General features: G+C 62.1%; 50 protein-coding genes, 2 tRNA genes and 1 pseudogene (2 of these 53 only partly in view). 37 read left to right on the forward strand and 16 right to left on the reverse strand.

Translation table 11 applies throughout. From position 1 onward, the window contains the following. A protein-coding gene (locus tag ACH79_RS28490) for a hypothetical protein (RefSeq protein WP_246738169.1) crosses the window boundary here: on the reverse strand, positions 1 to 270 show its 5' end (the start). The gene continues 486 nt to the left of window position 1, outside the view; 270 of the gene's 756 nt are visible here — the first part of the coding sequence; its start codon is at positions 268 to 270; its stop codon lies off the left edge, out of view. Positions 271 to 461: 191 nt separating this feature from the next. After that, complete coding sequence (locus tag ACH79_RS28495) at positions 462 to 2,099, reverse strand: alkaline phosphatase family protein (protein WP_161853895.1); 1,638 nt, start codon at positions 2,097 to 2,099, stop codon at positions 462 to 464. Positions 2,100 to 2,333: 234 nt separating this feature from the next. On the opposite strand from ACH79_RS28495, the gene ACH79_RS28500 reads away from it, so the two are divergent. Continuing rightward, entirely contained in the window at positions 2,334 to 2,780 is a 447-nt protein-coding gene (locus tag ACH79_RS28500; protein WP_161853896.1) for a hypothetical protein, read from the forward strand. A 40-nt stretch (positions 2,781 to 2,820) separates the two neighbouring features. After that, the gene (locus ACH79_RS28505) at positions 2,821 to 3,192 is read left to right on the forward strand and encodes a hypothetical protein (protein WP_161853897.1); all 372 of its coding nucleotides are present in this window, start codon (positions 2,821 to 2,823) and stop codon (positions 3,190 to 3,192) included. Between the two features lie 54 nt (positions 3,193 to 3,246). Here ACH79_RS28505 and rlmB read toward each other — a convergent pair whose 3' ends face one another. Next, a complete protein-coding gene (rlmB, locus tag ACH79_RS28510) occupies positions 3,247 to 4,074 on the reverse strand; it encodes a 23S rRNA (guanosine(2251)-2'-O)-methyltransferase RlmB (RefSeq protein WP_161853898.1) in 828 nt (275 codons plus the stop codon). 204 nt (positions 4,075 to 4,278) lie between these two features. On the opposite strand from rlmB, the gene ACH79_RS28515 reads away from it, so the two are divergent. Together ACH79_RS28515 and ACH79_RS28520 are read left to right on the forward strand one after the other, a co-directional pair. Next, positions 4,279 to 4,364: transfer RNA gene (locus tag ACH79_RS28515), tRNA-Tyr, on the forward strand. Positions 4,365 to 4,682: 318 nt separating this feature from the next. After that, complete coding sequence (locus ACH79_RS28520) at positions 4,683 to 5,066, forward strand: hypothetical protein (protein WP_161853899.1); 384 nt, start codon at positions 4,683 to 4,685, stop codon at positions 5,064 to 5,066. A gap of 71 nt (positions 5,067 to 5,137) precedes the next feature. On the opposite strand, the gene ACH79_RS28525 is transcribed toward ACH79_RS28520, so the two are convergent. After that, positions 5,138 to 5,533, reverse strand: a complete 396-nt coding sequence (locus ACH79_RS28525) for a YciI family protein (protein WP_161853900.1) — start codon at positions 5,531 to 5,533, stop codon at positions 5,138 to 5,140. 221 nt (positions 5,534 to 5,754) lie between these two features. Between ACH79_RS28525 and ACH79_RS28530 the strand changes: the two genes are divergently transcribed. The 7 genes from ACH79_RS28530 (at position 5,755) to ACH79_RS28560 (ending at position 14,117) form a co-directional block, all read left to right on the forward strand. Continuing rightward, on the forward strand, positions 5,755 to 5,952 hold the full coding sequence (locus tag ACH79_RS28530; RefSeq protein WP_161853901.1) for a hypothetical protein: 198 nt from the start codon (positions 5,755 to 5,757) through the stop codon (positions 5,950 to 5,952). A 296-nt stretch (positions 5,953 to 6,248) separates the two neighbouring features. Continuing rightward, positions 6,249 to 6,322, forward strand: a tRNA-Gly gene (locus tag ACH79_RS28535). Between the two features lie 112 nt (positions 6,323 to 6,434). After that, on the forward strand, positions 6,435 to 6,824 hold the full coding sequence (locus ACH79_RS28540) for a hypothetical protein (RefSeq protein WP_161853902.1): 390 nt from the start codon (positions 6,435 to 6,437) through the stop codon (positions 6,822 to 6,824). Positions 6,825 to 6,900: 76 nt separating this feature from the next. Next, positions 6,901 to 7,278: a YbaN family protein gene (locus tag ACH79_RS28545; RefSeq protein ID WP_161853903.1), complete on the forward strand. Its 378-nt coding sequence runs from the start codon at positions 6,901 to 6,903 to the stop codon at positions 7,276 to 7,278. A 364-nt stretch (positions 7,279 to 7,642) separates the two neighbouring features. Then, on the forward strand, positions 7,643 to 9,865 hold the full coding sequence (locus tag ACH79_RS28550) for an ABC transporter substrate-binding protein (RefSeq protein WP_246738735.1): 2,223 nt from the start codon (positions 7,643 to 7,645) through the stop codon (positions 9,863 to 9,865). Between the two features lie 381 nt (positions 9,866 to 10,246). Then, on the forward strand, positions 10,247 to 12,628 hold the full coding sequence (locus ACH79_RS28555; protein WP_161853905.1) for an ABC transporter substrate-binding protein: 2,382 nt from the start codon (positions 10,247 to 10,249) through the stop codon (positions 12,626 to 12,628). Between the two features lie 262 nt (positions 12,629 to 12,890). Beyond that, positions 12,891 to 14,117, forward strand: a complete 1,227-nt coding sequence (locus ACH79_RS28560; RefSeq protein ID WP_161853906.1) for a CaiB/BaiF CoA-transferase family protein — start codon at positions 12,891 to 12,893, stop codon at positions 14,115 to 14,117. Between the two features lie 26 nt (positions 14,118 to 14,143). Here ACH79_RS28560 and ACH79_RS28565 read toward each other — a convergent pair whose 3' ends face one another. Next, positions 14,144 to 15,307, reverse strand: a complete 1,164-nt coding sequence (locus ACH79_RS28565; RefSeq protein ID WP_161853907.1) for a mandelate racemase/muconate lactonizing enzyme family protein — start codon at positions 15,305 to 15,307, stop codon at positions 14,144 to 14,146. Between the two features lie 206 nt (positions 15,308 to 15,513). Here ACH79_RS28565 and ACH79_RS44355 point away from each other — a divergent pair, with 206 nt between their 5' ends. The 3 genes from ACH79_RS44355 to ACH79_RS28575 all read left to right on the forward strand — a co-directional run bounded on the left by ACH79_RS44355 (position 15,514) and on the right by ACH79_RS28575 (position 16,927). After that, the gene (locus ACH79_RS44355) at positions 15,514 to 15,726 is read left to right on the forward strand and encodes a LysR family transcriptional regulator (protein WP_246738170.1); all 213 of its coding nucleotides are present in this window, start codon (positions 15,514 to 15,516) and stop codon (positions 15,724 to 15,726) included. Then, on the forward strand, positions 15,675 to 16,406 hold the full coding sequence (locus ACH79_RS28570; RefSeq protein WP_246738171.1) for a LysR substrate-binding domain-containing protein: 732 nt from the start codon (positions 15,675 to 15,677) through the stop codon (positions 16,404 to 16,406). Before ACH79_RS44355 ends, ACH79_RS28570 begins: the two co-directional genes overlap by 52 nt. A gap of 128 nt (positions 16,407 to 16,534) precedes the next feature. Further along, a complete protein-coding gene (locus ACH79_RS28575; protein ID WP_161853908.1) occupies positions 16,535 to 16,927 on the forward strand; it encodes a RidA family protein in 393 nt (130 codons plus the stop codon). Positions 16,928 to 16,938: 11 nt separating this feature from the next. On the opposite strand, the gene ACH79_RS28580 is transcribed toward ACH79_RS28575, so the two are convergent. Next, on the reverse strand, positions 16,939 to 17,265 hold the full coding sequence (locus ACH79_RS28580) for a hypothetical protein (RefSeq protein WP_161853909.1): 327 nt from the start codon (positions 17,263 to 17,265) through the stop codon (positions 16,939 to 16,941). 207 nt (positions 17,266 to 17,472) lie between these two features. Next, positions 17,473 to 18,377, reverse strand: a pseudogene (locus tag ACH79_RS28585) (alpha/beta fold hydrolase). A gap of 173 nt (positions 18,378 to 18,550) precedes the next feature. Here ACH79_RS28585 and ACH79_RS28590 point away from each other — a divergent pair. From ACH79_RS28590 to ACH79_RS28610, 5 genes are all read left to right on the forward strand, one after another. After that, positions 18,551 to 19,939 carry a class II 3-deoxy-7-phosphoheptulonate synthase gene (locus ACH79_RS28590; protein WP_161853910.1) on the forward strand — a complete coding sequence of 463 codons (1,389 nt, stop codon included), beginning with the start codon at positions 18,551 to 18,553 and terminating at the stop codon, positions 19,937 to 19,939. Between the two features lies 1 nt (position 19,940). Next, entirely contained in the window at positions 19,941 to 20,294 is a 354-nt protein-coding gene (locus ACH79_RS28595) for a diacylglycerol kinase (protein ID WP_161853911.1), read from the forward strand. 145 nt (positions 20,295 to 20,439) lie between these two features. After that, on the forward strand, positions 20,440 to 22,188 hold the full coding sequence (locus tag ACH79_RS28600; protein ID WP_161853912.1) for an NAD+ synthase: 1,749 nt from the start codon (positions 20,440 to 20,442) through the stop codon (positions 22,186 to 22,188). A gap of 238 nt (positions 22,189 to 22,426) precedes the next feature. After that, positions 22,427 to 23,659 carry a glycosyltransferase family 39 protein gene (locus ACH79_RS28605; RefSeq protein WP_161853913.1) on the forward strand — a complete coding sequence of 411 codons (1,233 nt, stop codon included), beginning with the start codon at positions 22,427 to 22,429 and terminating at the stop codon, positions 23,657 to 23,659. Positions 23,660 to 23,729: 70 nt separating this feature from the next. Next, the gene (locus ACH79_RS28610; RefSeq protein ID WP_246738172.1) at positions 23,730 to 26,189 is read left to right on the forward strand and encodes a hypothetical protein; all 2,460 of its coding nucleotides are present in this window, start codon (positions 23,730 to 23,732) and stop codon (positions 26,187 to 26,189) included. A 115-nt stretch (positions 26,190 to 26,304) separates the two neighbouring features. On the opposite strand, the gene ACH79_RS28615 is transcribed toward ACH79_RS28610, so the two are convergent. The 5 genes from ACH79_RS28615 to ACH79_RS28635 form a co-directional block, all read right to left on the reverse strand. Further along, complete coding sequence (locus ACH79_RS28615) at positions 26,305 to 26,700, reverse strand: cytochrome C oxidase subunit IV family protein (protein WP_161853914.1); 396 nt, start codon at positions 26,698 to 26,700, stop codon at positions 26,305 to 26,307. Between the two features lie 9 nt (positions 26,701 to 26,709). Beyond that, entirely contained in the window at positions 26,710 to 27,432 is a 723-nt protein-coding gene (locus ACH79_RS28620) for a heme-copper oxidase subunit III family protein (protein ID WP_161853915.1), read from the reverse strand. 10 nt (positions 27,433 to 27,442) lie between these two features. After that, positions 27,443 to 28,147 carry a cytochrome c oxidase subunit 3 gene (locus tag ACH79_RS28625; protein ID WP_161853916.1) on the reverse strand — a complete coding sequence of 235 codons (705 nt, stop codon included), beginning with the start codon at positions 28,145 to 28,147 and terminating at the stop codon, positions 27,443 to 27,445. After that, positions 28,144 to 29,919 carry a cbb3-type cytochrome c oxidase subunit I gene (locus ACH79_RS28630; protein WP_161853917.1) on the reverse strand — a complete coding sequence of 592 codons (1,776 nt, stop codon included), beginning with the start codon at positions 29,917 to 29,919 and terminating at the stop codon, positions 28,144 to 28,146. The genes ACH79_RS28625 and ACH79_RS28630 overlap by 4 nt, the downstream gene beginning before the upstream one ends. A gap of 76 nt (positions 29,920 to 29,995) precedes the next feature. Further along, a complete protein-coding gene (locus ACH79_RS28635) occupies positions 29,996 to 30,829 on the reverse strand; it encodes a cytochrome c oxidase subunit II (RefSeq protein WP_161853918.1) in 834 nt (277 codons plus the stop codon). 538 nt (positions 30,830 to 31,367) lie between these two features. Between ACH79_RS28635 and ACH79_RS28640 the strand changes: the two genes are divergently transcribed. After that, on the forward strand, positions 31,368 to 32,282 hold the full coding sequence (locus ACH79_RS28640) for a DUF2189 domain-containing protein (protein WP_161853919.1): 915 nt from the start codon (positions 31,368 to 31,370) through the stop codon (positions 32,280 to 32,282). Positions 32,283 to 32,378: 96 nt separating this feature from the next. Here ACH79_RS28640 and ACH79_RS28645 read toward each other — a convergent pair whose 3' ends face one another. Next, positions 32,379 to 33,548, reverse strand: coding sequence for a DUF2865 domain-containing protein (locus ACH79_RS28645; RefSeq protein ID WP_161856623.1), 1,170 nt, complete (start codon positions 33,546 to 33,548; stop codon positions 32,379 to 32,381). 168 nt (positions 33,549 to 33,716) lie between these two features. Continuing rightward, positions 33,717 to 34,025: a hypothetical protein gene (locus ACH79_RS28650; RefSeq protein WP_161853920.1), complete on the reverse strand. Its 309-nt coding sequence runs from the start codon at positions 34,023 to 34,025 to the stop codon at positions 33,717 to 33,719. A gap of 300 nt (positions 34,026 to 34,325) precedes the next feature. Here ACH79_RS28650 and cysS point away from each other — a divergent pair, with 300 nt between their 5' ends. The 4 genes from cysS (at position 34,326) to ACH79_RS28670 (ending at position 38,477) form a co-directional block, all read left to right on the forward strand. Beyond that, positions 34,326 to 35,741, forward strand: coding sequence for a cysteine--tRNA ligase (gene cysS / locus ACH79_RS28655; RefSeq protein WP_161853921.1), 1,416 nt, complete (start codon positions 34,326 to 34,328; stop codon positions 35,739 to 35,741). A gap of 117 nt (positions 35,742 to 35,858) precedes the next feature. Beyond that, on the forward strand, positions 35,859 to 36,368 hold the full coding sequence (locus ACH79_RS28660) for a GNAT family N-acetyltransferase (RefSeq protein WP_161853922.1): 510 nt from the start codon (positions 35,859 to 35,861) through the stop codon (positions 36,366 to 36,368). Further along, complete coding sequence (gene cimA, locus ACH79_RS28665) at positions 36,365 to 37,963, forward strand: citramalate synthase (protein WP_161853923.1); 1,599 nt, start codon at positions 36,365 to 36,367, stop codon at positions 37,961 to 37,963. The genes ACH79_RS28660 and cimA overlap by 4 nt, the downstream gene beginning before the upstream one ends. A gap of 136 nt (positions 37,964 to 38,099) precedes the next feature. Beyond that, positions 38,100 to 38,477 carry a VOC family protein gene (locus ACH79_RS28670; protein ID WP_161853924.1) on the forward strand — a complete coding sequence of 126 codons (378 nt, stop codon included), beginning with the start codon at positions 38,100 to 38,102 and terminating at the stop codon, positions 38,475 to 38,477. An 11-nt stretch (positions 38,478 to 38,488) separates the two neighbouring features. Here the strand turns inward: ACH79_RS28670 and ACH79_RS28675 are convergent, their stop codons facing one another. Further along, positions 38,489 to 39,109: a TIGR00730 family Rossman fold protein gene (locus ACH79_RS28675; protein ID WP_161853925.1), complete on the reverse strand. Its 621-nt coding sequence runs from the start codon at positions 39,107 to 39,109 to the stop codon at positions 38,489 to 38,491. Between the two features lie 212 nt (positions 39,110 to 39,321). Here ACH79_RS28675 and ACH79_RS28680 point away from each other — a divergent pair, with 212 nt between their 5' ends. From ACH79_RS28680 to ACH79_RS28735, 12 genes are all read left to right on the forward strand, one after another. Continuing rightward, on the forward strand, positions 39,322 to 41,313 hold the full coding sequence (locus tag ACH79_RS28680) for an ABC transporter ATP-binding protein/permease (RefSeq protein WP_161853926.1): 1,992 nt from the start codon (positions 39,322 to 39,324) through the stop codon (positions 41,311 to 41,313). Positions 41,314 to 41,367: 54 nt separating this feature from the next. After that, on the forward strand, positions 41,368 to 42,066 hold the full coding sequence (locus ACH79_RS28685) for a phosphatidylserine decarboxylase (protein ID WP_161853927.1): 699 nt from the start codon (positions 41,368 to 41,370) through the stop codon (positions 42,064 to 42,066). A gap of 75 nt (positions 42,067 to 42,141) precedes the next feature. Then, positions 42,142 to 43,029, forward strand: a complete 888-nt coding sequence (locus ACH79_RS28690) for a phosphatidylcholine/phosphatidylserine synthase (RefSeq protein ID WP_246738173.1) — start codon at positions 42,142 to 42,144, stop codon at positions 43,027 to 43,029. A 124-nt stretch (positions 43,030 to 43,153) separates the two neighbouring features. Then, positions 43,154 to 43,873 (forward strand): RraA family protein, encoded by a 720-nt coding sequence (locus ACH79_RS28695; protein ID WP_161853929.1) that lies wholly within the window; start codon positions 43,154 to 43,156, stop codon positions 43,871 to 43,873. A 39-nt stretch (positions 43,874 to 43,912) separates the two neighbouring features. After that, a complete protein-coding gene (locus ACH79_RS28700) occupies positions 43,913 to 44,881 on the forward strand; it encodes a tripartite tricarboxylate transporter substrate binding protein (protein ID WP_161853930.1) in 969 nt (322 codons plus the stop codon). Between the two features lie 376 nt (positions 44,882 to 45,257). Further along, entirely contained in the window at positions 45,258 to 46,031 is a 774-nt protein-coding gene (locus ACH79_RS28705; protein ID WP_161853931.1) for a motility protein A, read from the forward strand. Between the two features lie 33 nt (positions 46,032 to 46,064). Beyond that, a complete protein-coding gene (locus tag ACH79_RS28710) occupies positions 46,065 to 46,892 on the forward strand; it encodes a flagellar motor protein MotB (protein WP_161853932.1) in 828 nt (275 codons plus the stop codon). Between the two features lie 162 nt (positions 46,893 to 47,054). Then, positions 47,055 to 48,953: a potassium transporter Kup gene (locus tag ACH79_RS28715; protein WP_161853933.1), complete on the forward strand. Its 1,899-nt coding sequence runs from the start codon at positions 47,055 to 47,057 to the stop codon at positions 48,951 to 48,953. A gap of 153 nt (positions 48,954 to 49,106) precedes the next feature. Beyond that, on the forward strand, positions 49,107 to 51,032 hold the full coding sequence (locus ACH79_RS28720; RefSeq protein ID WP_161853934.1) for a potassium transporter Kup: 1,926 nt from the start codon (positions 49,107 to 49,109) through the stop codon (positions 51,030 to 51,032). Positions 51,033 to 51,312: 280 nt separating this feature from the next. Then, positions 51,313 to 51,873, forward strand: coding sequence for a hypothetical protein (locus ACH79_RS28725; RefSeq protein WP_161853935.1), 561 nt, complete (start codon positions 51,313 to 51,315; stop codon positions 51,871 to 51,873). A 276-nt stretch (positions 51,874 to 52,149) separates the two neighbouring features. Next, positions 52,150 to 53,073 carry a complex I NDUFA9 subunit family protein gene (locus tag ACH79_RS28730; RefSeq protein ID WP_161853936.1) on the forward strand — a complete coding sequence of 308 codons (924 nt, stop codon included), beginning with the start codon at positions 52,150 to 52,152 and terminating at the stop codon, positions 53,071 to 53,073. Between the two features lie 248 nt (positions 53,074 to 53,321). Then, positions 53,322 to 53,555 carry a hypothetical protein gene (locus tag ACH79_RS28735; RefSeq protein ID WP_161853937.1) on the forward strand — a complete coding sequence of 78 codons (234 nt, stop codon included), beginning with the start codon at positions 53,322 to 53,324 and terminating at the stop codon, positions 53,553 to 53,555. Positions 53,556 to 53,704: 149 nt separating this feature from the next. Here ACH79_RS28735 and ACH79_RS28740 read toward each other — a convergent pair whose 3' ends face one another. Next, complete coding sequence (locus ACH79_RS28740) at positions 53,705 to 55,084, reverse strand: ABC transporter substrate-binding protein (protein WP_161853938.1); 1,380 nt, start codon at positions 55,082 to 55,084, stop codon at positions 53,705 to 53,707. A gap of 242 nt (positions 55,085 to 55,326) precedes the next feature. On the opposite strand from ACH79_RS28740, the gene ACH79_RS28745 reads away from it, so the two are divergent. Continuing rightward, positions 55,327 to 57,322, forward strand: partial view of an ATP-binding protein gene (locus tag ACH79_RS28745; protein WP_161853939.1) — the 5' portion only. Its footprint extends 197 nt past the window's final position; only the first 1,996 of its 2,193 coding nucleotides appear in the window; its start codon is at positions 55,327 to 55,329; its stop codon lies beyond the right edge, outside the window.

Genomic DNA, 57,322 nt, shown 5'->3' on the forward strand with positions numbered 1-57,322 from the left:
GTTCGCGACTGTGACCGGGATACCCTGCGCGCGCAGTTGTGCCGCAATGTCATCAAGCCCCAGCGAAAAAATATTGAGCACGCCGCGGAGCAGATAGACGTGAGCAGTCGAGGCTGCCGACGCGGTACTCGGCGCTGCCAGCGTTGGACTTGCGCCGATCGGCAGGAGCAGCAGAAACGCAATCGCGATCGCATGCAGTCGACGCCACGATGCCCGGCGGGAAAAGGATGACCAGCCGATAGATCCGATATTGCCGCGATAGGGCTTCATTGCGCGCCTCAAGGGGACTGCAAGGTGTTTCGCCGGGCGACCGTAGCGCCCGGGCGCTCGGAACCGCAATAAACGTGGCGTGAGCGGCCGCAATTTACCAACACGACGTGTCGCCGCCGCAACACCGAGGCGCCTCGATGGTTTTGCCAGGCGCCCGGAGCAGAATAATTGGCGCGTGCGGGGCCGGTCGCTTAAGGTTTTATCCCGATCCGTTCCCTGATCGCACCGAGTTCCGCCTCGTCCCAGATGCCGATCAACATGCCGTTCTTAACCTGCAGCTGCTGAGCCGCATAGGCCGCGATCTTCGCGTTCGGCGTGGTGATGTGCATCTTCGGATGCAGCGCCCAGTCGAACAGCTCCGACTGCAGCCGCGCCACGATTTCGGCGCATGAAGGATCGGCGCCGCGGTCGACCAATTCCTGCGGATCGGTTTCGAGGTCGTACAGCATCGGCCGGAACCCGGAGGCGTGAATGAATTTCCAGCGCCCGTCGAAAACCATGAACAGGCGGCATCGATCGATCGGCTGGTTCAGCATCACGCGGACGTCCTGCATGGCGTAGTCGTATTCGGAGAACACCACCTTGCGCCAATCAGCAGGCATCGTGCCGTGCAACAGCGGCATGAGCGACCGCCCTTCCAGGACATGATCCGGCGGCGTGCCGCCAAAGTAGTCGAGGAAGGTCGGCGCCAGGTCGATCGCCTCGACCAGCGCGTCGCTGACCGTGCCGCGCGTCGCGTCGGCAGCGCTTGAGGGATCGATCACGATCAGCGGAATCTTGGCCGACTGTTCGTGGAACAGATCCTTCTCGCCCATCCAGTGATCGCCGAGATAGTCGCCATGGTCCGAGGTAAACACGATCATGGTGGTGTCGAGCAGGCCGCGCGCTTCGAGGAATTGCATCAGCACGCCCATCTGGTCGTCGATCTGCTTGATCAGGCCCATATAGGTCGGAATGACTTTTTCGCGCGCTTCGTTGCGCGACATGTTGCGGGAGTAGCGCATGTCCATATAGGCGGCGAACACCGGATGCGCGTTGGCGCGTTCCTCCTGCGAGCGGATCACCGGCTGCACGTCCTCAGGCCCGTACATGCTGGCGTAGGGCTCCGGCGCAATGTAGGGCCAGTGCGGCTTGATGTAGGACAGATGCAGGCACCATGGCCTGCCGTCATCTTCGGCTTCCGCGATGAACTCCATCGCGCGCCGCGTCATGTAGGGCGTCTCGGAATGCTCGTCCGGCACGCGCGCGGCCTTGTCGGCGTGAACGAGAAGCCAGCCGTTCTGCAGGCTGCCGTCATCAGCCGCGCCGGAATTGGCCCAGTGCTCCCACGGATTATCAGCGTCAAAGCCGTGCTGGCGCAGGTAATTGTCATAAGCCGGCCGCGGCCGGCCCGTCGGATGCAGGCCGTCGTCGCGCTCATAGGGCTCGAACCCGCATTCGGACACATGCACGCCGATGATCGAGTCGGGCGGGATGCCGAGGTTCTTCAGCCCCTCCAGGTCCGGCGCCATATGCGTCTTGCCGACCAGCACGTTGCGCACGCCGATCTTCTTTAAGTGATCGCCGAGCGTCGGCTCCCCGACGCGCAGCGGCCAGCCGTTCCAGTGCGAGCCATGCGAGCGCATGTAGCGGCCGGTATAGAACGACATCCGCGACGGGCCGCAGATCGGCGACTGCACATAGGCGTTGGAGAACAACACGCCGCGTTTGGCCATCGCATCGATGTTCGGCGTCTTCAGCACGCCATGCCCGGTACAGCCGAGATAATCGTAGCGAAGCTGGTCGCACATGATCCAGAGCACGTTCTTCGCAGGCGTTTTGGGCGTCATCTCGGGCATTTCGGCTGGCGTTGAGGGCGGCGGATGGTGCGATATCGCCGTGCAGATAACAATCGAGCGGCGGTGCGGTCCAGCGGCGTTAACGATTGGATAGCGCCATTTCTCGCAATTGAGCGGCGATCCAGCCCTGCGCGTTAGCCTTACCGGCAGTTTGGCCAGCCGCCTTAACCCTTGAAATCGCCAGTTGCATTAAATTGGGACTCTAGGAAACCGGGATCCCAGGCGATGCGGGTTGGCGCGACACTGGCAATTTTGGCGGCGATGACGTCGACGGCCTTCGCCGGCGGCGGTTTTGAGATCGTGATTCCGGGCCGTCCTGGAGTTCCCATCATCATTAATGGCATCGACGCATCCTATGCGGTGGTCGAGGGCGACTGGGGCCTCGGCAAGGGCACCCATGTCCAGCCGACCATTTATGGTGGCCGCTACATCGATCCGGTCCCGCAGGTCGGTCATTATTATCCGAGCGCTGGCCGCATGCCCGGTTACGGGCGCCTCGAAATCGAGCCGCCGGCGAACCGAAGATTGCCGCAGCCGGCCGAGAGTTACCATCAGTCCTGGTCGGCGCAGTCAGCGCCGCTACCGGCACAATCCAACGTGCCCGTCGATCCGCCCGAGATCATCTACGCGCCGCAGGATGACCGACGACGGCCGCACCGCCTTCCGCGCTGAGAAAAATTACGACAACGAAAAACATCGACAGGAGAGAGTAATGCGTCAGATACTTAAAGGATTGGTGGCGGCGGTGGCCGTCATGGCCGCAGCACCCGCGATGGCCTGCGGTTATTACGCCCCTTGCGCAGCGCCGGTCTATGTCGCCCCGGTCGCGGCCTACGGTTATGGTTATGGCTATGGCGGCTGCAACCCCTGCGGCTGGGTCCGCGAGCGTCTGCCCGATCCGGAGCAGCAGTATTATTGGATCAACCAGGGCCCGACCTATAGCGGTCCCGGCAATTTTGCGCCGTATCCCGTCTATCGCGAAGGTTCGGTCTCCGGCTACGGCTATGGCTACAACCGTCCGTACTATCGCGCACAGCGCTACGGCTATTATCGCGGCCAGCGCGTGCTGCGCCGCTACTACTGATCCACTCGTAGCTTGAAAGCTTCGACGCCCGTTCGCTTCCGCGAGCGGGCGTTCTTATTTCATAAGTCCCAATCGGCTCGCGCCGATATAGAGCGCCAGCACGGCGGCGTTCGAGACGTTCAGGCTCTTGATCTCGCCGGGCATGTCGAGCCGCGCCACCACGCGGCAGGTCTCGCGGGTCAGTTGCCGCAGGCCCTTGCCTTCGGCGCCCAGCACCAGCGCCAGCGGTTGCTGTAGCGCCACCGCGCCGAGGTCCTCAGTCCCCTCGCTATCCAGCCCCACCGTCATGAAACCGCGGTCGTTCAACTCGGTCAGCGCGCGCGCGAGATTCTGCACCGTCACCAGCGGCACCAGTTCCAGCGCGCCGGAGGCGGATTTTGCCAGCACGCCGGTGGCCTCCGGGCTGTGCCGGGCGGTGGTGACGATCGCTTTCACCGCAAAGGCCGCTGCCGAGCGCATGATCGCACCGACATTGTGCGGATCGGTGATCTGATCGAGCACCAGCACGATGCCTTGCTGCGGCAGCGTATCGATATCCGGCGAGGGCAGGGGCTCGGCCTCCGCCAACATGCCCTGATGCACCGCGTCGGGGCCGAGCCGCTGGTCGATCACGCTCGGCCGGACGATGTCAGGGGGAACGCGGGTGTCGATATTTTCGTCCGCCAGCCGCCGGGCGGCGTTTTCGGTCAGGAACAGTTTTCGGATCCGCCGTTCCGGGTTGGCCAGGGCGGCCGAGACCGTGTGCCAGCCATAGAGAATCACCGGCCCGTCCGGGCTCGATTCCCGGTCGCGCTGGCCCGGCGGACGGGCGAATTTCCGCCCTTTTTCGAAGGGTTTGCCGCCACCACGGCGGAACGGCGGCTTTCGGTCGCGATCGCTCATGGGGAGCTTGTGTCACGGGTCCCCGAATATGGCAATTTGGCCCTCATGAGCGCGTTTTTGGTGCTCCGCGTTGGTTGACTTTGCCACCCCCCTTCGCCCATAAACGCGCCGGCCGCAGCCGGTTCGATCCGCGCTTTCGGCCTCAGCGTCATCCATGGTCCGGTCCTCCGCCACTCGGGCGGCTGGTTCCTGACGCTGACGGACGGGGAAGTGTCCCGAGTGGCAAAGGGAGCTGACTGTAAATCAGCCGCCGTATGGCTTCGAAGGTTCGAGTCCTTCCTTCCCCACCAGCCTTCGCTCGCGAAGCGAGAGAAGGCTGCCACGCCGAAGCCCAACGGGCGAAGGCGGGCTGTGGCCGCGAGCTACGGCTAGGCGAGCCAGTTTTCCCAACGCCATCTGATTCAATGTTTCGCTCGCGAAGCGAGCTACGATGCGCGCGAGTCTCAAGGCTCGGCAAGAATGTCGTTTGAGTTCGATGATAATGTGATTGCCCAACTGTGTCCTATCACCCTGTCGGCAAGACCTCTGACTGCATCCGTTGATTTACATCAATCTAGTGTCCTGCAATCGGCACACGCTCCCTCGGCAACCCCAGGGAGGGACTCGCCATGCTCCGATCTATTCTTGTTGCCTTTGCATCAGCCGTTCTGGTCACCGCAACCCTCATTCCGGATGACGCCTACGCTCGCCGTGGTGGCGGCGGCTTCCGTGGCGGCGGGGGCGGCTTTCACGCCGCTGGCGTCCGCGGCGGCGGCATGCAAGCCGGGCGCATCGCACGGCCATCGCATCCGATAGCGGGCCGTCCGATAGCAGGTCGTCCAATCGCGGGTTATCCGGGCCGCGGCTATTACCGTCCGGGTTGGGGCTACGGTGCTGCCGCTGTCGGCGCGGCTGCTGCAGCGGGCGCTTACGGCTACTACAACCGCTCTAGCTGTTACTATGACAGCTACGGTCAGTATGTTTGCCCGGGGCAATATCAGTATCAATATTGATGCAAGCAACGTGCAGGATGGTGCCTTTTAGCGCCGTCCTGCGCTGGCTTCTTCAAACCCGGCTCGAAGCTTCAACCCTGGCCGGGTTCGCTCGACGTTTCCGGCAGCGCCTCGCCGGGGAGATAAAGCCTGATCGGGCGGATTTCGTAGACCGCGGACGGATTGGCGCGGCGCAGGTCGCGTGCGATCGCGATCGCTTCGTCCTCATCGGCGCAATTCAACACATACAGACCCAGCAACTGCTCCTTGGTCTCGGCAAACGGCCCGTCGATGACCGTTCCCGCGCCCGGACCGCGCAAGGTGCGGGCTTCCGCCGTGCCGCCGAGCCGTGCCGCCGGTCCGAGCAGCTTTTTCGCGTTCAGCCGCTCATGTACCGCCAGCAGTTCGGTCATCAGGGCCGCGTCCTCCTGCGGGGTCCAGGACGTGACCTCGGCTTCGACGTGATAGGCCAACATGGCGTAGAGCATCGCTTTCTCCTTCACACAGCTTTTCGATCAGAACCGAAACTCCAGGCGAGCCGGACTGGCCGCCCTTCCGAGGACGTTTCGCCGCAGCCGATCCCGACAAACGGGTAGCCCACGAAGCAGTCCGGAAACACGATATATCCGTTGCCCCTTGAACGTGCCTTGGCAAGCCCACGACTGATGAGCAGAACGCGAGCCAACGCGCACCATTCACGGAGACGGTCATGCGAAGCAAGCCAGCCACGATCATATGCGATGCCGCAAGGTCCTGCGCCTCGCCGTCATCGTCGCTGTCAGGCGATTGGCACGACGTCACCGGCCATCACCGCTACTACGGCAGTTCAGCCATCAATGGCGGCGAGCGCATCGTCGAAGACCGCCGCGATCGGCGCCCGCGCTTCGTCAATCTCTGCGGCTTTTGATCAGCAAATAAAAAAGCGCGGCGGGATGGCTCCCGCCGCGCTCCAACTTTTGTGCTCGCTGGTCCAGGCCTGAGAGCGCCCGGAGCCAAGCCTTCAGACAGGCCTAGCGGGCGATCCCAGCGAGGTGACAGCGCTTGGTATAAGACACTGGATCACCTCCTTTCATTGTTGATGGAAGCAGCAATATAGGCGGCGAATCGGCCCCTGTTAAGGGGTGGGGCCTGCACAGGGTGTTCGGAGGGGGGCCGGCGGGGCGGGTTGAGGCCGCGGGCACGGCGTGTTAGGTCAACGCCAGCGCGGGTGTAGCTCAATGGTAGAGCAGCAGCCTTCCAAGCTGAATACGAGGGTTCGATTCCCTTCACCCGCTCCAATTCCCTGATCCGCCGCAGATTTTCCACAAGCCACATTTGCGCAGCAACAGCCATCTCGTTTGCGTTTGACGCGAACCGACCTATCAAATCGCCTCTGAATGGAATGCGTCCATGAATGTCAGTTCGAAAGTTCTGCTGGCATCATTTGTGCTCGTGGCAGCCGCGGGCACCGTGGCGCTCGCTTGGTTCCTTCCTCCGATATTCGGAGGAAAGATAGGCGGGGAGGTCTGTCAGTGGATGGCCGGGAAGTGGGCAAGCGCAAGGAACGAATGCGTCACTCGTGCCTGTTACGCCGCGGGTGATTGCGGCCTTTGGCTTCATCCGAGCGCGTGGTGTCGCGACCTCAGAACGGGCGACTCCATTGGCGAGGTTTATTTTCGGCTCGGCAATCCAAGCAAGATCGAGGGAAATACCTACACTTGGCTTGACGGCAAGCCCGACCCCGTCGCATTTACTGCCACCATCGAGAACGGCGTTCTGGCATCTGTGAATTGCCTCTGAAGTCCGAAGGGAAGGGCGCGAGGAGGCAAGAAAGCGAGCGGTCCTTGCTTCAAGAGACAGGCGGGCGGCAGGTCTGATGCGCATCATCTACTTCAGCCTCGGTTGGGTGATGGTCGCGCTCGGCGTGATTGGCCTCGTGATGCCGCTGATGCCGGGGGTGGTTTTCCTGATCGTGGCAGCGTGGTGCTTTGCGCGCTCGTCGCCGCGGTTCGAGGCATGGCTGCTCGATCATCCGACACTTGGCAAACCGCTGCGGGATTGGCGCGCCGCGGGAGCCATCCCACGGCCGGCCAAGGCCATGGCGTGCGCGGGAATGACGATCGGGTTTGTCGTGTTCTGGTACAGCGTCGATCCATCGCTGCCCCTTGCCGCGGCTGTGGCGCTGCTGTTCCTTGCCTGTGCCGGATACGTGGTATCGCGTCCGGCGATGGCCGATCAGGATTCCTCGATCTAGCAGGCAGGGCATCTGCGATTACGTGGGCAGGTGAAGGGTTAGCGGCGATCCCGTGCATTTCTCGGTCGACACGCGCGGTAACCACGCCGCACGGAACGCCTGGGCTCGCCACAAAATCAGTCCGATTGAGACACAATGTCGGCGACTAGCGTTGAAACGCTGTCCACTCGTGCGATGCGCAGCACGTAAAACAAAAACAATAAAAATACATTGTGGGGATACAAAAGGGGGCGCCGCTATGCGGGCTAGTATCGATTCACGTCGACAGATCGAGCAAATATCCTGGTCTCCGGCAGGTGGGGCCGTGCGCCGGCTTTTCGCCGCGCCTTTGGGCAGGGCGGCTACGGCGCTGTTGCTGGCCGCAATGGCGGGGCCGGCTTTCGGGCAGGGCCTGGCGGCGGGCCCGGGCGCCAACGAGATCCGGATCGGCAATACCATGCCCTATACCGGCCCGGCTTCCGCCTATGGCGTCATCGGCAAGGTGATGGCGGCCTATTTCGAGAAGGTCAACGCCGAGGGTGGCATCAGGGGGCGCAAGATCAATTTCATCTCCTATGATGACGCCTACAATCCGACCAAGACGATGGAGGCGACCCGCAAGCTCGTCGAGGAAGACAACGTTCTCTTTATCCTGGCGAGCCTCGGCACCAATACCAGCCAGGCCGTTCATCCCTATTTGAATGCCAAGAAAATCCCGCAGCTCTTCGTCGCCTCGGGCGCGACCATGTGGGACCAGCCACGCGACTTTCCCTGGACCATGGGCTTCCTGCCCAGCTACCAGACCGAAGCCCACATCTATTCGCAGTATCTCCTGGAGAACCATCCGCGCAGCAAGGTCGCGGTGCTCTATCAGGACGACGGTTTCGGCAAGGACTACCTCAAAGGCCTGAAGGACGGTCTCGGCGGCAAGATTCCAATCGTGGCCGAGGCACCGTACAAGGTGACGGACACCAATATCGACGCCCAGATCGCCAAGCTCAAGGCTTCGGGCGCCGACGTCTTCATGCAATTCACGACGCCGAAATTCGCCACCATGGCGATCAAACGAAATGCCGAGCTCGGCTGGAAGCCGATCCATTTCCTCGCCTCGGTATCCGAATCGGTATCGTCGGTGATGGTGCCGGCGGGCGTGGAAAACGCCGAAGGAATCATGTCGGCGATGTACCGCCTGGAGGGTGAGGACGCGCAGGCCGTCGGGCCCGCGGTGTTCCGCGAATGGAGCGCCTTCATGGAGCGCTATGTCCCGAGCATCAGCAAGTCGAACGGCCAGGCCGTCTACGCCTATCTGAACTCCAGGCTCGTTATCGAGGTGCTGAAGAACTGCGGCGACGACTTCTCGCGCGAAAACATCATGAAGCAGGCCCGCTCGATCAAGGGCTTGCAGATTCCCATGATGGTGCCGGGCATCCTGATCAACACCAGCGCATCCGATCATGCGACGATCGAGCAGATGCGGATGATGCGCTTCACCGGTGGACACTGGCAGTTCTTTGGGCCGGTGCGAAGCGGCATCGATCCGGGCACCGTCAGCGAATCCTTCAAGACCATCTTCAAGTACGGCACCGCCACCAAGCGCGATCTGGCCAACCAGCTCAACGCCAACACCGTCAGCCTGATGACGGGTTCGTTCGGTTCGACCTATGCGCAGGTCGGCGCGGATCTCGCGTCCGTGCTCGACAACGGCACCCATCTGCGGATCCTGCCCGTCATGGGCCGCGGATCGGTTCAGGCGGTGGCGGACATCCTCCTGCTGCGCGGCGTCGACGTCGGCATCGTCCGCAAGGACACGCTTGCCTATCTCGACCGCAAGGACTTCGCCAAGGACATCCGCAACCAGTTCGTCTACGTCGCCAAGATGTTCAACGAGGAAATGCATGTACTTGCGCCGAAAACGATCACCAGCATGCGGGATCTCGACGGCAAGACCGTGGTGGTCGATCTGCCCGACAGCTCGACCTTCGTGACCGCGATCAACGTGTTCGAGCGTCTCGGTATCCGGCCGCATCTGATTTATCAGGAGCCGCGGCTGGCGGTGGACATGCTGCGCAAGGGCGAGGTTGACGCGATCGTTGCGATCGAAGGCAAGCCGTTGCAGTGGCTGAACCAGATCAACGACCGCAACCTGCATTTGGTCCCGGTCGAGTACGCCAAGACTCTGCAGGAGGAGTATCTGCCGTCCAAGCTTTCGTCGGCGGACTATCCGAATCTGGTGGCGGAAGGTGGATCGGTCGAGACGGTTGCGGCCGAAGCGGTGCTGGCCTCGTATAACTGGGCGCCGAACAGCGATCGCTACCGCCGCCTGTCGCTGCTGGTGGACACGATGTTCGACAAGGTGTCGCAGTTGCAGCGTCCGCCGTTCCATCCGAAGTGGAAGGAAATGGCACCGCGCGCGACGGTATCGGGATGGACGCGCTTCAAGGCGGCGCAGGAATGGCTCGACCGCAACATGCCGCTGGCTGCGGGTTCAGCCGTGTCGGCAGCATCGGGTGCTGCGCCGGCCACAGCACTTGCGCCGCAGGAACGCGATCCCCTCTATCGCGAGTTCCTGGAATGGCGTGCCAACCGCGCCAAGGCCAGCGCCAAGTAATCAGGCCGGTCAGCACGGTTTGACCACAGGACGGCCCGCTTCGGCGGACCGTCCTTGCTCCTGGAATCCGGCGCCCTACGCATGCCGTATTTTAGTCGGTATCGTCGGCAAGGGTGCTCGGGAATCCAATAACAGGTTGTATTGGCGCAACTATGCCGCGAATCCGCGTTCGCGGGGGCGGCCGATGCCGGTTTGGTAACGCTTTTGGTAACACTAATGTCGGCATTGTCGCGGCGGAACACACGGTCGACTAACTGCGCGCCGCGACTGGGGCTTGACACAAAATCAATCGAATTGAGACACAATGTCAGCGAGTAGGACTGAAACGCTGCCCGTCTGGCTGCTCGAAAAATGGCACAGTTTGTATTGGGGGACAGGTAAATGTGGGCTTTGATCGACACTAGTAGGGCGGCGGTGCAATTGTCCGGGTCAGTGGCCCGTGGCACCTTGCGCCGGCTTTTCACCGCGCCGCGGCGCAATGCAGCGGCCGCATTGGTCGTGGCCGCGATGGCCGGCTCGGCGATCAGCGATCAGGTGCACGCCGCACCTCCGGGCCCCAATGAAATCCGCATTGGCAACACCGCGCCCTATACCGGTCCGGCCTCCGCCTACGGCGTTATCGCCAAGGTCGTCGCGGCCTATCTGGACAAGATCAATGCCGAGGGCGGGATCAATGGCCGCAAGGTCAATATGATCACCTATGACGACGCCTACGAGCCCACCAAGACGATGGAGATGACCCGCAAGCTCGTCGAGGAGGACCAGGTCCTCCTGACCTTGGGGACCATCGGCACCAACACGAACGCTGCGATCCAGCCCTATCTGAACTCAAAGAAGGTTCCGCAGCTTTTTGCCTTGTCGGGCGCTGCGGCCTGGGACCAGCCGCGCGAGTTTCCCTGGACCATCGGCTTCCTGCCGACCTACACGGCTGAAGCTCAGATCTTTGCGCAGTATCTGCTGGAGAACCATCCCCGCAGCCGCATCGCCGTTCTCTATCAGGACGACGGAATGGGCAAGGAATACCTGAAGGGCCTGAAGGACGGCCTCGGCGGCAAGATGCCGATCGTTGCCGAGGCTCCCTACAAGGTCACGGACACCACTATCGATGCGCAGATGGCCAAGATGAAGGCCTCCGGCGCCGACGTCCTCATTGAGTTCACCACGCCGAAATTCGCTGTCATGGCGATCCGGCGGGCCGCCGAACTCGGCTGGAAGCCGCTACAGTTTGCCGCCTCGATCTCCAATTCGTACTCGGCCGTGATTCAGCCGGCGGGCCCGCAAAATGCCGAAGGCCTGTTGTCTGCGGCCTACAGGCTCGAGGGCGAAGACTCGGCTGCGGCGGGCGATGCGGTGTTCCGCGAATGGAGCGCCTTCATGCAGCGCTATGTCCCGAGCGTGAGCAAGACCAACGGCCAGGCCGTGCTCGGCTATCTGGTCGGCAGGTTGACGGTCGAGGTCCTGAAGAACTGCGGCGACGACCTGTCGCGTGAAAACATCATGAAGCAGGCCCGCTTGCTCAAGGGTATCCAGCTTCCGATGATGGTACAGGGCATCCTGATCAATACCAGCCCGTCCGATCATGCGCCGATCGAGCAGATGCGGATGATGCGCTTCACCAACGGCCAATGGCAGCACTTCGGCCCGGTGCGAAGCGGCATCGATCCGGGCGCCGTCAGCGATTCCTTCAAGACCATCTTCAAGTACGGCACCGCCACCAAGCGCGATCTGGCCAACCAGCTCAACGCCAACACGGTGAGCTTGATGACGGGTTCGTTCGGCTCCACCTATGCCCAGGTCGGCGCGGATCTCGCATCCGTGCTCGACAGCGGTACCAGCCTGCGGATCCTGCCCGTCATGGGCCGCGGATCGGTGCAGGCGGTGTCGGATATCCTGTTGCTGAGGGGTGTCGATGCCGGCATCGTCCGCAAGGACACGCTGTCCTATCTCGACCGCAAGGACTTCGCCAAGGATATCCGCAACCAGTTCGTCTATGTGGCGAAGATGTTCAACGAGGAAATGCACGTCCTCGCGCCCAGGACGATCGCCAGCATGCGTGACCTCGACGGCAAGACCGTGGTGGTCGATCTGCCCGACAGCTCGACCTTCGTAACCGCGATCAACGTGTTCGAGCGTCTCGGGATCAGGCCGCATCTGATTTATCAGGAGCCGCGGCTGGCGCTGGACATGCTGCGCAAGGGCGAGGTTGACGCGATCGTTGCGATCGAAGGCAAGCCGTTGCAGTGGCTGAACCAGATCACCGATCGCAATCTGCATCTGGTCCCGGTCGAGTACGCCAAGCAGGTCCAGGAGGAATATCTGCCGTCCAAGCTTACGTCGGCGGACTACCCGGGCCTCGTGCCGGAAGGCGGCTTCGTCGAGACGATCGCGGCCGAAGCGGTGCTGGCCTCGTATAACTGGGCGCCGAACAGCGACCGCTACCGCCGCCTGGCGCTGCTGGTGGACACGATGTTCGACAAGGTGTCGCAGTTGCAGCGTCCGCCGTTCCATCCGAAGTGGAAGGAAATGGCACCGCGCGCGACGGTATCGGGATGGACGCGCTTCAAGGCGGCGCAGGAATGGCTCGACCGCAACATGCCGCTGCCTCCGGGCTCGGCCGTGTCGGCGGCATCGGGCGCCGTCCAGGCGCCGGCACCGGCCCCGGTGGCTGCCCCCACAGCACTTGCCCCGCAGGACCGCGATCCGCTGTACCGCGAATTCCTGGAGTGGCGCGCGAGCCGCGCCAAGGCCAGCAGCAACCGGTAGCTACGGTAATTACGGTTTGACGATGGAACGGCCCGCCTCGGCGGGCCGTTCTGTTTTCAGCAACGTCCAGGCTGTTCCTTTGCCTGCAATGCCGCATTGACGCTGCGGTCAATCCGGCTGCCTTGCGCGCTGGCGAGTGTGGCGAACGGATGGCGTCATGCCGACAACGCAGGGCTCAGCCGTATAAAATAGTGTATCGGCAAGCATCAAAGCGCCGGACGCGATCCCGCGCCACCACGCCAAAAACTTTCGGAGGAAGTTCATGTCGGCTCTGCCACTTTCGGGCATCAAAATTCTCGACCTGACACGGGTGCTCGCGGGGCCCTTGTCGGCGCAGATGCTGGCCGATCTCGGCGCAGAGGTGATCAAGATCGAACGTCCCGGCGGCGGCGACGATGCGCGCGCCTTTGGCCCGCCATACCTCAAGGACCCCGAGGGCAAGCAGAACAACAACAATTCGTTTTACCTCTGCGCCAACCGCAACAAGAAATCCGTCACCGTCAATATCGCAAGCCCGGAAGGGCAGGACATCATCCGCGAGCTCGCCAAGAGCTGCGACGTGATGATGGAGAACTACAAGGTCGGCGATCTCAAGCGCTACAAGCTCGATTACGAATCGATCAAGGCGATCAATCCCGGCATCATCTATTGCTCGGTGACCGGCTTTGGCCAGACCGGCCCTTATGCGCCGCGCGCCGGCTATGACGCGATCCTGCAGGCGATGGGCGGGCTGATGAGCGTCACCGGCCATATTGACGGCGAGCCGGGTGCCGGTCCGATGAAGGTCGGCCCCTCCATCGTCGACTACATGACCGGCATGAACTCCTCGATCGGCATTCTGGCAGCGCTCTATCACCGCAAGGCCAATGGCGGGGAGGGGCAGCATGTCGACGTCTGCCTGTTCGACACCGTGATCGCTGCGCTGTCGCATTATGCGCAGATCTTCCTCGTCAACGGCCAGACCCCGCCGCGGCGCGGCACCTGGGGCAATGGCGGCATGCCGGCGGGCGTATTCCGCTGCACCGATGGCGAACTGATGCTGGTGGTCGGCAATGACGGTCAGTTCCAGCGTACCTGCGCGGTGCTCGGCGCGCCTGAACTCGCGACCGATCCGCGCTTCGTCAAGAACAACGACCGCGTCGTGCACGGCAAGGAGATCATGGCAATCTTCGCCGGTCACTTCCTGAAGAAGCCCGTCACCCATTGGCTGGAAGAACTGGAGAAGGCCGGCGTGCCCTCAGGCCCGATCAACGATTTCTCGCAGGTGTTTTCCGATGAGCATGTCCGCTCGCGCGGCATGCAGGTCAAGGTCGACCACCCCTTCGAGTCCGACCTGTCGCTGATCCGCAATGCCATCACCTTCTCCGGCACCCCGGTGAAGACCTACCGCGCGCCGCCGCTGCTCGGTGCTGATACGAAGGACGTGCTGGCGACGATCGGCTACGACGCAGCCAAGGTGGAAGCGTTGAAGGCGCAAAAGATCGTCTAAACTGCACCCCAGCCGCGACGCTGCCTTTACTCGGCCAGTTCGCGCATGACCTTGATCAGGTCGGATTTGCCTTCGAAGCCGATGCCCGGCAGATCCGGCATGATGATGTGGCCGTCCTCGACGCGAACGGAGTCGGGGAAGCCGCCATAGGGCTGAAAGAGGTCCGGGTAGCTCTCATTGCCGCCCAGGCCGAGGCCTGCCGCAATGTTCAGCGACATCTGGTGCCCGCCATGGGGGATGCAACGGGACGGCGACCAGCCGTGCTGCGCCAGGACATCGAGTGTTCGGAGATATTCGACAAGCCCGTACGACAGCGCGCAATCGAACTGCAGCCAATCGCGGTCGGGCCGCATGCCGCCGTAGCGGAGCAGGTTGCGCGCATCCTGGTGTGAGAACAGATTCTCGCCCGTCGCCATCGGGCCCGGATAGAATTCCGAGAGAGCGGCCTGCAGCGCGTAGTCGAGGGGATCGCCGGCCTCCTCATACCAGAACAGCGGATAGTCACGCAGCATCTTCGCGTAGGCGATGGCGGTCTCAAGATCGAAGCGTCCGTTGGCATCGACGGCAAGCCGCGCTTGCGAACCGATTTCCTTCAGCACGGCCTCGATCCGCCCACGATCTTCGTCGATCGACGCGCCGCCGATCTTCATTTTCACCACGTTGTAGCCGCGGTTGAGATAGCCGCGCATTTCCGCTCGTAGCGCGGAATTGTCCTTGCCAGGGTAGTAGTAGCCGCCTGCCGCATACACGAAGACTTTGGGATTGGCCTCGCAGCCCTTCCTTTCGGCGAGAAGGCGAAACAGCGGCTTGCCCGCGATCTTCGCAACCGCGTCCCATATAGCCATGTCGAGCGTGCCGACAGCCACGGAACGCTCACCGTGCCCGCCGGGCTTTTCGTTGGACATCATCGCCGCCCAGATGCGATGTGGATCGAGATTGGCGCCGCTGTCGTCGAGAAAGCTGCTGGATTCGGCCTCGATAATACGATTGCGAAAGCGTTCCCGGATCAGGCCGCCCTGACCATAGCGGCCGTTGGAATTGAAACCGTATCCGACCACGCGGCGGCCGTCGCGCACGACATCCGTCACAACGGCGACCAGGCTCGCCGTCATCTTCGAAAAGTCGATGTAGGCATTCCGGATCGGAGAGGCGATCGGCTTGGTGATTTCGACGACATCGACAATACGCATGGGATTCCTTCCGTGTGACTCGCAGATCGCCAGATCCGCTCGCTGAACTGGCTATGCCGGAAACGGCTGTACCGAAGGTGCTCTCACCAGCAGCGCATCTGACAAGGGGCTTCGGCTGTTGCCCTCGTTCGAGGGAACGTTAGAGCTGTATTTCGCGCCGGGCTAATGCTATTCCCGCAACTGGTTATGTTCATTTGGCATTACCAATGGAATTGATCTGGTTTGAGGACTATCTGGCGCTCGCGGAAACCCTGAATTTTTCCAGGGCGGCGGAGTTACGCCACGTCACGCAGCCAGCCTTCAGCCGCAGGATTCGCGCACTTGAGGGATGGGTCGGCGCGGCTTGTTTACCCGCACGACACACGGCGTGGCGCTCACGCCTGCAGGCAAACATTTCCACGATCAGGCGGAGGTCCTGACCCGGGCCCTGCACCAGCTCCGGCGCGACACGCTCGAAGTCTCCGAGCGCCACGTCAGGCCGTTGTCGATCGCGGCGACGCACGCGCTTTCCTTCACGTTTTTCCCGAAATGGGTCCGCCGCAACGACAAGGTTTTGGCGCTCGGCAACCTCAACCTGATCTCCGACAGCATGCAGGCGTGCGAGCAGATGATGTTGCGGGGCGACGCGCAGTTTCTGCTTTGTCATCACCACAAGAACATGAGCAGCCGGATCGGGTCCGGCCAATTCAGGAGCATCGCGGTCGGCGCCGACACGCTCCTTCCGTTGAGCGCGCCTGCCGCAAACGGCGTTGCGCGGTGGAGGCTTCGTCGCGGCGAACCGGTGAAGTACCTTGCCTATAGCGCGCAATCAGGGTTGGGCCGGATCGTCGCAGCTCAATGGGGTGCGAAAGATCGTCCTTTCGCGCTTGAGACGGTCTTTACGTCGCATCTTGCCGCCACGCTGCTGTCGATGGCCCGCGCGGGAGATGGCGTGGCATGGCTGCCCCGGACGTTGGCGGAGGAGGACATCTCGGCCGGGCTGCTGGTTGAAGCCGGCAAACTCGAATTTCAGATACCGATCGAAATCCGCCTGTTTCGTCCCGCGGCGCGTCAGAGCAAGGCGGTCGAAGCGATCTGGTCGGCCTTCGAGCGCAACTGACGTTGTTCAATTCAGCGGGTCAGGCGCCGCTCTGATCTCGACGTCGACACTTCTACCCAAATCGAAGCATGCTGGCGTAGAATTGCGCTAGCATGCACCCTCGATCGATCCGCTCGAGAGGTGTAACGATGAAACGGGAAGTCATTCGTGTCGAGCCGATGTCGTCCTGGCTTGCGAAGCGGAATGCGCCGGTCTCGCCGGTGACGCGCGGCGGTGGCATGGTCTTCGTCTCGGGCCTGCCGCCGTTCGATCCCGAGACCGGCGAACTCTTCACCGGCCCGATCGAGCGTCAGACAGAACTCGTCCTCCAGCAACTCAAACTATGCCTGGAGACCGCGGGCACGTCGCTGCAGAATGTGATGAAGTGCAACGTCTACTGCACCTCGGTTGCGCACTTCGCGGCCGTCAATGCGATCTATGCGCGCTACTTTCCGGAAGATCCGCCGGCGCGCATCTTCGTTTGCGTGCCCGAATGGTTCGCGCCATTCGATATCGAGATCGACTGCGTCGCGGTGACGTAGGGCCTTCCAGTTCAGCGCAGGCCCTGACGATCAACGAGGATCCGGTGGATCTGGATGAACTCCGGCAGCTCGATCAGGAATTCTGCGTCGCGCGCGAGATGATGAACCTTGGTCGGCTCGCCCTTGGTGAAAGCCGTCATCGACTTAAGGTCCGGCCAATAGGAGATGGTCGTGAACCAGCTCTCGTGCTCGCGATCCTCCCGGAATAGCTGAACGCCGAGCGCGGTCTTCTCCAGCGGCGGGATTCCGTCCGTCTTGATATAGGCTTCATAGCTGTCCGCGACGTCGGGCCGCGTCCGGCCCCGCCAGATGCGCGCAATGGTCGGCTGGGTTGGCATCGGCAGTTCCTTCCAATATGTCGGCAGTGATGAGGGGCAGTTTTCCCGGCGCGACAACGGTGGGGCTGGCGCTCTGTTCCCGCTCAATCGCGAAGTCACACAGATCGTAGGATGGGTAGAGCGAAGCGAAACCCATCACCTATGGGCGCACGCGATTGATGGGTATCGCTTCGCTCCACCCATCCTACGCAGTTGAGCATGCGGCCGCTATTCCACCGCCTCAATCCATTCCGCGGCGCCGCGCCACAGCGTGGCGCGATGCTCGGGCTTGAAAAAACCGAGATGCCCGATCTTCTCAGTGCGGGCATCCGCAGGCCTCACGGTGATGATCTCGGGCTTGATCGACGTAAACCCCGCGCACAGCAATTCGACCGCGGGCCGCGTCGCCCAGGGATCGTCGGCCATGCAGAGCGCGCGCAAGGCACCTCTGTAGTTCGGAAAATTCTGCAAGGCGTTAAGCCTGGCATCGTCGAACAGATAGCGCGGGCTCATCACCCAGCCGACCCATTGCAGGAAGGCATCCTTCGGCAGGTCCATGCCAAGGCCGGCCTTGCCCGGCATGTAGCCGAGCGCGCGGGTGAGGGGACTGCCGACAAAATTCAGCATGGCGTAGACGCGGTAGCGCTCAGGCGAGGCCATCAGTTTCCAGTAGCCGGCCTGGGCGGCGACGAACAGCGCGCGCGAAATCTGCGAATTGTTCGGCAATAGACCGAGGGCCTGGCCGCCGAACGAATGTCCGACATAGGCGAAGGGCAGCGCCTTGTAACGCTCGCGCATCCAGGCGACTGCCGCGGTGATGTCCTGCGCCGCCCAGTCCGACATCGAGGCCTTGAAGCCGACCAGCGATTTCGGCCTGACGGTGCCGGTCGTCGCCTTCTGCCTGGAATGCCGGTGCCGCGGTAGTCGTAGGTCAGAACCGCGCAGCCGCGGTTGGCGAGGTAGCTGGCAAAGCCGCGGTAGAGTTTTCGGGGGACCGCGGTCGCCGAATTGATCAGGACGGCCTGGCGCTTGGCCCCGCGGGGCAGAAACAGCGTCGCGGCCAAGGGGTATCCGTCCGTCGCGGGCACCGTGATGTCGTCGCTAAAAACGTCGTCCAGCCCCGGCTCGGCCACTGCTTCTTCTCCTCAGCTTTCGCGAGCGGCCCCAGCAAATGCGAATTCGGCTTTTACCGCAAGGGCTTGATGGGGATACCTGAAATCTAACTGGCGGTCGGTCACAGGCCTGTGTATAAACCGGCCCTTCACAATCGCCATTAAGTTGCGGTTTTTGCTCAGGAGTTAAGGTCATGTCCGAGCGGTGGACGCCCGATAGCTGGCGCACCAGGCCGGTGCTGCAGGTCCCGGAATATCCCGATGCCAAGGCATTGGCCGATGTCGAGGCGCAGCTCGCCACGTTTCCCCCGCTGGTGTTCGCCGGCGAAGCCCGCAGCCTGAAGAAGGCGCTGGCGCGCGTCGCCGCCGGCGAAGCTTTCCTGCTGCAGGGCGGCGATTGCGCCGAGAGCTTTGCCGAGCATGGCGCCAACAACATCCGAGACTTCTTCCGCGTGCTGCTGCAGATGGCTGTCGTCCTGACCTATGCCGGCGCGCTGCCGGTGGTGAAGGTCGGCCGCATCGCCGGGCAGTTCGCCAAACCGCGCTCGTCGAATACCGAGAAGGTTGGCGGCGTCGAGCTGCCGAGCTACCGCGGCGACATCATCAACGACATCGCCTTCACTCCGGAAGCGCGCATCCCGGATCCGCAGCGCCAGTTGATGGCCTACCGGCAGTCGGCTGCGACGCTTAACCTGTTGCGCGCGTTTGCCACCGGCGGCTTTGCCAATCTCGGCAGCGTCCATCAGTGGATGCTTGGCTTCCTCAAGGATTCCCCGCAGTCGCGGCGCTACAAGGAGCTGGCGGACCGCATTTCGGACGCGCTGAACTTCATGCGCGCTTGCGGGCTTGATCTGGAAAGCCATCCCGAACTGCGCGCCACCGATTTCTACACCAGCCATGAGGCGCTGCTGCTCGGCTACGAGCAGGCGATGACGCGGGTCGATTCCACCACCGGCGACTGGTACGCCACCTCCGGCCACATGATCTGGATCGGCGACCGCACCCGCCAACTCGATCACGGCCACGTCGAATATTTCCGCGGCATCAAGAACCCGATCGGCCTGAAATGCGGCCCCTCGCTGAAGCCGGACGAGCTGTTGAAGCTGATCGACATCCTCAATCCGGACAACGAGCCCGGACGGCTGACGCTGATCAACCGCTTCGGCTCGGACAAGGTCGGCGATCATCTCGCGCCGCTGATCCGTGCCGTGCAGCGGGAAGGGCGGGTCGTGGTCTGGTCGTGCGACCCCATGCACGGCAACACCATCACCTCGACCTCGGGCTACAAGACCCGGCCGTTCGATCGCGTGCTGTCGGAGGTGAAGTCGTTCTTCGCCATTCACGCGGCGGAGGGGACGCATGCCGGCGGCGTGCACCTGGAAATGACCGGGCAAGACGTCACCGAATGCATCGGCGGCGCCCGCGCCATCACCGACGAGGACCTCAACGACCGCTATCACACGGTCTGCGATCCCCGCCTCAACGCCGAACAATCGATCGACATGGCCTTCCTGATCGCCGAACTGCTCAAGCAGGAACGCGCCGGTAAGGACAAGCCGATGCCGGCCGCAGCGGGACTTTGACTTGCTGCGACTTTGGCGAGCCACCATCAACACGCGTAACGGTCTCGCTTTTGCGATCCGATCGGAGCAGGCCGTCCGCGAGGAACTGCTTGCGCTGGCGCTTTCGGTGCCGCTGGCCTGGCTGGTCGGCGCGACTGTCATGCGCCGCGTGGAACTAGTCGCGGCCGTCGCCTTTGTGCTTGTGGTCGAGATCCTCAATACCGCGATCGAGAAGCTGGCCGACCGCCTCACTACCGACCACGATCCGCAGATCGGGCGGGTCAAGGATATGGGGTCGGCGGCAGTCGGCGTGGCGCTTCTGATGGTCGGGGCGTTCTGGCTCTTTGCCATCGCCGAACGCATAGGCGCGTTCTAGATATGCGGTACTGATCTGGATCAGAACCGCATATCTAAGCTTTTGTTTTGACGCGTTTTCTTCATGCGAACCGGTGTCCGCTTCGCTCGAAAACGCCATCAAGGCAGCAATTGCAGTTTGCTCTTGTGCAAGGCACCATCGCCCCATGACCGACACTTTTACGATCACGCTGGCGCAGTTGAATCCGACGGTCGGCGATATCCCGGGCAACACGGCCAAGGCGCGCGCCGCGCGCGACAAGGCCAAAGCCGATGGCGCCGATCTCATGGTACTGCCCGAACTGTTCATCTGCGGCTATCCGCCGGAAGACCTGGTGCTGAAGCCGGCGCTCCAGGCCGCCTGCCGCGCCGCGGTCGAGGAGTTGGCGCGCGAGACGGCGGGCGGCGGGCCGGCGGTGCTGATCGGCACGCCCTGGGTCGAGGATGACAAGCTCTATAATGCCTGCGCACTGCTCGATCAGGGCCGCATCGCCGCGCTTCGCTTCAAGGCCAATTTGCCGAACTATGGCGTGTTCGACGAGAAGCGACTGTTCGCGCGCGGTCCCGCTGCCGGGCCGGTGACCGTCCGCGGCATCCGCGTCGGCGTCCCGATCTGCGAGGACATCTGGCTCGAAGAGTCCGAGGAATACGAAAACGTCGTCGAATGCCTTGCCGAGACCGGCGCGGAAATTCTGGTGGTGCCGAACGGCTCGCCCTATGCGCGCGACAAGAACGACCTCCGGCTGTCGATCGCGGTCGCCCGCGTCACCGAGAGCGGGCTGCCGCTGGTCTATCTCAACCAGATCGGCGGGCAGGACGAACTGGTGTTCGACGGCGCCTCATTCGCACTCAACGCCGATCTCTCGGTCGCAGCGCAACTGCCGGCGTTCGAGGAGAGCATCGTCACGCTGCGCTGGACCAAGGGAGCCGATGGCTGGCGCTGCTCGGGGCCGGTGGTGCCGCTGGTCGAGGGCGACAAGGGCGATTACGCGGCCTGCGTGCTCGGCCTGCGCGATTACGTCCGCAAGAACGGCTTTCCCGGCGTGCTGCTCGGCGTCTCCGGCGGCATCGATTCCGCGCTGTGCGCGGCGATCGCAGTCGATGCGCTCGGCGCCGATCAGGTTCGCGGCGTGATGCTGCCGTTCCGTTTCACCGCGCAGGTGTCGCTGGATGATGCGGCCAAACTGACGAAGGCACTCGGCATCCGTTACGAGGTGCTGCCGATTGCCGATGCCGTCAACGGATTTGAAAAGATCCTGTCGGGCCCCTTCGCCGGCCTGCCGCGCGACATCACCGAAGAGAACCTGCAGGCACGTACCCGCGGCACGCTCTTGATGGCGATTTCCAACAAGACCGGCGCCATGGTGGTTACGACCGGCAACAAGTCGGAAATGTCGGTCGGCTACGCCACCATCTATGGCGACATGAACGGCGGCTTCAATCCGATCAAGGACATCTACAAGACCGAAGTGTTCCGCCTCTCCAGCCTGCGCAACGAGTGGAAGCCGGACGGCGCGCTCGGGCCGTCAGGCGAGGTCATCCCGGTCAACATCATCACGCGGCCGCCGACGGCTGAACTGCGCGAGAACCAGACCGACCAGGATTCGCTGCCGCCCTACGAGATGCTGGACGGCATTCTGGAGCGGCTGGTCGAGCGCGAGGAGCCGCTGGCCACGATCATCGCCGCCGGTTTCCCGGCTGATGTGGTGACGCGGATCGATCGCCTCCTCAATGTCGCCGAATACAAGCGCCGTCAGGCGGCGCCGGGCGTCAAGGTGACCGAAAAGAACTTTGGCCGCGACCGCCGCTATCCCATCACCAACCGCTTCCGCGACAACGGCAAGGAACTGCCGGCCCCCGACGACAAGCTTGTCGCGCGCGCTGGCCGCGCGTCGGCCGATGTGTTTGACGGATAGGCTCTAGCCCAGCGAATTGATGATTTCCCGATGGCTGGGTCACGAGCAGCCATTGCGGGTCGGCTCGCTAAACGTCGGCTTTGGCCACAAGGCGGCATTCAGACGGCCTAACCAGGTTCGCTTTTCCCCTGGAGGCAGACATCACGGTTGCCACAGCCCGCGTCCTCCAAGAGTCGAAGCAGACCTCTGGCCGGCCGAGATCCATCTCAACGCAGGACGTTCGGAAGTCTGCCGCGTCATGCCCGCTAAATATCAAACCGGTACACTTGGGGCGATTGATCTTGGGCTCTTGACGAGCGACAATATGGACATGGAGAAGCGCCATCCGATCTGGAAAGATCCCTCTTGGCTTCCCTATTGTTTGGCCATCCTGATATTTTTTTGTTCGCGGGTGGTGGTCGCACTCGGACTGGTATTCTCTCAAAAATATCTGCCCTCCGGGCCCGATGTCTGGTCTGCGGGACCGATCTGGTACCACCAATTGCTGCAATGGGACTCGGAATGGTATTTCAAGATCGTCACAGATGGCTATCAGTATAACGGCGATCCGACTGTTCAACAGAACATCGTGTTCTACCCGCTGTATCCGATGCTCGCACGGGGCCTGGCGACGATTAGCGGTCTCACGCCTGCGGATGCATTGCTGTTGGTATCGAACGTAGCTGGATTGCTCGCGATCGTCTTGCTTTTCAAGCTGGTTCGCGAGGAATTTGGTGATCAACTGGCTCTCGCCACAATCGCGCTGCTCAGCTTTTTTCCCGCTTCGGTCTTGCTATCGGCCGGATATACCGAGCCCTTGGCACTGCTGCTAATCGTCTCGTTTTTTCTTGCTTTGAAACGAAAATACTACTTGTCGGCAGCACTGCTTGCAGGCTTGGCAGTTTCTACCCGATCGACGGGCGTTGTTCTATTGCCTGTCCTTCTTTGGGAGATGTGGACCAATCGCGATCAGACGAAGTTCCTTCTTACCCTCGTGCCATGCGTCCTTCTTGCGACGTCGGGCATCTGGCTATTCATGATTTACCTCTGGAGCGCTTTCGGAACTCCGTTTGCTTTTGTGGATGGGCAGGTGGCGTTCCATCAAGGAACGACGCTAGCGACAAGATTGATTGCGGCACTAAAGCTTGAGCCGTTCACACGGATGATGCTCAATGATTGGAATCCATGGGGACAAGCTAGCTGGTTTACATTATTGTTCATCATCCTGATTGTTTTGGGCTGGTCTCGACTGCGCGCAAGCTGGACACTGTTCGCCATGGCTGTCTTGTTGCTACCATATCTAACACTCAGCGGTGGGCCAGCAGGCTTCGTCTCTATGAGTCGATTTAATCTCGTTTCATTTCCCCTGTTTGTTACGTTGGCTGGTTTAGGATTGCGAGCGAAGTGGCTTATGGCAGGAGTGATAGGACTCTTCGGCGCGTCCTTGTTCATGAACACCGCCTTGTTTGCTCGTAGAATTTGGATTGGTTGAGCGCTACAAATACTCGCGATGACATGCTTGAGCAGCGACCCAGTTCGCCCCCCACCAAGAGGGCAGCATATTGCAATCCGTATCCAAAATTCCCGGTCGCTATTATCTGGCAATCTTTGTGCTGGCGTTCGCGACGCTTTCCTACCAGATCCTGATAACGCGCTTCTTCAGCGTTATGCTCCATTATCATTTTGCATTCGCGGCCATTTCACTTGCCATGCTGGGGCTCACCCGCGGAGCGATGCAGGTCTACGGCAAGCCCGCCCGTTATGCCGCCGAGCGGGTCGGAATCGAATTCGCGCGCCACGCGTCATGGTTCGCACTCAGCAGCGTTGGCGCAATGATCGTCTTCCTGTGCGTGCCGCTCGTCGTATCTGCGGAAAATGTGCCCTTCGCCCTGGCGCTGGCGACCATCGCCTTCGTGGCTCCGTTCACGGAAGGCGGGGTTTGCATCACGCTGTTGCTCACGCGCTTACCCTATCGCGGCGGGTGGCTCTATGCGGCCGATCTCCTGGGCGCCGCAGTTGGATGTCTCGGGGTGATCTTCATACTGCTGGTGATTGACCCCGTAAGCGCCACGTTATGGATCGGAGCCTCTGCTGCTGGCGTTGGCTGGATCGTCGTTCGCACCAGCGATGACGTCCGTAGTGTGCGTTTGAGCGGGGCTGTCGCGCTAACGCTGGCCGTCGCGGCCACCATGCACTCCGGCCTTGACCTGACCGGTCGAAGCCATCTCGGTGTGTTCTGGGCCAAGGGCGCTGAGCAGACCGGCACGCTGTTCGAACGCTGGAATACCTATTCGCGGGTAAGGGTGCGCGAATTGGCCGAGAAGGTCCCGATTGGCTGGGGTCTGGTCCGCACTCCTGATGCCCGGGTCGACCAACACCACCTCGACATCGATGCCGATGCAGGCACCGTCATCACCAGGTATGACGGCGACATCGGAAAGCTCGCCTACCTGAAAGATGATGTCATCAATGCGGCTTACCTCGTGCAGCCGGCGACCGACGTCGCTGTCGTTGGCGTCGGCGGCGGTCGTGACATCCTTTCCGGTCTTCTCTTCGGCGCCGACCGGATTCGCGCAATTGAGATCAACCCGGCAATTTTCGAAGTGCTCACCGAAAAATTCGCCGATTTCTCTGGCCATCTCGATCGCCAGCCCGGCGTATCCTTGGTCAATGCCGAAGCGCGAAGCTACATCAACCACTCGTCCGAGCGGTACGACCTGGTGCAGATTTCGCTCATCGACACCTGGGCGGCGACGGTGGCCGGTGGCCTGACGCTCACCGAAAATCGTCTCTATACCGTTGAGGCGTGGGATGATTTTTACCGGGCGCTCAAGCCTGGCGGGCTGTTGTCGGTATCACGCTGGTACGGTGCCGAGAAGCACCGTGGCGAGCTATACCGGCTGATTGCGATTGCCGCGAGCGCGCTGCAGCGCAGGGGAGTCTCGGCCGGTGAACTGCGGCATCACGTCGTCACGGTCAACGTCGGCAACATCGTGACGGTGATTACCCGGCCTGACGCATTCAGCGACGCACAATGGCAAGGCGCGCGCGAGAGGCTTCAGGCGCAGGGCTTCAAGATATTGTTGGGGCCGGACGTCACCTTCGATGCCGTCACCTCGACATTGCTGTCCGACAAGGCAGACCAGGCTTTCTTCGATTCGCTGCCGGAAAACATCGCTGCTTCGACGGACGACAATCCGTTCTTCTTCTATACGTCGCGCTTCAGCGATTTCGTGAGCATCCATAGTTGGGACATCATGAGCAACAATGTCGCGATAGGCGTCACCGGCTTGCTCATCATCGTAGGGCTCTGCGCTTGCGGATATTACATCGTGCTGCCCTTCTTCCGTCTTGTGAGGCGGATGCCAATGGCGACGCTGACGCCGCCCGTGGCCTATTTCAGCGCGATCGGGATGGGCTTCATGCTGATCGAGATATCGCAGATGCAGCGCCTGATGGTTTTTCTCGGACATCCCGTTTACGGGCTGAGCGTCGTGCTATTCACAATTCTTCTCTTTAGCGGGATTGGCAGCGCCACGGTCGGTGCGGATACCTCCTCCCGATCACGCGTCGCCGTCTTCAGGATTGCCGCCCTCCTCACCACGCTCGTGGTGGCGGGGCTGCTGACGCCGCTGGTCACCACCTGGGCGCGGTCGCTGTCAACCGACATGCGTATTCTGGTGTCTGTCCTGCTGCTGGCTCCTCCTGCGTTCTGCATGGGGATGATGTTTCCGCTCGGCCTCGGTGTCTGGCGGCGTCATGATGAACTGCTGCCGTTCTTCTGGAGCACCAACGGAATTACGTCGATGTTCGCGTCGGTGCTGGGTGTGGCGTTATCGATCCAGTTCGGCATCGCCAAGACCTATGCGTTGGGGGTGTGCTTTTATGCGGTTTGCGCCATCGTGATCATTGCAAGCCGCTGGGTGCAGTCGATCGACATGTCAGCCGAGAAGGGCGCCGTTGGCCCCGAGGCTGGTATCGCAGGAAAGGAAGGCGCCACGATTCGGCGGCCACATCGGTAAAGGGAAGTACAAGCGACGCAGGACGGCTACGGGAAAACGCTTTCAGCGTGCGCGTCCGCGCGCTTCCTGGCATGCGCCCAGTTGCAGGCTGAAGCACCTGCTTGCCACAAGACAACTACGTCGGCGACGCGAAGAACAGGACTCGTATGAGGTGCGTGTATTCGGATTCGAATACCATGATGGCTACGAACACCAGCACCAGCACCGGCGGCAGCAGGATGGCATAGGCGAGCGCCAGCCGTTCCCAGGCCATGTGCATGAAGACGGCGACGATCAAGCCGGCCTTCAGCACCATGAACAGCAGGATCAGCGACCATCTGAGATAGCCCTGGAGGCCAAAGTAGTCGACGAGATAGGAGCACGCGCTGAGGACGAACAACCATCCCCAGACCACCAGATAGACCTTGATCGGGTGCTGCTGCCCCTCTACGTGCGGAGCTGCGACAGCGTCATGCACATGGGTATGCAGCGAAGGTCGCTGTGCTTCCAAGTCGATTGCCACATTTGTCATGTGCTGACCTCACCACAGATAAAAGAAGGCAAAGATGAACACCCACACGAGATCGACGAAGTGCCAGTAAAGGCCGGTGATTTCGACGACCTCGTAATTCCCCTTCCTGCTCGTGAAAAAGCCGCGCCTTCCGACGTCAAAATCTCCCCGCCAGACCTTTCGCGCGATGATGACCAGGAAAATCACGCCGATCGTCACGTGCGTGCCGTGAAAGCCCGTGATCATAAAGAAGCTGGAGCCGAACTGTGCCGCGCCCCAGGGATTTTCCCAGGGACGCACGCCCTCCATGATCAGCTTGGTCCATTCGAATGCCTGCATTCCGACAAACGTTGCGCCAAGCGCCGCCGTGACCAGCATCAAGACCGCGGTTTTGACACGATCGCGGCGGTAACCGAAGTTGACGGCCATCGCCATGGTCCCGCTGCTGCTGATCAGGACGAAGGTCATGATGGCGATCAGAATGAGTGGGATATGATGCCCCGCAATCTCGAGCGCGAATACCTCACTCGGATTCGGCCATGGCACGGTCGTGGACATGCGCGCCGTCATGTATGACAGCAGAAAACAGCTGAAGATGAAGGTGTCGCTCAGGAGGAAGATCCACATCATGGCCTTCCCCCAGGAGACATTCTTGAAGGCGCGCTGATCCGAGGACCAATCGGCAGCGATGCCCTGCCAGCCGGCTGCCCGCGCAGGCGGTTGTCCATGGGTTGTCAGCGCAGTCTCTGCCATCTGCTCTCTCCTAGGTGAGCAACCGGCGACAGATGTCGACGAAATCGTCCGTCCAGCCTGTCAGCAGGCCGAGCAAGGCCAGCCAGACCAAGAGCAGGAAGTGCCAGTAGATGGCGCAAAGTTCCACACTCAGGCGCATCTGTGCCATTTCAACGCCACGCCAGGCCTTGGCAGTCGTTCTGCCCAGCGCCACCAGGCCGCCGATCAGGTGCAGTCCGTGCGCAGCTGTGATTAGATAAAAGAAGGAATTGGCTGGATTGGACGCGACGAAATAGCCCGCGGCCCTCAGCTGTTGCCACGCCAATAGTTGCCCGACCAGGAATGTAACGGCGGCTACTCCCCCAGCGCACAGGCCGATGACGACATCTTCCACGTCGTCCCGCCGCGCGGCCACGTAGGCCCATTGCAGCGCGACGCTGCTCAGGACCAGGACGCTGGTGTTGAACCACAGCAGTCCAGGCACCGGCAGTGTCCGCCAGTCCGTCATGTTCATGCGCATGGAGTAGGCGCTGATGAAGAGTGCGAACAGCGATCCCACGACGGCGAGAAACACGCCCAGTCCGATCTTCGCGGCAGGCCAGGTCATGGTATCAGTGCCGGGAAAATCCCCAAGCGCACCTTCTTCCAGCCAGGGTTTGGCCGTCAGCCGTTGCTGCGAGAGCCACCATCCGGCGATGACCGCGATCACCGCCATGAACAGGACAATGGCACTCACGGCGCAGCTCCCTGCAGGGCTGGCGTCGCCCGTGGCTGGTTCTGCGGAATGAAGTCCTGCGCAGCACCCGGCACGCTGTAGTCATAGGCCCAGCGATAGACCACCGGGAGTTCCTTGCCAAAGTTGCCGTGCCCGGGCGGTGTCTCCGGCGTCTGCCACTCCAGTGTTGTCGCTCGCCACGGATTGCCACCCGAAGGCCGGCCCTTGAAGTAGCTCCAGGCAAGGTTGAACAGGAATACCATCTGCGCGAAGCCCACGATCAAAGCCATGATGGAGATGAAGGCATTGAGCGTATGGGTCGATGAGGGGATGAACGCCGCTTCGCCGATGTCGTGATACCGGCGCGGAACGCCAAGCAGTCCAATATAATGCATGGGGAAGAAGATCAGATAGGCGCCGAGGAACGTGACCCAGAAATGAAACTTGCCCAGCGCGTCGTTGAGCATCCGTCCCGTCATCTTGGGATACCAATGATAGATCGCGCCCAGCACGACCATGATCGGCGCCACGCCCATCACCATGTGGAAATGCGCGACGACGAACATGGTATCCGATAGCGGGACATCCACGACCACGTTGCCGAGGAAGAGGCCGGTGAGCCCGCCGTTCACGAACGTAATGATGAAGCCGAGCGCAAACAGCATCGGGACGGTGAGATGGATGTCGCCGCGCCACAGGGTCAATACCCAGTTGTAGACCTTGATGGCGGTCGGGATGGCGATGATGAGCGTCGTGGTGGCGAAGAAGAACCCGAATTTCGGGTGCATGCCGCTCACATACATGTGGTGCGCCCATACGACGAAGCTGAGTGCGCCGATCGCAACGATCGCCCAGACCATCATGCGATAGCCGAAGATGTTCTTCCGCGCATGGACGCTGATCAGATCGGAAACGATACCGAAGGCGGGCAGGGCGACGATGTAGACCTCCGGATGGCCGAAGAACCAGAACAGGTGCTGGAACAGGATCGGGCTGCCGCCGCCATACTTCATCTGCTGCCCCATCTCGACCAGGGCCGGCATGAAGAAGCTGGTTCCGAGGAGGCGGTCGAACAGCATCATGACGGAGGCGACGAACAGCGCCGGGAAGGCCAGTAGCGCCATGATGGTAGCCGTGAAGATGCCCCACACCGTCAGCGGCATACGCATCAATGTCATGCCGCGCGTGCGCGCCTGCAGCACGGTCACGACATAATTCAGACCCCCCATGGTGAAGCCGATGATGAACAGGATCAGGGAGGCCAGCATGAGAACGATGCCCCAATCCTGTCCGGGGGTGCCGGCAAGAATTGCCTGCGGCGGGTACAGCGTCCAGCCGGCGCCGGTGGGCCCGCCGGGCACGAAGAACGTCGAGGCCAGCACCAGGACGGCGAGCAGATAGACCCAGTAGCTCAGCATGTTCACATAGGGGAAGACCATGTCCCGCGCGCCGACCATCAGCGGGATCAGGTAATTGCCGAAGCCTCCCAGGAACAGCGCCGTGAGCAGGTAGATCACCATGATCATGCCGTGCATGGTGATGAACTGGAGATATTGATTGGCATCGATAAAGGAGAATGTGCCGGGAAATCCCAGTTGCAGCCGCATCAGCCACGACAGCACCAGTGCTACCAACCCGATGGCCGTCGCTGTGAGCGAGTACTGGATGGCGATGACTTTGGCGTCCTGCGAAAAGACGTACCGCGTCCACCAGCTCCTGGGGTGATAGAGATCAACCTCCGCCACTTCGGCAGGCGGGACATCTGTGACGGCATCATACGGAACATCGACCATAGAAATTCCTCCTCGGTCGCTTCCATCGGGAGTGAAGATTTGGCCTCACGCGCCCGATCTATCTTCGCTGCGGCACTTACTTGCCGCCGGATCTGTACGTCGCCTTCGTAACGGCGTTTCGGCCTGACAATTCTGCGAACGTCTTCTGTTGCGCCAGCCAGGCGCTATATTCGCTTTCTTCCTCGACGATGACTTTGGTGCGCATCTGCGCGTGCGCCGCGCCGCACAGCTCGGCGCACAGCACATCGAACGTTCCCGTGCGGATCGGAGTCATCCAGAAATAGGTGACCATGCCGGGCACCATATCCATCTTGGCGCGGAATTCGGGCACATAGAAATCGTGCAGGACATCGACGGAGCGGAGCAAGACCTTGACGGGCTTTCCGACCGGCAGGTGCAGCTCACCACTTTCGATCACGACGTCGTCTTGCCCGTGCGTGTCGTCGCGATTCAAGCCCAAGGGGTTTTCGGGACTGATGTGGCGGACATCGGTTGTGCCCATACGGCCATCCTTGCCCGGCAGGCGGAAGCTCCACTGCCACTGCTGGCCCATCACCTCGATCTCGGTGGCGTCAGCCGGAACCGTGACGAACTGGTGCCAAACGAATAAGCCTGGTGCCAACATGGCTGCGACGCCGATCGCCGTTCCGATGCTGAGCCACCATTCGAGCTTTTTGTTTTCGGGATTGTAGTGCGCCTGTCTTCCCTCCTTGTGGTGAAAGCGGAAGACGCAGTAGGCCATGAATGCGATCACGGCGAAGAAAACAATGCCGGTGATCCAGAAGGTGATGCTGATGGTGTGGTCGATGTAGCTCCAGTTGGTGGCAATCGGCGTCCACCACCACGGGCTGTAGATGTGAAACAGCACCGAGCCGACCGCAACCAGCAGCAGTATGATAGCAACAGCCATCCTCATTCCTCCTTGCCATCAAAGGCAACGGAGACGAATCGAGGGCGGAGCTCGCACTGTCGATGGCCGACTTCACATGCGCCATCGCAGTGCGTCTTGCCTCGCCCACTATGACCGGTCGCGACATCAAAACGTGGCACCGAGCACACGTTACGACCGCTAGTCATCAAATCGGGGCGCCAGAAATCAAGATGATACGCGTCGAGGCTGCCGTCAATAGAGCAATAAGGAACCTGCGGCTCACGCATATGCGCTGTACGATGCACAAGCCGGCGAGCGTCAGCTGGCACAACGGCTGATGATGCGCCGCACCAAACCGTGTGCGTTCACAATTCACCCAACAGTGCGTGCTTTCTGCTTCCAATCGCGCTAAGGTCACAAGGCAGGTCGCGACAAGTTTCGTCCGGCTAAGCTCCATTCGCTGAACTTGGGTTTGCCGTACCCGGCTCGACCGCGACTCTCGCACATGAGGGCGGAGGCGCGCGGGTTGCGGCGCGTCGTTTTGACCGCCGCAACTTGAGAGCACGGGAGGGTGCGCATGGCCACTCTGTATTCCGACAGCATCGCAAGAGTAGGACGGCACGTATTCGGCGAGGCCGCCACATATCCGATTCGCAAAATCGAACTGTCCGATCTCGGCGAGGCGCTGCGCCTGGGGTGGGAAGACTTCAAGGCAATGCCGAGCCACGCCGTTGTGGTGTGCGTGATTTATCCTGTTCTCGGTATTGCCCTGTTCAGGATGGTCCTCGGCTATTCGGTACTGCCGCTGCTGTTTCCGCTGGCAGCCGGGTTTGCCTTGCTTGGACCTTTTGCCGCGATCGGTCTCTACGAGCTCAGCCGCCGCCGCGAGCGCGGCGAGGAGGTCAGCGTATCGGACGCACTTCACGTGCTGCGCGCTCCGTCTTTGGGCGCGATGGTCGAGCTCGGCATCCTCCTGCTCGTTCTGTTCGGGGCCTGGATTGGCGCAGCGAACGCTATCTACGTTGAAATCTTTGGCCACGCCCCGGCCGCGAGCATTCCCGACTTCGTAACGCGTGTGCTGACGACGCGGGAAGGATGGTTGCTCATCGTCATAGGTTGCGGCGTCGGCTTTCTGTTTGCGGTCGTGGCGCTCTGCGTCAGTGTCGTGTCGTTCCCGTTGATGCTTGACCGGCATGCCACTGCAATCGACGCCATCCGGACGTCGCTGTGGGCTGTGATGAAGAATCCGATCCCCATGGCCGGGTGGGGGCTGATCGTCGCGGCGCTGCTGGTGATCGGTTCGCTACCGCTCTTCGTCGGTCTCGCCGTCGTTTTGCCGGTGCTCGGTCATGCCACCTGGCATCTTTACCGGAAAGTGGTGGAGCCGAATCCCAACCCTCCGGAGGAACATCCCCACCCGCGGAAGGGACATCGCTACGCGGCGGATTTTCCGGCCGTTCTGTTCCCGTGGAGCCGTGAGCGCGAGCCGTAGCGACGGAACGCGAGCGCGCGGTGCGTAGCGGGCGAACACCGAAAGCGGTGCTCGCCCGTCCGGATCGGCGTCCGCCGCCGGTAGCTGGTCGAGGAGCTACTGCTTCGGCGGGATGAAGGTCGGGCCGACGGTGCGGATCTGCTTGTCGTTAGCCGCGGCGGTCGTATCGGCAGGAGCCGGCGCCGGCGCGGCGGCGGTGCTCGCGGGCGCGGTGCCCTTCTTGGGTGGCGGCGCGCCCTTCGACTGCCCGCGCTGCTGCATCCGCTTGGCGCTTTCCTCGGTGACGATGATGTCGCCCTGCTGTTCGACCGAGGCCTTGTCGTCGACGGATTTCAGCGCTTCCGACCAGGTCTGGCCCGCCGCCTTGCAGGAGCAGGAGGCGTTGAACTCGGTGCGGAACTTGAACGCGTTGGGCAGCGAGGAATAGGGCTGGCCGTTGATCGAGACTGCCTGATTGATGTCCTCGCCGGGATTGCGATAGGTGAACAAGTTCGCCTCTGCCGCCGGGCAAAGCGCCTTGCAGGTCCTTTCGTCGTCCTGAAAGCGCGCCTGGTAGGTGGCGAACGACACCGGGAAGTAGGCACCGTCGCAGCTGCGGACGCAGACGGTGCGGAAGGTGCCGGACGGCGGGCCGAGTTCGGCGCTGGGCGGCGGGATCGTGTTGTTGTTGTTGCCGAACAGGCTGTCGATGAAATTGCCGGGGCCGCGGGCGGCTGCCGCATATTGCGGGCCGCAATTGTTCTGCGCCAGCGCCATCATCACCGAGCGGCGCTGGTTTTCGCGGTCGGCGCCGCCGATGCCGCCGCTGCGCAGACGCTCCAGGCTGGTGGTGATCTGGTCGAGATTGGCGCGCATCTGCTGGATCTGGTTGTTGACCGGGCTGCACTGCGCCGACTGGCCGTTGAACAGCGAGAAGAAGCCCGAGCTTTCGCAGCCCATGCGCTTGGCCTGCAGCGTGACGCGATCGAGTTCGGCCTGCTGCTTGGCCTGGGCCTCCTGATAGCGGCGGATCTGCTCATCCTTGGCGGGATCGCCGGTGCCGGCGCCGCGGTCGATGGTTGCCAGCTGTCCCTCGAGCCGGATGCAGATCGGATTGGCTTGCGCGCCCTGTTGCGGCGGCGGAGGCGGCGCGGCGCCGGGGGGCATCTGCGCCATGGCGTCCTCATTGGGCTGCGCCAAAGCGGGCGCGCCAGGCTCGGTGACGCCGAGCAGGACGGCGCAGGTCAAAATCCGGAGAGAGAAGGGAATGATGCGAATTTCCAGCATATCCGGCCATTGAGGGCTGATCCGCGCGGCTTGAAAGCCTGGTGGCGCGGCCAAGGCGGCATTCTGCGGCCAAGACCGCATCCAATACCTGCTTCTCGGGGCAGCGTCACGTCGTTTCCGGGGCGCGGATGTGGCAAACCGGCCCTTGAAATTACTGAAGAAGCGCCTTTAGCGCTGGCAGGTAATAGCAACATAGTCGCCGCAGGCTGGGCCTGAGCACTTGTCGCCGCCATCAATTGGAACCGCACCGGTAACTTCGTCGGGCTCGACGCGGCGATAGGCGGTGGCCTGCGCAAATTCCCGTGACTGGCAGTAGGAGCGGGCGGCGTGGGCGCCGCATTTGTCGCCGCGGGCGAGGCACTCGTCCACGCCGTAACCGTCGGCCTGGTTGGCAACGATGAAAACGCGACTGTCGGCGGAAGCGGCCGAGACGGCGGCAAGCAGGAGAGCACAGGCAATGAGTGCGGAGGAGCGCATGGTGAACACCGGCAGGGGCGAAGGGGACCGCGCTCAGGAATAGGCCCAAAGGGTTAACAATGATTAACCATGAGGGCCGAGCGGCGGCGAAAAGGAAGGTTCCGCAGCCTGATCGGCCTCAAATTGGGCACGAGCAAGGCCTTGACGGCATCGTTCCGATACCGCAATGGTGGAACCATGAACGGTCTCCTCGCCATCTGCAGCATTTGCCGCGAGATTATTAGCTAGCGATTCGCTGGCAGGCCGTCTTTTCTCAAAAATGAGATCACTGGACGCCCGGCCGCAAGGGATGGGTACGTCATGGAATTACGCCTGTACGATACGTTGACGAAGGAGAAGCGGCCGTTCGTGCCGCTCGATCCGAAGAACGTCGGCATGTATGCCTGCGGACCGACGGTCTATGACTTCGCCCATATCGGCAATGGTCGCGCGGCGATCGTGTTCGACGTGCTGTTTCGCGTGCTGCGCTATCGCTATGGCGCCGGGCACGTGACGTACGTTCGCAACATCACCGACGTCGACGACAAGATCAACGTCCGCGCCGCACGCGACTATCCCGGCGTGCCGTTGAACGAGGCGATCCGCAAGGTCACCGAAGAGACCTATCAGCAGTATCAGGACGACGTCTCCGCGCTCGGCTGCCTTGCGCCGACGGTGCAGCCGCGCGCGACCGAGCATATCCCGGAAATGCGGGCGATCATCGAGAAGCTGGTCGCCGGCGGCTTTGCCTATGTCGCCGAGGACCACGTGCTGTTCTCGCCGCAAGCGATGAACGATGCCAATTCGGTGATGCCGCGCTACGGCGCGCTATCGAAGCGGTCGCTCGACGAGATGATCGCGGGCGCCCGCGTCGACGTCGCTCCCTACAAGCGCGATAATACCGACTTCGTGCTGTGGAAGCCGTCGAAGCCGGGCGAGCCGTCGTGGCCCTCGCCATCGGGGATCAAGGTGGAGGGACGCCCCGGCTGGCACATCGAATGCTCGGCGATGGCCTGGAAGCATCTCGGCGAGAAGTTCGACATTCATGGCGGCGGCATCGATCTGGTGTTTCCGCACCATGAGAACGAACTTGCGCAGACCTGCTGCGCCTTTCATTCCGACCGCATGGCGAACGTCTGGATGCACAACGGCTTCCTGCAGATCGAGAGCGAGAAGATGTCGAAGTCGCTCGGCAACTTCTTCACGATCCGTGACCTGCTGGCCGATTGGCCTGGCGAGGTGCTGCGCCTGAGCATGCTGAGGACGCATTACCGCTCGCCGCTCGACTGGACCTCGAAGGGTACCGAAGAGAGCGCGAAGACGCTTGACGACTGGTATGCGATCGCGGCCGACGCCGAGGGCGGCGAGCCGTCGCCGGCGATGATCGAAGCGCTCTATGACGATCTCAACACGGCGCAGGCGATGGCTGTTCTGCACGGCCTGCGCAACGCCGCCGCGTCGGGTGGTGCGCGCGAACGCGGCGAGTTTGCGGCGTCGCTCCGGCTGCTCGGTTTCCTTTCGGTGAGCGCTGCGGCGTGGAAGGGACGGAAGCAGCAGGCGAGCGGCATCGATGCAGCAGAGGTCGATCGCCTGATTGCCGACCGCGCGGCGGCGCGGGCGCGGAAGGACTTCAAGGAATCCGACCGCATCCGCGACGAACTCGCCGCGATGGGCGTCGCCATCAAGGACGGCAAGGACAAGGACGGAAGACCGGTTACCACATGGGAGGTCGCGTGATGGACAAGCCCGATACCCCGTTCCCGAAACACTGGCGTTATTACATCTTCATCAAATGGGCGCTAATCGTTGCCGCGGTCATACTGGCCTTGCGATTGTTCGGAGTGATTTGACGCGATGGGACAGGCCTTGCCCAAACCCGGCTTGCGGCCGTTTCTGCCGGCGGATGTGCCGATGCTGGCGGCGATCTTTGTCGCCGCCATCGAGGGGCTGACCGGCGACGACTACAGCGAGGCGCAGCAGGAAGCCTGGGCTGCCGCTGCCGAGGACGAGGAAAATTTCGGCAAGAAACTCGCCGGGCAGTTGACGCTGATCGCGACCATCCAGAACGCGCCGGTCGGCTTCGTCTCACTGCAAGGGCCTGACCATATCGACATGCTGTTCGTGCATCCGAGCGTGGCCGGGCAGGGTATCGCCTCGATGCTGGTCGATGCGCTGGAAAAACTGGCGGGCGCGCGCGGCGCGAAAACCCTGACGGTCGACGCCAGCGACACCGCGGAGCCGTTGTTTCGGAAGCGCGGCTATACCGCCAAGCAGCGCAATACCGTTTCGCTCAATGGCGAATGGCTCGCCAACACCACGATGCAGAAGACGCTGGCAGACGCCGCGCCGGGAGCGCCGACATGAGTCGCGAACGCCTTTATCTGTTCGACACTACGCTGCGCGACGGCGCGCAGACCAACGGCGTCGATTTCACGCTGCATGACAAGCAGATCATCGCGCAGATGCTCGATGAACTCGGCATCGACTATGTCGAGGGCGGCTATCCCGGCGCCAACCCGACCGATACCGAATTTTTTGCCGAGAAGCCGAAGTTCGAACACGCCAAATTCACCGCCTTCGGCATGACGCGCCGTCCGGGCCGTTCGGCCTCGAACGATCCGGGTCTTGCGGGGCTGCTGGAAGCCAAGGCCGATGCGATCTGCTTCGTCGCGAAATCCTCCGCCTACCAGGTGCGGGTGGCACTCGAAACTACCAACGAGGAAAACCTCGCCTCGATCTGCGACAGCGTCAGCGCGGCCAAGGCCGCGGGCCGCGAGGTAATGGTTGATTGCGAGCACTTCTTCGACGGCTACAAGGAGAATAGTGATTTCGCGCTCGCATGCGCCAAGGCCGCCTATGATTCCGGGGCGCGCTGGGTGGTGCTGTGCGACACCAATGGCGGCACCATGCCGCATGAGGTCGAGGCCATCGTAGGCCACGTCGTCAAGCAGATCCCGGGCAGCCATGTCGGCATCCACGCCCATAACGACACCGAGCAGGCGGTGGCCAACTCGCTGGCCGCGGTGCGCGCCGGCGCGCGGCAGATCCAGGGCTCGCTCAACGGGCTCGGCGAGCGCTGCGGCAACGCCAATCTCTGTTCGCTGATCCCGACGCTGCGCTTGAAGAACGAATTCTCCGACGCCTTCGAGATCGGCGTCACGGACGAGAAGATGGCGACGCTGATGAAGGTGTCGCGGACGCTCGATGACATGCTCAACCGCGCGCCGAACCGCCACGCGCCCTACGTCGGCGAGAGCGCTTTCGTGACCAAGACCGGCATTCATGCCTCGGCGGTCCTGAAGGACCCGCAGACCTACGAGCACGTATCGCCCGAATCCGTCGGCAATCACCGCAAGGTGCTGGTGTCGGATCAGGCCGGCCGTTCCAACGTGATGGCCGAACTCGACCGCGCCGGCATTCCCTACGAGAAGACCGATCCGAAACTGGCGCGGCTGGTCGAGGAGCTGAAGGAGCGGGAAGCAGCGGGCTTTGCCTATGAATCCGCCGACGCTTCGTTCGACCTGCTGGCGCGGCGCACGCTCGGCCGGGTACCGGAATATTTCAAGGTCGAGCAGTTCGACGTCAATGTCGAGCAGCGCTACAACGCCAACGGCCAGCGCGTCACGGTGGCGCTCGCCGTGGTCAAGGTCGATGTCGCCGGCGAACGGCTGATCTCGGCGGCGGAAGGCAACGGCCCCGTCAACGCGCTCGACGTCGCGCTGCGCAAGGACCTCGGCAAGTACCAGAAATACATCGAGGGCCTGAAGCTGATCGACTACCGCGTGCGTATCCTCAATGGCGGTACTGAAGCGGTGACGCGCGTCTTGATCGAGAGCGAAGACGAGAACGGCGAGAGCTGGACCACGGTCGGCGTCTCGCCCAATATCATCGACGCCTCGTTCCAGGCGCTGATGGATTCGGTGGTCTACAAGCTGGTGAAATCAGGCGCACCGGTGTGAGCCAAAATGTGTAGCCCGGATGGAGCGCAGCGCCAATCCGGGATTCCGCACGTGGCTTGAGTGCCCCCGGATTTCGCTGCGCTCCATCCGGGCTACGGTTCGTTCGCAATGACGGGAAGAGAGCAGGGGATATTCGATGATCGACCACATCTCCGTCGGCGTAGCCGATCTCGAACGCGCCGCGCGTTTCTACGAAGCAACGCTGGCAGCCCTCGGCCTCACACGCCTTGTCACCCGTCCCGCCACCATCGGCTTCGGCAAGACCTATCCCGAATTCTGGATCAACCTGCGCGCCGGCATGGCAAAGGTAGCGCCTGAGAGCGGCACGCACATCTGCCTTCGCGCCAAAACCACTGATGATGTCGATGGGTTTCATGCGGCCGCGCTGAAATCCGGCGGCCGCTCCGACGGCGCGCCGGGCCTGCGCCCGCATGATCGCGTGAAGTATTACGCGGCCTTCGTCATCGATCCCGACGGCAACCGCATCGAAGCGGTGACGTTTCCGGCCGAGTGAAAGTGTAACGACTACAACTTCCGCGCCAGTTCCGGCGCCATCTCCTTGGCGCCTGCCGGAGTACGGGCGGCGGCGGCACGCAGCCGCGGCACGATGTCCTCGACCCGTTCAGCCTTGAGGAAATCGATATCCAGCGACGGACGGATGAATTCGGTTTCGCGCATATGCGCCAGCAGCGCGATCAGCGGCTCCCAGAAGCCGTCGATGTTGGCGAGCAGAACCGGCTTGGAGTGACGGCCGAGCTGCTGCCAAGTCATCTGCTCGACCAGTTCCTCCAGCGTACCGATGCCGCCGGGCAGTGCCACGAAGGCGTCGGAGTGTTCGAACATCAGCCGTTTGCGTTCGTGCATGTCGGGTGTGACGATCATCTCCTGCACGCGCCCCATCATATGTTCGCGCGACTTTAGAAATTCCGGAATGATGCCGGTGACCAGTCCACCGTGATCCAGCGTGGATTTGGCGATCGCGCCCATCAGCCCGACTGATCCGCCGCCATAGACGAGGCGGATATTGTTCTCGGCGAACGCTTTTCCCAAGGCTTGGGCCGCTTCGACGAAGCGGTGGTTGGAGCCGGGGCCGGAGCCGCAATAGACACAGACGGTTTTGATTAGTTCGGTCTTGATTTGATCCATGGAGATCATTTGGCACCGCACCCTGGAAAGCTCAAGTCTGGTTGATTTCGCTGATGCAGCAGAAATAGGCCCGAAATCCAACCAAACGGGGGAAAGATTTATCTTTCAAGGCTGTACGGGAGAGGTAAACGCTCTATATGACGACCATATGCAGACTACCGAAAACTCCCTGAAGGCGACCGGTGCGCCACCTTGCGTTGGGCGCGACGCCAATGGCTGATCCTGATTCGCGCTCCGATGCCGTTGCTGCCGAGCCGGCCGGCGCTTCCCCTGACAAGGCGACCCTGATCGGGACGCTGGTGCATCTGTGGCCCTATATCTGGCCCGGCGACCGCGACGACCTGAAGATGCGCGTGGTCTGGTCGATGGTGCTGCTGCTGGCCGCAAAGCTCGCGACGCTGACGGTTCCGTTCACCTTCAAATGGGCGATCGATGCGCTCAACGGCATGGGCACCGCGCCGGTCGAACCGTCGAACTGGATGCTGTGGCTGATCGCCTCGCCCTTGCTGATGACCGCAAGCTACGGCGCGGTGCGCGTCCTGATGGCGGTGCTGACGCAGTTTCGCGACGGCATTTTCGCCCGCGTCGCCATGCATGCGGTGCGCAAGCTCGCCTACATCACCTTCGTTCACATGCACGAATTGTCGCTGCGCTTTCATCTGGAGCGCAAGACCGGCGGCCTGACGCGGGTGCTGGAGCGCGGCCGCACCGGCATCGAAGTGATCGTGCGGATGGTGATCCTGCAACTGATCCCGACCATCGTCGAGGTCTCGCTGTTGATGGCGGTGCTGCTGTGGCAGTTCGATTGGCGCTACGTGCTGGTCACCGCGATTACCGTCGTGATCTACATGTACTACACCTATATCGCGACCGAATGGCGGATAGAGATCCGCCGCAAGATGAACGATTCCGACACCGAGGCGAACACCAAGGCGATCGACTCGCTGCTCAATTACGAGACGGTGAAATATTTCAGCGCCGAGACGCGTGAGGCCGAACGCTACGACCGCTCGATGGAGCGCTACGAGCACAACAGCGTGAAGACCTATACCTCGCTGGCAGTGCTCAACACCGGGCAGGCGGTCATCTTCACCATCGGCCTCACCGCGACCATGCTGATGTGCGCGCTCGGCGTCCGCAACGGCACCAACACGGTCGGTGATTTCGTCATGATCAACGCCATGATGATCCAGCTCTACCAGCCGCTGAACTTCATGGGCATGGTCTATCGCGAGATCAAGCAGGCGATCATCGACATCGAGAAGATGTTCAACGTGCTGTCGCGCAATCCCGAGATCAAGGACATCCCGGGCGCGGCGCCACTCGCGGTCAGCGCAGGCAGCGTGCGCTTCGACGATGTGCGCTTTGCCTACGATCCGGAGCGGCCGATCCTGAAAGGTCTGAGCTTCGAGGTACCCGCCGGCAAGACGGTGGCGATCGTCGGTCCCTCCGGTGCCGGCAAGTCGACGATTTCGCGGTTGCTGTTCCGCCTCTACGACGTCTCCAGCGGCAAGATCCAGATCGACGGCCAGGACATCCGCAACGTCACGCAGGCGTCGCTCCGCGCCTCGATCGGCATGGTGCCGCAGGATACCGTGCTGTTCAACGACACCATCCGCTACAACATCCGCTACGGTCGCTGGGACGCCAGCGATGCCGAGGTCGAGCAGGCGGCGCAATTGGCGCAGATCGACAGCTTCATCCGCAACTCGCCGAAGGGCTACGAGACCCAGGTCGGCGAGCGCGGGCTGAAACTGTCAGGCGGCGAGAAGCAGCGCGTCGCGATCGCGCGCACGGTGCTGAAGGCGCCGCCGATCCTGGTGCTGGATGAGGCGACGTCGGCGCTCGACAGCCACACCGAGCACGAAATCCAGGAAGCGCTGGAGCGCGTCTCGCGTGGCCGCACCTCGCTGGTGATTGCGCACCGGCTTTCGACCATTGTCGGCGCCGACGAGATTATCGTGCTCGATCAAGGCCGGATTGCCGAGCGCGGCACCCATGTCAGGCTTCTGGCCGCAGGCGGGCTTTATGCCAGCATGTGGAACAGGCAGCGCGAAGCCGAGGAGGCGCGGGAGAAGCTTGCGCAGATGGACGAGGGCAACGAAGCGCCGAACCGCGCGCCGCCGCCGGTCGATGATCCCCTCAGCGATCCGTCCAAGGACCCGCCCAAATCCAAAGATCCCTTGGCAACCGCCGCGGAATAATCCAAATACGGCGCTAGTTCCCAAGGGAAGTCGGCCACATAACAGCGAGCCCTAATGTCGATTGCGAATTCTATCCGCGCGCAGATCCCGCCAATCCATTCCGAGGGCTATCCCTTCATCGGCGCCTTTGCGCTGGCCAGCCTGATCCTGTTCTGGATCTGGACGCCGCTCGGCTGGATCGGCACCGGCCTGACCGTCTGGTGCGCGCTGTTCTTCCGCGATCCCGTCCGCGTCACGCCGGTGCGCGACGGCATCGTGGTGTCGCCGGCCGACGGCCGCGTCTCGATGGTGGCGCAAGTGCTGCCGCCCGCCGAACTCGGGCTCGGCGACCGGCCGCTGCCGCGCATCTCGATCTTCATGAGCGTGTTCAACTGCCACGTGAATCGCAGCCCGGTGGCGGGCCGCATCGACCGCATCGCCTACCGGCCCGGCACCTTCATCAACGCCGAGCTCGACAAGGCCAGCGAAGACAATGAGCGCAACTCGCTGGTGATCTCGACCACCAACGGCCGGATCGGCGTGGTGCAGATCGCCGGTCTGGTGGCGCGACGGATTGTCTCATTCGTGCGGGAAGGCCAGTCGATCGGCGCCGGTGAACGGTTCGGCCTGATCCGCTTCGGCTCGCGCCTGGACGTCTATCTGCCGGAAGGCACGCGGTCGCTGGTTTCCGAGGGCCAGACCGCGGTTGCCGGCGAGACGATTCTGGCGGATTTCGGCTCCAGCGAGCAGGGGCGGACATTTCGCGCCGATTAACCCTCTGAACGGGTGATTTTGCCGCTCGGCCCCCCAATGGCGAACCGGGTGGGCGCTTGCTATATAATAGCTGGCATGCTGATCCCGGACCCCAAAGACCCTGAACTGCGCCGCCGCCGGTTTCGCCCGATCCCGGTGCGAATGCTGGTGCCCAATGTCATCACCCTGCTGGCGATCTGCGCCGGCCTGACGGCGATCCGTCTGTCGATCGAGGGGCGGATGGAGCTTGCGGTTGCCGCGATCGTGTTCGCGGCCGTGCTCGATGGCGTCGACGGGCGCATCGCCCGCATGATCAAGGGCCAGTCGAAATTCGGCGCCGAACTCGACAGCCTGGCCGATTTCGTCAATTTCGGCGTCGCGCCCGGCCTGATGCTGTATTTTTGGCAGCTACAGGAATTGAACAATGGCGGCTGGATCGCAGCGATGGTGTTTGCGATCGCAGGCGGCCTGCGCCTGGCGCGCTTCAACGCCAGTATCGACGATCCGAACAAGCCTGCCTTTGCGGCGAACTATTTCACTGGCGTGCCGGCGCCGGCCGGTGCGATCCTGGCGATGCTGCCGTTCTATCTGGCGTTTCTCGGCGTCTCGAAACCGCCGGCCACGCTGACCGCGGCCTATACGCTCCTCATCGGATTCCTGATGGTGTCGCGGCTGCCGGTCTTTTCCGGCAAGACGGTGAAAATGCGGGTGCCGCCGGAAATGGTGCTGCCGGTCTTCGTCTCCGTCGTGTTCTTCGTCGCACTGCTGATCGGCTATCCCTGGCACATCCTGTCGATCGGCTCGGTGCTCTACCTGCTGAGCCTGCCCTGGGGCTGGAAGTCCTATCGCGACCATGAGCGTAACGCCGCCGCGGCGCTGCAGCCGGCTGCGACGGCAGAAGCCGCCGCGCCGTCATCTTCCGCAGCGCCGTTTTCGCCGGCCCCTGGCGATAGCGAGGAAGAACGGCCGGCGCGGTTGAACTGAGCGCGCCCGCAACCTGATTATCTGCCATGAGCCAAAGCCGAGTTGGGTTCACGCCCAATCTCGGCTATAGGGCTTGATGGCATACGGCCTGAAAGAGCCGGGCCGAATAATCAGGAGAGACGCCGTGAATAAAGCCGTTACCGCCCCGCTGCCTGCTTCCGTCCTTGAGGCGTTGGCGCGCTATGACACGCCGACGATCTGCAATGCGATGGAGATCGTGGCGCCGGAGCGCCGCCTGATCGGCTACACCACCAAGCCGCTGGTCTGCCCGTTTCCCGATCTGCCGCCGATGGTCGGCTATGCCCGCACGGTCACGATCCGCTCGGTGCTCAAATCCACGCTTCCCGCCGACGAGCAGGCCCGCCGCCGCATCGCCTATTACGAATATGTCGGCACCGGCTTCGGTCCGCGCATCACCGTGATCCAGGATATCGACGGCGCCGATGTCGGCTATGGCGCGTTCTGGGGCGAGGTGCAGAGCAATGTGCACAAGGCGCTCGGCTGCCTCGGTGTCATCACCGACGGTTCGATCCGCGACATCCCGCAATGGGCGCCGGGCTTCCAGGCGCTGGCCGGCTCGGTCGGACCGTCGCATGCCTGGGTCCATGCCGAACATTGGGGCGGCGAAGTGCGTGTCGCCGGCATGACCGTGCATTCCGATGACCTCATCCACGCCGACCAGCACGGCGCCATCGTGATCCCTGTCGACATCGCGGCGAAGATTCCGGAAGCCGCCGAACTCTGCGGCCGGCGCGAAACACCGATCCTGGATATCGCGCGCAGCCCGGACTTCACGCTGGAAAAGCTGAAAGAGGCGCTGAAGCGCTCGGCGGAGATCCACTGACGAAAAGCCGGATCTAACAAACAGACGAGGGGAAGCGTGATGAGAGGGTTCTGGGCGGCGCTGTCGTTGTTGATCCTCTCAGGCGTGGCAGCCGCGCACGCACAGACCTATCCCTCGCGTCCGATCACCCTGATCGTGCCGTTCCCGCCGGGCGGATCGACCGATACCGCGGCCCGGATCATGGCCGAGCGGATGCGCGCAACGCTCGGGCAATCCGTCGTGATCGAAAATGTCGGCGGCGCCGGCGGCAGCATCGGCGTCGGCCGCGTCGCGCGTGCGGCGCCTGACGGCTATACCTTCGACATCGGTCAGTGGGACACCCATGTCGGCAGCATCATCTACAAGCTGGACTACGACCTCGAAAAGGACTTTGAGCCGATCGCGCTGGTCTCGAACAATCCGCAGCTCATGGTCGCCAAGAAGGACCTGCCGGCCAACACGCTCGGCGAACTCGTGGCGTGGATGAAGGAAAATCCCGGCAAGATCAATTTCGTCAACCAGAATGCGGCGGCGAACGTCACCGGCGTGTTGTTCGAGAACCTGACCAAGCAGAAGGTGCAGTTCATTCCCTATCGCGGCGCAGGGCCTGCGATGACCGATCTGGTCTCGGGCACGGTGGACTTGCTGGTGGTGCAGGGCGCGGTGGCGCTGCCGCAAATCCGCGCCGGCAAGATCAAGGCGCTCGCCAATCTCTCAGCCACACGCTCGGCCTCGATGCCGGATATTCCCACCGCGGACGAGAGTGGCGTGCCCGGCCTCTATATGTCCGGCTGGTTCGGCTTCTGGGCGCCAAAGGGCACGCCGAAGGAGATCATCGCAAAACTCAACGCGGCGACGGTGGAGGCGCTGGCCGACCCCGCGATCCAGAAGCGCTTTTCGGAACTGGGCCTCGATGTCGCGCCGCGCGCCCAGCAGACCCCGGAAGGCTTGGCCGCCTTCCAGAAGGTCGAGATCGAAAAATGGTGGCCGATCATCAAGGCCGCCGGCATCGGCACGCAGGCGCAGTAGGCGCTTGCCGCCAGGGCAACCGCGTCATTGCGAGCGAAGCGACTTGTCCGCCGTAGCTCGAAGAGCCAAGGCGGAAGCAATCCATAGCGCGGCATAACGGATAGATGGATTGCTTCGTCGCTTCAGCGCAAAATTGCTCTGCAATTTTGTCGCGAGCTCCTCGCAATGACGGCGCGGAGAGAGACTGGCCGGCGCAAGATGGTTAGCGAATCCTTGCCACCGCCGGTCGCAGGCCCCGCAATTTTACGATCCCTGTTCGAGTTTAACCTTTACGGCTCTTTAATTGCGCCGACGTAGGGTTCCTCTTGCGCTGCTCCGGATGGAGCGCGCGACCGGTCAGGATGGCCGGCACTTCGCGTAGGCGTTGGAGTTCAGAATGGATATCACCACGCTCGTTGGCCTGATCGCCGGCGTCATCGTATTGTCGACGCTGATCCTGATGGGCGGTGATTTCCGGATGTTCTACGACATCCACGCCGTCATCATCATCTTCGGCGGCTCGTTTGCGGCGACGATGATCCGCTTTCCGCTCAGCGCGATCCTGCACGGCATGCCGCTCGGCGCAAAATTCGCTTTCACCATGAGCCGGCTCTCGGCGCGCGACCTGGTCGACGAACTGGCGCGCATCGCCGAAATCGCCCGCAAGCAGGGCCCTGTCGGGCTGGAAAAGGTCGAGACCGACGAGCCGTTCCTCGCCAAGGGCATCCGCTACGTCGCCGACGGCTACGACCTCGAATTTATCAGAGACAACATGGAGCGCGATCGCGACAACTTCCTGATGCACCTCAACGAGGGCTCGAAAATCTATCGCGCGATCGGCGACTGCGCGCCGGCGTTCGGCATGATCGGTACGCTGCTCGGCATGGTGCAGATGTTCTCGAACATGTCGGATCCCTCAAAGCTCGGTCCGTTCATGGCGGTCGCCCTGCTGGCGACGCTTTATGGCGCGGTGGTTGCGAACCTGATTTGCCTGCCGATCGCCGACAAGCTGCATGGCAAGCTGATCGACGAGGAAACCAATCGCACGCTGATCATCGACGGCATCCTGATGATCCGCGATTCCAAGAGCCCGGCCTTGGTGCGTGAAATGCTGCTGGCCTATCTGCCCGAAAAGCACCGCCACGAGGAAGGCGAGCTGGTTCCGGCCTGATCGGCTGATAGCATCAAGGCGCGGACATAGAACATGGCCAAGAAAAAACGCGAAGAGGCGCATGGCGGTCACGGCTGGTTCGTGACCTTCGCCGACCTGATGGCGCTGTTGCTGTCGTTCTTCGTGATGCTGGTGGCGTTCTCCAGCCAGGACCAGCAGAAGCTCAAGATCGTCGCCGGCTCGATGCGCGAGGCGTTCGGCGTGCAGACCGAATCCCGGCATTCGGGCATCGTCGAATCCGACGGCCTGCCGACGCGGCCGAAGCTGAAGAACGTCGCGCATATTTCACCCGAGGAAGCCTCCAATACCCCGACGCCCGACGAGAAGGACCGTCAGCGCGAGGTCGGCGCCCGCCTGAAGGTCGACCGCGAATTCGCGCTCGCCGCGGCCTCGTTGCGCCAGGCGCTGCAGGACATGCCGGAACTGACCGAAATGTCCAAGCACATCATGTTCGAGGAGACCAAAGAGGGCCTCAATCTCGAAATCGTCGACCAGGATGGCCGCTCGATGTTCGCCGACGGCTCCAAGGTCCCCTACGACCGCACCCGCCGGCTGATCCAGAAACTGGCCGTGCCGCTGAAGGCGACGCCGCTGCGGGTCAACATTGTCGGCCACACCTCTGCCGGCTTCGTGCCGGCGCGGGGCGAATATGGCGCGTTCGATCTGTCGGCGGATCGCGCCAATGCGGTGCGCCAGATCCTCGAGCGCGAGGGACTGCCGTCATCCCATATCTACGCCGTCGGCGGCCGCGCCGACAGCCAGCCACTATTTCCGGACGATCCGACATTGCCGGCAAACCGTCGCGTCACCATCACATTGATGCGCGAGAATCCGCCGCTTCCGCCGAATCTGAAGCCGTAGCACGTCGGAACTACCATAATACCATCTTGCCATTTCGATGGAATCTGCTTTGCGTAAGCTCCGCATCGGAGGTGGTGTTATGCTCGTCCGAGATTGACAGGCAACGCGGAAGCGTCGATAGCCGCGCGGATCAATTCAACGACGAGAACGTTCTCTTCCACCATGACTGTCAGCGTCACATCTACCGAGGCCCATGAGGGGCACGCGACCTCAGGCTTTTGGGCCCTGACGCTGGGCAGTATTGGCGTGGTGTTCGGCGATATCGGCACTTCGCCCTTGTACGCATTTCGCGAGGCCGTCACGCACGCGGCCGAAGGCCAGCCGGTATCGCGCATTATCGTGCTCGGCGTGCTCTCGCTGATTCTTTGGTCGCTTTTCATCGTCGTGACAGCCAAATATGTGCTGCTGCTGTTGCGCGCCGACAACAACGGCGAGGGCGGCACGCTATCCCTGATGGCGCTGGGGCAGCGGGCGCTGGGCCACCGAAGCTGGGTATTGCTGGCGCTCGGTGTCGTCGGCGCCTCGATGTTTATCGGCGACTCCATGATCACGCCGGCGATTTCGGTGTTGTCGGCGGTCGAGGGCCTCAAGCTGGTCACGCCCGCGTTCGAACATTACGTGGTGCCACTGACGATCTTCATTCTCGTCGTGCTGTTCTCGGTGCAGAGCAGCGGCACCGCGCGTGTCGCCTCGCTTTTCGGGCCGGTTATGGTGGTCTGGTTCGCGACGCTCACGATTTTGGGCCTGATCCACATCAGCGACGATCCCACGGTGCTCTACGCGATCAATCCCTGGTACGCGATCCAGTTCATGCTTTCGCACGGCACCATCGGACTGGTGACGATGGGTCTGGTGTTTCTGGCCGTGACCGGCGGCGAGGCGCTTTATGCGGACCTCGGCCATTTCGGGCGCAAGCCGATCCAGACCGGCTGGTTCTATTTCGTGATGCCTGCGCTCCTGATCAATTATTTCGGGCAGGGCGCGCTGGTATTGGCCGACCCGGCGGCGATCCAAAATCCGTTCTACCGGCTGGTTCCTGGCATGCTGCTGTTGCCGATGGTGGTGCTGGCGACCGCAGCGACGGTCATCGCCAGCCAGGCGGTGATCACGGGCGCGTTTTCGCTGATCCGGCAAGCGGTGCAGCTCGGGCTGTTGCCGCGCTTTGAGGTGCGCTACACCTCGGAGTCGCATGCCGGTCAGATCTATCTGCCGCGCGTCAACCGGCTGTTGTTGATCGGGGTCGTGCTGCTGGTGCTGTTGTTCCGCAGCTCAAGCGGTCTTGCGTCGGCCTATGGCATCGCCGTCTCCACCACCATGGTGGTCGACGGCATCATGGGCTTTGTCGTGATCTGGAAACTGTGGAACTGGCGCGCGGCCACCGCAGCGGCCGTGATCCTGCCCCTCGTCGTCGTCGACATGAGCTTCTTTGCCGCAAATCTTCTGAAGCTGCTCGAGGGCGCCTGGGTGCCGCTGCTGTTTGGCGTTGCGGTCGCGGTGATGATCTGGACCTGGCGCCGTGGCGCTGCGATCCTGACCGCCAAGACGCGCCGCATCGAGGTGCCGCTGGCAGACCTGATCAAGAGCCTGGAAAAGCGTCCGCCTCACATCGTCAAGGGCACGGCAGTATTTCTGACCTCCGATCCGAGCTTCGTGCCGACCGCAATGATGCACAATCTCAAGCACAACAAGGTGCTGCACGAACACAATGTGATCCTGACCATCGAGACCGCGCAGACGCCGCGCGTCGATCCGTCCGAGCGCGTCAAGATGGAAAAGATCAGCGAAAAGTTCTCCACCGTCAGGCTGCGGTTCGGCTTCATGGAATCGCCGAACGTGCCGAAGGCGCTGGTGATCGCGCGCAAGCTCGGCTGGCAGTTCGACATCATGGCGACATCGTTCTTCGTGTCGCGGCGCTCGCTCAAGCCCTCGGCGCAATCGGGCATGCCGCTCTGGCAGGATCATCTGTTCATCGCGATGAGCCGGTCGGCTAACGACGCCACCGACTATTTCCAGATCCCGACCGGACGCGTCGTCGAGGTCGGAACTCAAGTAACCATTTGATTTTACGTCTAAAATATCTAACGGAGCCGCTGTAATCCATGCGGACGGCGCATACCGGAGGCCTGAATTCCGGCTAACCTTCCAGCCGGTCCCGGGAGTATAGGGCTGCGCTTCTGCATTTGTGCAGTGCGGTAACAGCCGAGGCCCCATCTCATGTCAGTCCAGTTTGCGGTCACCGCGGCGGAAACGCCCGCGGCCAACGGTCATGGGGAAACTCATTCCACCGCCGGCTTCAAGGCCCTGATGCTCGGCAGCATCGGTGTCGTCTACGGCGACATCGGCACCAGCCCGCTCTATGCATTGCGCGAAGCGATCGTCGCGGCCAGCGAACACGCGGGTACCGCCAGCCCGCAGGCGGTGCTTGGCGTGCTCTCGCTGATCCTGTGGGCGCTGATCGTGGTGGTGACGCTGAAATACGTCGTTATCCTGCTGCGCGCCGACAACAACGGCGAGGGCGGAACGCTGGCACTGATGGCGCTGGCGCAACGCGCGGTGGGGAAGGGCGGCGCCACGATCGTGCTGCTCGGCATCATCTCCGGCGCGCTGTTCTATGGCGACGCGGTCCTGACGCCGGCGCTTTCGGTGTTGTCGGCGATCGAAGGCATGAAGCTGATCACCGCGACCTTCGAACACTATGTCGTACCGCTCACGCTGATTATCCTGATAGCGCTGTTTGCCGTGCAGTCCCACGGCACCGCCCGCGTCGCCGCGTTCTTCGGGCCGATCATGTGCGTCTGGTTCGCCGTGATCGCGATCGCGGCCGTGCCGCAGATCGTCCTGCATCCCGAAGTGCTTCAGGCGTTCAATCCGCTCTACGCGGTTTCCTTCATGCTTCATCACGGCATGATCGGTTTCGTGACGCTCGGCGCGGTGTTTCTCGCCGTCACCGGCGCGGAAGCGCTCTATGCCGACCTCGGCCATTTCGGCAAGCGGCCGATCCAGACCGCCTGGCTCTTCATCGTGCTGCCGTCGCTGGCGGTGAATTATCTGGGGCAGGGCGCGCTCTTGATCGCCAATCCCAAGGCGATCGAGAATCCGTTCTTCCTGATGTTCCCGGACTGGGCGCTGATCCCGATGGTGGCGCTGGCGACGGTGGCAACCGTGATCGCGAGCCAGGCCGTCATCACCGGCGCCTATTCGCTGACACGCCAGGCGATCCAGCTCGGCCTGATGCCGCGGTTCGAAATCCGCCACACCTCGGAAGCGCATTCCGGCCAGATCTACATTCCCCGCATCAACCTGCTGCTGTTTCTGGCGGTGATCCTGCTGGTGGTCCTGTTCCGCTCGTCGAGCGCGCTGGCCTCGGCCTACGGCATCTCCGTGACCGGCACCATGGTGGTCACGGCCATGATGGGCTTCGTCGTGATCTGGCGGGTCTGGAAATGGTCGCCGATCGCGGCCGCCGCGCTGATCGCGCCGTTCCTGTTCCTGGACGTCACCTTCCTTGCCGCCAATCTCTTGAAGGTATTCGAAGGCGGCTGGGTGCCGCTGGCGCTCGGCGGCGTCGTGATGTTGTTGATGTACACGTGGCGGCGCGGTAGCCGGCTGCTGTTCGAGAAATCGCGCAAGCTGGAATTCCCGCTCGCCGATCTGGTGGCGATGCTGGAGAAGCGTCCGCCGCAGCGGGTGCCGGGCACCGCGGTGTTCCTCACCTCCGATCCCGATTGCGCGCCGACGGCGCTGATGCACAGCCTCAAGCATTACAAGGTGCTGCATGAGAAAAACGTCATTCTCACCATCGAGACCGCGCCGACGCCGCGAATCGACGATGCCGAGCGGGTGCGGATGGAGCAGCTCAGCGAGACCTTCTCGCGGGTCACGCTCAAATTTGGCTTCATGGAATCGCCAAACGTGCCGAAGACGCTGGCGATCGCCCGCAAGCTCGGCTGGCAGTTTGACATCATGTCGACCTCGTTCTTCCTGTCCCGCCGCGCGTTGAAGCCGGCTGCCCATTCCGGCATGCCGCGCTGGCAGGACCTGCTGTTCATCCGCCTCAGCCGCTCCGCCAACGACGCCACCGATTATTTCCAGATCCCGACCGGGCGCGTGGTCGAAGTGGGAACGCAGGTCACGATCTAGGGGCGCGAATTCCACAAGTTCCCGCTTATGTTGTCGCAGGACGGCAACAGCTTTGCTATTTCTGAGGCGGAGCAGTACATCTGACTCCACACGCATCCCGATTTGGATCAGGCTCTTGACACCGGGGGTCGGCGGATCGAAGTTGCACCCCGCTGGCCGCGGGCGCGAATGCGTGCGGCAGTTGGTGCGGTACTGTGGGACAGTACCCGGAAGCCTAGGCTGAAGCCTTGAGTGGCAAATATTCCGATGCGATGATGTGGTATTGTGAGGAGTAGCGCAAATGAGTTTCATCCGCGCGAACGACCATCCCAACCCCGATGATCCGAATGATCCGCTGTACTACGCACCGCGCTCGGCGCGCAGCATGGCGAACCCGCGATCTGACGAGACGCCGCAGACGGGATCGCATCAATTTCCTCCCGCTGCCCCTTTGTCGCGTTTTGATGAGATGCGCGAAAAGGCCTTCGCCAAATCCACCCGTCCGTTGGAATCCCAATTCATTTACGAACGCCGTCCGTCACGTGGGCTGCTCGCCACTGCCGGCGCAATTGCCGTAGCGATCGGTGCCACTGTGATCGTGGCGCTCGTGTTGCTTAATATGCCTCCGAGGTCAAAAAGTGAACCCTCGGAACTTGCCGTATCAATTTCTACCCCTGCATTGGCTACGCCGGCTCAAGCGACATCCAAAGAAGACTCCCAGGCACTGCTCCAGGGATTCAAGCAGTTTCAAGGAATACAAGGAAGCGAAGACCCGGCTGTTTCCGAGCCCGCCGGAACGGCCAACGCAGCGCCCGAAAAACCCTTGCTTGAAAAATTCATGCAGTGGCAGCAAAGGAAATAGCGCCGAGAGAACGTGAGGTCGGCCGGAGCGACTCGTCCAAAGACCGCAAATGGACGCGACCATCGATGTCGTGCTTCCATTATTCAGTGCAAGAGCTGGAGCGCTCGAAGAGCTGATGCGCACTGCGGAGGCCGCATCTCCATCGCTCCCTTTGGCAAAAAAGCCGGCCAGCACCCCCATTTGGCCTCGTCGTTTCGCAGACTTGCAGTTATTTCCCGCAGCAGGGTTCGAGCGAGCCATAATGGGACGGTTGCGACATGAACTGGCGAATGGGCCATGGTGGCAACCAACAGTCAAACCATCACGGTGTTCGGCGGAACCGGCTTTCTGGGCCGCCGCATCGTTCAACATCTGCGCTCACGCGGATTTCCCGTTCGGATCGCGTCAAGGCATCCGGATCAGGGGTATACCCTGCCTGGTGCTGATGATCCGCAACTTCAGTTCGTAGAAGCCAACATTCACGACGAGCGGTCCGTCGCGGATGCGCTTGCCGGCGCTTACGGCGTTATAAATGCGGTCAGTCTTTACGTCGAGCGGGGACCGGAGACGTTTCATTCGGTCCACGTCGAGGCCGCCCGGCGAGTAGCGGTTCAATCGCACAGGGCTGGAGTCAAAAGACTCGTCCACATGTCAGGAATCGGCGCTGATTCCGCCTCCCAATCCCGCTACATCCGAAACCGCGGCGAGGGCGAACTGGCGGTCCGGGCTGCGTTCGCCGAGGCAACTTTCATCCGTCCGGCGGTGATGTTCGGACCAGACGACGCGTTTCTCGTCGTCATCCTCAAGCTCCTCCGCCAGCTTCCTGTCTATCCGATGTTCGGCCGCGGCGAGACAAGATTGCAGCCGGCCTATGTGGGTGACGTTGCGGATGCGATTGGTCGGATCATGCAGCGCGCCGAGACGCCGAGAGTCTTCGAGTTCGGCGGCCCCCGCGTCTACTCTTACGAGGAGCTTCTTAGAGTCGTGGCGCGTCAAGCCGGACTTGCGCCTCGGCTGATTCCAATCCCGTTTGCCGCTTGGCATGCCTTGGCATGGGCATCAGAAATGCTCGGGAGTCCCTTCCTCACGCGCAATCAAGTGGAGCTGATGCAAATCGACACCTTGCCATCGCCTGATATGCCTGGATTTGTCGAACTTGCGATTTCGCCACAGTCGGTCGAGGCCATACTTCAGAAAATGCTGTCGAATTCCGGAGGATAAGTTCCTCGATTAATCCGCGTCCAGACGCCGGGTTTGCCATTGCGTCCGAAACCTCGCCAGATTTTCGGCTCTGGCGATCAAAGGCTTGGAAAGCCGGTAGGCTGCCGCGACGGCCTACCGCGCGCGTCGATCTGGGCGCCCCGATGTTGCGCGGAAGGATGAGGAACCAACCCATAGGGGCACCGTTGTTGAATTCACTCAATGCGAAGGTACTGCGATCGGAAACGCGCCAAGTGAGGGTGGATATCATGGCTACCTGTGAAACCTGCGGCAATGACTATGACAAGACCTTCCAGGTCACAATGAACGGCAGGGCGCACACCTTCGATAGTTTCGAGTGCGCCATTCATGCGCTCGCGCCGACCTGCGCTCATTGCGGTATCCGCATCGTCGGGCACGGATTGGAGAAGACGGGTACTTTTTTCTGTTGCGATCATTGCGCCGAGGGTGAAGGCGTTAAAGGGCTGCGTGATCGAGTGTAAGGCCGGGCAATTGGTACGGTCGGCCCTATGTCCGCAAAAAGGACGATGCTCCCTCCCTTTACAAGGGCGCCTCGTGCAGATCGACAGGCGTCTCAGGGCTTTTGCAGAGGTCGAAATAGCACCCGCGGATCGCCGTTGTTCCAGCGATCTCATCCGCGGATCGCCGCGTTGGCTTTCTCGGCGGCATTCGTCATCGCAATCTTCGCCGGTTTCGCGCCCGTGACCACCTCATTCACGCCGATCATGAACGCGTCAAGGATCGGCCTTGATACCGGGTGAAACAGGATCGCCTTGGCGCGATCGACATCGGCATTCTGCAAGTTGGTCAGCGCGGCTTCGGCGGCCTGGGCGCCGAACGCCTTCTTGAACCCCTCGCTCGACCAAGCCGACACACGCGTCGTCGCCAGCCCCGCCGCGGCGGTCAGCATCGAAGTTGGCTTGCTTGTCGCCCACAGCAGAAACAAAAACGCCGCCCGCTTGTGTTTCGACTTGGAATTGATGCAGGCCTGCCAGTGCGACATGAAGGGCACGGACGTGCGGCCGGCGACGTGCGGAAAGGCGGCAAATACGGTCTTTCCGGCAACGTGGCTCCTTGCCGGGTTGGAGATGTCGGTAGCGAAATTGCTGCTGTCGATTGCCATCGCCGTCCTGCGCTGAAGGAAGTCGTCCAGCACGTGGTACCATTCGTAGCCGCTCACACCGCCAGGCCCGGCTTGACTGAGCAACTGACCGAACATCTCGATGGCCGCGATTGCTTCGGGGCTCGCGAAAGCGGCCCTGTTGTCCTTGATCATCTCCCCGCCATAGGAGAACAAGAAGCTCATCGCCGGCACGGACGAATTGCCGCCGGCTTGAGCCCGCATGGCTATGCCGGACATCTCGTCGGTCTTGATTGCATTGGCGGTGACAAGCAGCTCTTCGAAAGTGCGGGGAACCGACAGGTTCTTGGCAGCCAGCGCATCGCCATTGATGAACAGGGTCACCGCCTCCGAGGTGATCGGCATGGCGTAGCGCTCGCCGTCCCGCCATAGCGGAAAGGTTCGGGCGGTCTTGAGAAGGTCGCCCTCGTCATACCAGGCGAGATCAGTCAGCGACTTGTCGGCATAATAGGCGTTCAGGGGCTCGAGCCATCCTCCCGAGATACCCTGGCCATAGGTCGTGTACATGAAGACGTCGGGTGTGCTGTCGCGACGGTTGAGCTGGATCGCCAGCGCGCCCAGGTACGTGGTCTCCAACCGGAAGTCGGGAACGACTCTGATACCGGTGAGCTCGGTGAAATCAGGCAAAAGCGGAGTAATCGCGTTCGTCCAGGGATGGATCGCGCCCCCGAGTGTGATCGTCTGCCCCGCAAACTGCTTCCAGTTTATCGCAGCGTTGGCGTAGCTCGCTGCGACATCCTGGGCGAAACCCCACCGGGGCAGCATGGAGAGGGCCGGCAGGGCTATGCCCAAACCCTTGACAAAGCTGCGCCGGCTGGCCAGCCCGGAATGGCTCGGCAATTTTGCAGGCAAGTTCTCACTTGGAGCCATCTGTTTGCTCCTGTGGTTGCTCCGGCCGAAGGATCGAACGTCACAGCGCGCACAGGTATTCCCGTGACGTTCTGGCCCCTTGCGAGGGGACCTACGGGCTTCTAAGCCGGTATAATCTGCGCGGTTGAGTGTGCCGGTTCCCGCTCACCTGCGCGGACCGTGGCTGTATTTACATTATACTAGCAATACTCTGCGTCGGCATCAGAAAATAGCCGCTCACGCGAGCATCGAAGACCAGGCCAATGTCATTTCTTCTGAGCCAGTCCTTTCGGTGGTTAGCTCGTCCGCTGACGCTGGTGGTTGCTGCGCTTCTGGTTGTGGTCGTCGCGACCGGAGTTCTTGGCCTCCAATATTGGCAGGCGCGCCAAGCGGCAAACCTTGCGCAGGACCGCAACCGTCAGGTGCTCGAGACGCTGGATCGGTTGCGCACGGTCATCGCCGACGTGGAGGCGCAAAGACGCGGCTATCTGCTAACCCTCGACCCCCAATATCTCAAGGCCTATGGCGTCTCCGACGAAAGCGTAAGACGGGACGCGCAGGCGCTGCAGGCCCTGGTGGCGGACGATCCATTGCAGAGCCATCGTGCCGGACATCTGGCGCTGACCGTTGCTGCAAAGCTGCGCGAGATCGATGAGATCGTCAAAACGGTCCGTACCTACTCGGGGCCCGCCGCGATGGCGATGATTCGCAGCCTGGACGAGATAAGGTCGCAAATCGACCAGATGGTTGACCACGAGCGCTTCCTGCGCGTGGATCAGGAGAAGCGCAGCGAGCAACTCGAACAACGCAAGGCCTGGCTGATCGCGACCGCCATCGTCATTGTCGCAATCCTGGCAGGGGTGGCATTGGCGCTCGCACGGCTCGAAGCGATGAGGCGGCGCAAAGCGATCGCAGAGAACATCGCGCTCCATGGCGATCTCCTGGCGCGCGACAAGAAGATCCGCTACCTGGTCGACGCCAACATCGTCGGCATCATCATCTGGGAGCTCGACGGTCGCATTCTGGAGGCCAATGACGCGTTTCTCCATATGTTGGGTTACGACCGCAAGGATCTGGCCTCGGGTTGCCTGAACCGGACGGACCTGACGCCGGCGGAATGGCGCGGCCGCGACGCGCACACCGTGGCAGAGCTGAAGCAGATGGGGACCGTCCAGCCGTTCGAGAAGGAGTATTTTCGGAAAGACGGTAGCCGTGTGCCCGTGCTGCTCGGCGGAGTGATGTTCGAACAAAGCCCAAACCAGGGTATCAGTTTTGTCCTCGATCTGACCGAGCGCAAGCGGGCGGAGCAGGCGCTGCGGCGGAGCGAGGAGCGCTTTCGCACCCTCGTGCAGTTCTCCTTCGACGTGTACTGGGAGACCGACGCGCAGCATCGCTTCACTCACCAGGAATTTGCGGAGGATCTTGCCGATGCGCCGGCGTCGGGCTCCGAGATCGGCAAGACACGTTGGGAAGTGCCTTACCTGGAGCCTGATGAAGAGGCCTGGCGCAAGCACCGCGAGACGCTCGATGCCCATCTGCCGTTCCGTGATTTTGAGCTGGCGCGGTCTGCTCCCGATGGCAGCAAGCGTTACGTGTCCGTCTCCGGCCTGCCGGTGTTTGACGAGAAGGGGAGCTTCGTCGGCTACCGCGGCGTCGGGCGTCACATCACCGAACGCAAGCGGGCCGAAGAAGCCTTGCGGGCCATGCAGGCGGAGCTCGCGCACGCCAACCGCGTTACCACGATGGGGCAGTTGTCGGCCTCGATCGCCCATGAGGTCAATCAGCCGATCGCCGCGACGGTTACCAACGCCCAGGCGGCGTTACGCTGGCTGCGTGCGCGGCCGCCCAATCTCGAAGAGGTTCGCTATTCGCTCGACCGTATCGTTGACGACGGCAAGCGCGCCGGCAACGTCATTGGCGGCATCCGGGCGCTCATTCACAAGGTGCCGCCCCGGAGGGATTGGTTCGGCCTCAACGAGGCCATCCTCGAAATGGTCGCGCTGACCCGAAGCGAAATGTTCAAGTATGGCATCTCGTTACAGACCGAGCTCGCACCGGGCTTGCCTCTGGTGGAAGGCGATCGCACTCAGCTGCAGCAGGTGATCCTGAACCTGATCCTCAATGCCATTGAAGCCATGGACGGCAGCGACGAGGGGACACGCGAGCTCCGGATCAACACCGAGGCGGAGGCGGCCGGCGTGCTCGTCACTATCAGCGATTCCGGGCCCGGCCTCGACCCGGCGGATGCCGAGCGCGTAT

Source organism: Bradyrhizobium sp. CCBAU 051011 (assembly GCF_009930815.1).
Lineage (GTDB): Bacteria > Pseudomonadota > Alphaproteobacteria > Rhizobiales > Xanthobacteraceae > Bradyrhizobium.

What these genes read in the sequence shown, in the direction of transcription:
- ACH79_RS28495 (WP_161853895.1), bottom strand. Translation starts at nt 2,099, where the DNA reads ATGACGCCCAAAACGCCTGCGAAGAACGTGCTCTGGATCATGTGCGAC.
- ACH79_RS28500 (WP_161853896.1), top strand. Translation starts at nt 2,334, where the DNA reads ATGCGGGTTGGCGCGACACTGGCAATTTTGGCGGCGATGACGTCGACG.
- ACH79_RS28505 (WP_161853897.1), top strand. Translation starts at nt 2,821, where the DNA reads ATGCGTCAGATACTTAAAGGATTGGTGGCGGCGGTGGCCGTCATGGCC.
- rlmB (WP_161853898.1), bottom strand. Translation starts at nt 4,074, where the DNA reads ATGAGCGATCGCGACCGAAAGCCGCCGTTCCGCCGTGGTGGCGGCAAA.
- ACH79_RS28520 (WP_161853899.1), top strand. Translation starts at nt 4,683, where the DNA reads ATGCTCCGATCTATTCTTGTTGCCTTTGCATCAGCCGTTCTGGTCACC.
- ACH79_RS28525 (WP_161853900.1), bottom strand. Translation starts at nt 5,533, where the DNA reads ATGCTCTACGCCATGTTGGCCTATCACGTCGAAGCCGAGGTCACGTCC.
- ACH79_RS28530 (WP_161853901.1), top strand. Translation starts at nt 5,755, where the DNA reads ATGCGAAGCAAGCCAGCCACGATCATATGCGATGCCGCAAGGTCCTGC.
- ACH79_RS28540 (WP_161853902.1), top strand. Translation starts at nt 6,435, where the DNA reads ATGAATGTCAGTTCGAAAGTTCTGCTGGCATCATTTGTGCTCGTGGCA.
- ACH79_RS28545 (WP_161853903.1), top strand. Translation starts at nt 6,901, where the DNA reads ATGCGCATCATCTACTTCAGCCTCGGTTGGGTGATGGTCGCGCTCGGC.
- ACH79_RS28550 (WP_246738735.1), top strand. Translation starts at nt 7,643, where the DNA reads ATGGCGGGGCCGGCTTTCGGGCAGGGCCTGGCGGCGGGCCCGGGCGCC.
- ACH79_RS28555 (WP_161853905.1), top strand. Translation starts at nt 10,247, where the DNA reads ATGTGGGCTTTGATCGACACTAGTAGGGCGGCGGTGCAATTGTCCGGG.
- ACH79_RS28560 (WP_161853906.1), top strand. Translation starts at nt 12,891, where the DNA reads ATGTCGGCTCTGCCACTTTCGGGCATCAAAATTCTCGACCTGACACGG.
- ACH79_RS28565 (WP_161853907.1), bottom strand. Translation starts at nt 15,307, where the DNA reads ATGCGTATTGTCGATGTCGTCGAAATCACCAAGCCGATCGCCTCTCCG.
- ACH79_RS44355 (WP_246738170.1), top strand. Translation starts at nt 15,514, where the DNA reads ATGGAATTGATCTGGTTTGAGGACTATCTGGCGCTCGCGGAAACCCTG.
- ACH79_RS28575 (WP_161853908.1), top strand. Translation starts at nt 16,535, where the DNA reads ATGAAACGGGAAGTCATTCGTGTCGAGCCGATGTCGTCCTGGCTTGCG.
- ACH79_RS28580 (WP_161853909.1), bottom strand. Translation starts at nt 17,265, where the DNA reads ATGCCAACCCAGCCGACCATTGCGCGCATCTGGCGGGGCCGGACGCGG.
- ACH79_RS28590 (WP_161853910.1), top strand. Translation starts at nt 18,551, where the DNA reads ATGTCCGAGCGGTGGACGCCCGATAGCTGGCGCACCAGGCCGGTGCTG.
- ACH79_RS28600 (WP_161853912.1), top strand. Translation starts at nt 20,440, where the DNA reads ATGACCGACACTTTTACGATCACGCTGGCGCAGTTGAATCCGACGGTC.
- ACH79_RS28605 (WP_161853913.1), top strand. Translation starts at nt 22,427, where the DNA reads ATGCCCGCTAAATATCAAACCGGTACACTTGGGGCGATTGATCTTGGG.
- ACH79_RS28615 (WP_161853914.1), bottom strand. Translation starts at nt 26,700, where the DNA reads ATGACAAATGTGGCAATCGACTTGGAAGCACAGCGACCTTCGCTGCAT.
- ACH79_RS28620 (WP_161853915.1), bottom strand. Translation starts at nt 27,432, where the DNA reads ATGGCAGAGACTGCGCTGACAACCCATGGACAACCGCCTGCGCGGGCA.
- ACH79_RS28630 (WP_161853917.1), bottom strand. Translation starts at nt 29,919, where the DNA reads ATGGTCGATGTTCCGTATGATGCCGTCACAGATGTCCCGCCTGCCGAA.
- ACH79_RS28635 (WP_161853918.1), bottom strand. Translation starts at nt 30,829, where the DNA reads ATGGCTGTTGCTATCATACTGCTGCTGGTTGCGGTCGGCTCGGTGCTG.
- ACH79_RS28640 (WP_161853919.1), top strand. Translation starts at nt 31,368, where the DNA reads ATGGCCACTCTGTATTCCGACAGCATCGCAAGAGTAGGACGGCACGTA.
- ACH79_RS28645 (WP_161856623.1), bottom strand. Translation starts at nt 33,548, where the DNA reads ATGCTGGAAATTCGCATCATTCCCTTCTCTCTCCGGATTTTGACCTGC.
- ACH79_RS28650 (WP_161853920.1), bottom strand. Translation starts at nt 34,025, where the DNA reads ATGCGCTCCTCCGCACTCATTGCCTGTGCTCTCCTGCTTGCCGCCGTC.
- cysS (WP_161853921.1), top strand. Translation starts at nt 34,326, where the DNA reads ATGGAATTACGCCTGTACGATACGTTGACGAAGGAGAAGCGGCCGTTC.
- ACH79_RS28660 (WP_161853922.1), top strand. Translation starts at nt 35,859, where the DNA reads ATGGGACAGGCCTTGCCCAAACCCGGCTTGCGGCCGTTTCTGCCGGCG.
- cimA (WP_161853923.1), top strand. Translation starts at nt 36,365, where the DNA reads ATGAGTCGCGAACGCCTTTATCTGTTCGACACTACGCTGCGCGACGGC.
- ACH79_RS28670 (WP_161853924.1), top strand. Translation starts at nt 38,100, where the DNA reads ATGATCGACCACATCTCCGTCGGCGTAGCCGATCTCGAACGCGCCGCG.
- ACH79_RS28675 (WP_161853925.1), bottom strand. Translation starts at nt 39,109, where the DNA reads ATGGATCAAATCAAGACCGAACTAATCAAAACCGTCTGTGTCTATTGC.
- ACH79_RS28680 (WP_161853926.1), top strand. Translation starts at nt 39,322, where the DNA reads ATGGCTGATCCTGATTCGCGCTCCGATGCCGTTGCTGCCGAGCCGGCC.
- ACH79_RS28685 (WP_161853927.1), top strand. Translation starts at nt 41,368, where the DNA reads ATGTCGATTGCGAATTCTATCCGCGCGCAGATCCCGCCAATCCATTCC.
- ACH79_RS28690 (WP_246738173.1), top strand. Translation starts at nt 42,142, where the DNA reads ATGCTGATCCCGGACCCCAAAGACCCTGAACTGCGCCGCCGCCGGTTT.
- ACH79_RS28700 (WP_161853930.1), top strand. Translation starts at nt 43,913, where the DNA reads ATGAGAGGGTTCTGGGCGGCGCTGTCGTTGTTGATCCTCTCAGGCGTG.
- ACH79_RS28705 (WP_161853931.1), top strand. Translation starts at nt 45,258, where the DNA reads ATGGATATCACCACGCTCGTTGGCCTGATCGCCGGCGTCATCGTATTG.
- ACH79_RS28710 (WP_161853932.1), top strand. Translation starts at nt 46,065, where the DNA reads ATGGCCAAGAAAAAACGCGAAGAGGCGCATGGCGGTCACGGCTGGTTC.
- ACH79_RS28715 (WP_161853933.1), top strand. Translation starts at nt 47,055, where the DNA reads ATGACTGTCAGCGTCACATCTACCGAGGCCCATGAGGGGCACGCGACC.
- ACH79_RS28720 (WP_161853934.1), top strand. Translation starts at nt 49,107, where the DNA reads ATGTCAGTCCAGTTTGCGGTCACCGCGGCGGAAACGCCCGCGGCCAAC.
- ACH79_RS28725 (WP_161853935.1), top strand. Translation starts at nt 51,313, where the DNA reads ATGAGTTTCATCCGCGCGAACGACCATCCCAACCCCGATGATCCGAAT.
- ACH79_RS28730 (WP_161853936.1), top strand. Translation starts at nt 52,150, where the DNA reads ATGGTGGCAACCAACAGTCAAACCATCACGGTGTTCGGCGGAACCGGC.
- ACH79_RS28735 (WP_161853937.1), top strand. Translation starts at nt 53,322, where the DNA reads ATGGCTACCTGTGAAACCTGCGGCAATGACTATGACAAGACCTTCCAG.
- ACH79_RS28740 (WP_161853938.1), bottom strand. Translation starts at nt 55,084, where the DNA reads ATGGCTCCAAGTGAGAACTTGCCTGCAAAATTGCCGAGCCATTCCGGG.